This window comes from Rhizobium sp. WW_1, assembly GCF_003610155.1.
Lineage (GTDB): Bacteria > Pseudomonadota > Alphaproteobacteria > Rhizobiales > Rhizobiaceae > Rhizobium > Rhizobium tropici_A.
In genome coordinates, this window is sequence record NZ_RAIN01000003.1 from 337,259 (window position 1) to 392,765 (window position 55,507).

Annotated in this window: 56 protein-coding genes and 1 tRNA gene (2 of these 57 cut by a window edge); 28 read left to right on the plus strand and 29 right to left on the minus strand. The window is 60.9% G+C overall.

The window, feature by feature from the left end:
* The 8 genes from BJ928_RS11840 to BJ928_RS11875 form a co-directional block, all read left to right on the plus strand.
* Positions 1–588, plus strand: partial view of a phosphoserine transaminase gene (locus tag BJ928_RS11840; protein ID WP_047629133.1) — the 3' portion only. 591 nt of this gene lie to the left of the window's left edge; only the last 588 of its 1,179 coding nucleotides appear in the window; its start codon lies off the left edge, out of view; the stop codon is at positions 586–588.
* Between the two features lie 146 nt (positions 589–734).
* The gene (serA, locus tag BJ928_RS11845; RefSeq protein ID WP_047629134.1) at positions 735–2,330 is read left to right on the plus strand and encodes a phosphoglycerate dehydrogenase; all 1,596 of its coding nucleotides are present in this window, start codon (positions 735–737) and stop codon (positions 2,328–2,330) included.
* A 208-nt stretch (positions 2,331–2,538) separates the two neighbouring features.
* Complete coding sequence (locus BJ928_RS11850; RefSeq protein WP_052227510.1) at positions 2,539–3,186, plus strand: lysophospholipid acyltransferase family protein; 648 nt, start codon at positions 2,539–2,541, stop codon at positions 3,184–3,186.
* 2 nt (positions 3,187–3,188) lie between these two features.
* Positions 3,189–4,139 carry a phosphatidate cytidylyltransferase gene (locus tag BJ928_RS11855; RefSeq protein WP_047629136.1) on the plus strand — a complete coding sequence of 317 codons (951 nt, stop codon included), beginning with the start codon at positions 3,189–3,191 and terminating at the stop codon, positions 4,137–4,139.
* On the plus strand, positions 4,136–4,537 hold the full coding sequence (locus BJ928_RS11860) for a hypothetical protein (RefSeq protein ID WP_047629137.1): 402 nt from the start codon (positions 4,136–4,138) through the stop codon (positions 4,535–4,537). Before BJ928_RS11855 ends, BJ928_RS11860 begins: the two co-directional genes overlap by 4 nt.
* Positions 4,527–5,180: a CDP-alcohol phosphatidyltransferase family protein gene (locus tag BJ928_RS11865; protein ID WP_047629138.1), complete on the plus strand. Its 654-nt coding sequence runs from the start codon at positions 4,527–4,529 to the stop codon at positions 5,178–5,180. Before BJ928_RS11860 ends, BJ928_RS11865 begins: the two co-directional genes overlap by 11 nt.
* Positions 5,181–5,453: 273 nt before the next feature.
* Positions 5,454–6,653, plus strand: coding sequence for a tRNA 2-thiouridine(34) synthase MnmA (mnmA, locus tag BJ928_RS11870; protein WP_047629139.1), 1,200 nt, complete (start codon positions 5,454–5,456; stop codon positions 6,651–6,653).
* A 162-nt stretch (positions 6,654–6,815) separates the two neighbouring features.
* A tRNA-Met gene (locus BJ928_RS11875) sits at positions 6,816–6,892 on the plus strand.
* A 7-nt stretch (positions 6,893–6,899) separates the two neighbouring features.
* Here BJ928_RS11875 and BJ928_RS11880 read toward each other — a convergent pair.
* The 4 genes from BJ928_RS11880 to BJ928_RS11895 form a co-directional block, all read right to left on the minus strand.
* Positions 6,900–7,661 carry a hypothetical protein gene (locus BJ928_RS11880; RefSeq protein ID WP_047629140.1) on the minus strand — a complete coding sequence of 254 codons (762 nt, stop codon included), beginning with the start codon at positions 7,659–7,661 and terminating at the stop codon, positions 6,900–6,902.
* A gap of 22 nt (positions 7,662–7,683) precedes the next feature.
* Complete coding sequence (locus BJ928_RS11885; RefSeq protein WP_052227511.1) at positions 7,684–8,373, minus strand: hypothetical protein; 690 nt, start codon at positions 8,371–8,373, stop codon at positions 7,684–7,686.
* Positions 8,374–8,399: 26 nt separating this feature from the next.
* Positions 8,400–9,953 (minus strand): hypothetical protein, encoded by a 1,554-nt coding sequence (locus BJ928_RS11890; RefSeq protein WP_047629141.1) that lies wholly within the window; start codon positions 9,951–9,953, stop codon positions 8,400–8,402.
* A 245-nt stretch (positions 9,954–10,198) separates the two neighbouring features.
* Positions 10,199–10,453 (minus strand): PilZ domain-containing protein, encoded by a 255-nt coding sequence (locus BJ928_RS11895; protein ID WP_047629142.1) that lies wholly within the window; start codon positions 10,451–10,453, stop codon positions 10,199–10,201.
* 300 nt (positions 10,454–10,753) lie between these two features.
* Between BJ928_RS11895 and BJ928_RS11900 the strand changes: the two genes are divergently transcribed.
* A complete protein-coding gene (locus tag BJ928_RS11900; RefSeq protein WP_245432286.1) occupies positions 10,754–11,053 on the plus strand; it encodes a hypothetical protein in 300 nt (99 codons plus the stop codon).
* Between the two features lie 107 nt (positions 11,054–11,160).
* Here BJ928_RS11900 and BJ928_RS11905 read toward each other — a convergent pair whose 3' ends face one another.
* The 4 genes from BJ928_RS11905 to BJ928_RS11920 all read right to left on the minus strand — a co-directional run bounded on the left by BJ928_RS11905 (position 11,161) and on the right by BJ928_RS11920 (position 13,018).
* Positions 11,161–11,412, minus strand: coding sequence for a DUF6074 family protein (locus BJ928_RS11905; RefSeq protein WP_047629145.1), 252 nt, complete (start codon positions 11,410–11,412; stop codon positions 11,161–11,163).
* 121 nt (positions 11,413–11,533) lie between these two features.
* Complete coding sequence (locus BJ928_RS11910) at positions 11,534–11,788, minus strand: DUF982 domain-containing protein (protein WP_047629147.1); 255 nt, start codon at positions 11,786–11,788, stop codon at positions 11,534–11,536.
* Positions 11,789–12,159: 371 nt separating this feature from the next.
* Positions 12,160–12,411 carry a DUF982 domain-containing protein gene (locus BJ928_RS11915; RefSeq protein WP_183079397.1) on the minus strand — a complete coding sequence of 84 codons (252 nt, stop codon included), beginning with the start codon at positions 12,409–12,411 and terminating at the stop codon, positions 12,160–12,162.
* Positions 12,412–12,757: 346 nt separating this feature from the next.
* Positions 12,758–13,018 (minus strand): DUF982 domain-containing protein, encoded by a 261-nt coding sequence (locus BJ928_RS11920; protein WP_047629149.1) that lies wholly within the window; start codon positions 13,016–13,018, stop codon positions 12,758–12,760.
* 260 nt (positions 13,019–13,278) lie between these two features.
* Here BJ928_RS11920 and BJ928_RS11925 point away from each other — a divergent pair, with 260 nt between their 5' ends.
* From BJ928_RS11925 to BJ928_RS11935, 3 genes are all read left to right on the plus strand, one after another.
* On the plus strand, positions 13,279–13,974 hold the full coding sequence (locus BJ928_RS11925) for a DNA-3-methyladenine glycosylase I (protein WP_047629150.1): 696 nt from the start codon (positions 13,279–13,281) through the stop codon (positions 13,972–13,974).
* Between the two features lie 55 nt (positions 13,975–14,029).
* Complete coding sequence (locus BJ928_RS11930) at positions 14,030–15,061, plus strand: hydroxyacid dehydrogenase (RefSeq protein ID WP_047629152.1); 1,032 nt, start codon at positions 14,030–14,032, stop codon at positions 15,059–15,061.
* 88 nt (positions 15,062–15,149) lie between these two features.
* Positions 15,150–16,148 (plus strand): prohibitin family protein, encoded by a 999-nt coding sequence (locus BJ928_RS11935; protein ID WP_047629153.1) that lies wholly within the window; start codon positions 15,150–15,152, stop codon positions 16,146–16,148.
* A 29-nt stretch (positions 16,149–16,177) separates the two neighbouring features.
* Here the strand turns inward: BJ928_RS11935 and BJ928_RS11940 are convergent, their stop codons facing one another.
* The 4 genes from BJ928_RS11940 to BJ928_RS11955 all read right to left on the minus strand — a co-directional run bounded on the left by BJ928_RS11940 (position 16,178) and on the right by BJ928_RS11955 (position 19,836).
* Positions 16,178–16,834, minus strand: coding sequence for a methionine ABC transporter permease (locus tag BJ928_RS11940; RefSeq protein ID WP_047629154.1), 657 nt, complete (start codon positions 16,832–16,834; stop codon positions 16,178–16,180).
* Positions 16,824–17,909, minus strand: a complete 1,086-nt coding sequence (locus BJ928_RS11945; protein WP_047629155.1) for a methionine ABC transporter ATP-binding protein — start codon at positions 17,907–17,909, stop codon at positions 16,824–16,826. The genes BJ928_RS11940 and BJ928_RS11945 overlap by 11 nt, the downstream gene beginning before the upstream one ends.
* 362 nt (positions 17,910–18,271) lie before the next feature.
* Positions 18,272–19,120, minus strand: coding sequence for a MetQ/NlpA family lipoprotein (locus BJ928_RS11950; RefSeq protein ID WP_047629156.1), 849 nt, complete (start codon positions 19,118–19,120; stop codon positions 18,272–18,274).
* A gap of 212 nt (positions 19,121–19,332) precedes the next feature.
* Positions 19,333–19,836, minus strand: a complete 504-nt coding sequence (locus BJ928_RS11955) for a cupin domain-containing protein (RefSeq protein ID WP_047629158.1) — start codon at positions 19,834–19,836, stop codon at positions 19,333–19,335.
* A 329-nt stretch (positions 19,837–20,165) separates the two neighbouring features.
* On the opposite strand from BJ928_RS11955, the gene BJ928_RS11960 reads away from it, so the two are divergent.
* Complete coding sequence (locus tag BJ928_RS11960) at positions 20,166–20,555, plus strand: hypothetical protein (protein WP_047629159.1); 390 nt, start codon at positions 20,166–20,168, stop codon at positions 20,553–20,555.
* A 57-nt stretch (positions 20,556–20,612) separates the two neighbouring features.
* Here BJ928_RS11960 and BJ928_RS11965 read toward each other — a convergent pair whose 3' ends face one another.
* Complete coding sequence (locus BJ928_RS11965) at positions 20,613–21,026, minus strand: carboxymuconolactone decarboxylase family protein (RefSeq protein ID WP_047629160.1); 414 nt, start codon at positions 21,024–21,026, stop codon at positions 20,613–20,615.
* Positions 21,027–21,259: 233 nt separating this feature from the next.
* Here BJ928_RS11965 and BJ928_RS11970 point away from each other — a divergent pair, with 233 nt between their 5' ends.
* The 3 genes from BJ928_RS11970 (at position 21,260) to BJ928_RS11980 (ending at position 24,565) form a co-directional block, all read left to right on the plus strand.
* Positions 21,260–22,420 (plus strand): CaiB/BaiF CoA-transferase family protein, encoded by a 1,161-nt coding sequence (locus tag BJ928_RS11970; RefSeq protein ID WP_047629162.1) that lies wholly within the window; start codon positions 21,260–21,262, stop codon positions 22,418–22,420.
* Positions 22,421–22,460: 40 nt separating this feature from the next.
* The gene (locus tag BJ928_RS11975) at positions 22,461–23,738 is read left to right on the plus strand and encodes an L-fuconate dehydratase (RefSeq protein ID WP_047629163.1); all 1,278 of its coding nucleotides are present in this window, start codon (positions 22,461–22,463) and stop codon (positions 23,736–23,738) included.
* A 77-nt stretch (positions 23,739–23,815) separates the two neighbouring features.
* Positions 23,816–24,565 carry a dienelactone hydrolase family protein gene (locus BJ928_RS11980; RefSeq protein ID WP_047629165.1) on the plus strand — a complete coding sequence of 250 codons (750 nt, stop codon included), beginning with the start codon at positions 23,816–23,818 and terminating at the stop codon, positions 24,563–24,565.
* 102 nt (positions 24,566–24,667) lie between these two features.
* Here BJ928_RS11980 and BJ928_RS11985 read toward each other — a convergent pair whose 3' ends face one another.
* Together BJ928_RS11985 and BJ928_RS11990 are read right to left on the minus strand one after the other, a co-directional pair.
* A complete protein-coding gene (locus BJ928_RS11985; protein ID WP_047629167.1) occupies positions 24,668–26,221 on the minus strand; it encodes a VOC family protein in 1,554 nt (517 codons plus the stop codon).
* 120 nt (positions 26,222–26,341) lie between these two features.
* A complete protein-coding gene (locus BJ928_RS11990) occupies positions 26,342–26,593 on the minus strand; it encodes a hypothetical protein (RefSeq protein WP_047629168.1) in 252 nt (83 codons plus the stop codon).
* 429 nt (positions 26,594–27,022) lie between these two features.
* On the opposite strand from BJ928_RS11990, the gene BJ928_RS11995 reads away from it, so the two are divergent.
* The gene (locus BJ928_RS11995) at positions 27,023–27,232 is read left to right on the plus strand and encodes a cold-shock protein (protein ID WP_034503699.1); all 210 of its coding nucleotides are present in this window, start codon (positions 27,023–27,025) and stop codon (positions 27,230–27,232) included.
* Between the two features lie 178 nt (positions 27,233–27,410).
* On the opposite strand, the gene BJ928_RS12000 is transcribed toward BJ928_RS11995, so the two are convergent.
* Complete coding sequence (locus BJ928_RS12000; RefSeq protein WP_047629169.1) at positions 27,411–28,865, minus strand: MFS transporter; 1,455 nt, start codon at positions 28,863–28,865, stop codon at positions 27,411–27,413.
* On the opposite strand from BJ928_RS12000, the gene BJ928_RS38790 reads away from it, so the two are divergent.
* Positions 28,774–29,076 carry a hypothetical protein gene (locus BJ928_RS38790; protein WP_183079404.1) on the plus strand — a complete coding sequence of 101 codons (303 nt, stop codon included), beginning with the start codon at positions 28,774–28,776 and terminating at the stop codon, positions 29,074–29,076. The genes BJ928_RS12000 and BJ928_RS38790 overlap by 92 nt on opposite strands.
* A gap of 147 nt (positions 29,077–29,223) precedes the next feature.
* Here BJ928_RS38790 and ggt read toward each other — a convergent pair whose 3' ends face one another.
* Positions 29,224–30,966, minus strand: coding sequence for a gamma-glutamyltransferase (gene ggt / locus BJ928_RS12005; RefSeq protein WP_047629170.1), 1,743 nt, complete (start codon positions 30,964–30,966; stop codon positions 29,224–29,226).
* Positions 30,967–31,241: 275 nt separating this feature from the next.
* Between ggt and BJ928_RS12010 the strand changes: the two genes are divergently transcribed.
* Positions 31,242–31,424: a hypothetical protein gene (locus BJ928_RS12010; RefSeq protein ID WP_047629171.1), complete on the plus strand. Its 183-nt coding sequence runs from the start codon at positions 31,242–31,244 to the stop codon at positions 31,422–31,424.
* Between the two features lie 20 nt (positions 31,425–31,444).
* Here BJ928_RS12010 and BJ928_RS12015 read toward each other — a convergent pair whose 3' ends face one another.
* Entirely contained in the window at positions 31,445–32,710 is a 1,266-nt protein-coding gene (locus tag BJ928_RS12015) for a glycerate kinase (protein WP_047629536.1), read from the minus strand.
* Positions 32,711–32,920: 210 nt separating this feature from the next.
* On the opposite strand from BJ928_RS12015, the gene BJ928_RS12020 reads away from it, so the two are divergent.
* The gene (locus tag BJ928_RS12020) at positions 32,921–33,349 is read left to right on the plus strand and encodes an OsmC family protein (protein ID WP_047629172.1); all 429 of its coding nucleotides are present in this window, start codon (positions 32,921–32,923) and stop codon (positions 33,347–33,349) included.
* Between the two features lie 156 nt (positions 33,350–33,505).
* On the opposite strand, the gene BJ928_RS12025 is transcribed toward BJ928_RS12020, so the two are convergent.
* From BJ928_RS12025 to BJ928_RS12035, 3 genes are all read right to left on the minus strand, one after another.
* Entirely contained in the window at positions 33,506–34,048 is a 543-nt protein-coding gene (locus BJ928_RS12025) for a hypothetical protein (RefSeq protein ID WP_047629174.1), read from the minus strand.
* 25 nt (positions 34,049–34,073) lie between these two features.
* Positions 34,074–35,420 (minus strand): LLM class flavin-dependent oxidoreductase, encoded by a 1,347-nt coding sequence (locus tag BJ928_RS12030; protein WP_047629175.1) that lies wholly within the window; start codon positions 35,418–35,420, stop codon positions 34,074–34,076.
* 134 nt (positions 35,421–35,554) lie between these two features.
* Complete coding sequence (locus BJ928_RS12035) at positions 35,555–36,466, minus strand: LysR family transcriptional regulator (protein WP_047629176.1); 912 nt, start codon at positions 36,464–36,466, stop codon at positions 35,555–35,557.
* 122 nt (positions 36,467–36,588) lie between these two features.
* Here BJ928_RS12035 and BJ928_RS12040 point away from each other — a divergent pair, with 122 nt between their 5' ends.
* The 3 genes from BJ928_RS12040 to BJ928_RS12050 all read left to right on the plus strand — a co-directional run bounded on the left by BJ928_RS12040 (position 36,589) and on the right by BJ928_RS12050 (position 39,689).
* Entirely contained in the window at positions 36,589–37,329 is a 741-nt protein-coding gene (locus BJ928_RS12040) for an SDR family oxidoreductase (RefSeq protein ID WP_047629539.1), read from the plus strand.
* 89 nt (positions 37,330–37,418) lie between these two features.
* Positions 37,419–38,321 (plus strand): SDR family oxidoreductase, encoded by a 903-nt coding sequence (locus tag BJ928_RS12045; RefSeq protein WP_047629177.1) that lies wholly within the window; start codon positions 37,419–37,421, stop codon positions 38,319–38,321.
* A 156-nt stretch (positions 38,322–38,477) separates the two neighbouring features.
* Positions 38,478–39,689 (plus strand): adenylate/guanylate cyclase domain-containing protein, encoded by a 1,212-nt coding sequence (locus BJ928_RS12050; RefSeq protein ID WP_047629179.1) that lies wholly within the window; start codon positions 38,478–38,480, stop codon positions 39,687–39,689.
* An 18-nt stretch (positions 39,690–39,707) separates the two neighbouring features.
* Here BJ928_RS12050 and BJ928_RS12055 read toward each other — a convergent pair whose 3' ends face one another.
* Genes BJ928_RS12055 through BJ928_RS12090 form a run of 8 tightly spaced genes read right to left on the minus strand, consistent with a single transcriptional unit; the run spans position 39,708 to position 48,855 of the window.
* Positions 39,708–41,675 (minus strand): 3-hydroxyacyl-CoA dehydrogenase NAD-binding domain-containing protein, encoded by a 1,968-nt coding sequence (locus tag BJ928_RS12055; RefSeq protein WP_047629180.1) that lies wholly within the window; start codon positions 41,673–41,675, stop codon positions 39,708–39,710.
* Positions 41,676–41,697: 22 nt separating this feature from the next.
* Entirely contained in the window at positions 41,698–42,093 is a 396-nt protein-coding gene (locus BJ928_RS12060) for a RidA family protein (RefSeq protein ID WP_047629181.1), read from the minus strand.
* Complete coding sequence (locus tag BJ928_RS12065) at positions 42,071–42,502, minus strand: thioesterase family protein (RefSeq protein ID WP_047629182.1); 432 nt, start codon at positions 42,500–42,502, stop codon at positions 42,071–42,073. The genes BJ928_RS12060 and BJ928_RS12065 overlap by 23 nt, the downstream gene beginning before the upstream one ends.
* A gap of 8 nt (positions 42,503–42,510) precedes the next feature.
* Positions 42,511–43,698, minus strand: coding sequence for an acyl-CoA dehydrogenase (locus BJ928_RS12070; RefSeq protein WP_047629184.1), 1,188 nt, complete (start codon positions 43,696–43,698; stop codon positions 42,511–42,513).
* Between the two features lie 8 nt (positions 43,699–43,706).
* Positions 43,707–44,888, minus strand: a complete 1,182-nt coding sequence (locus BJ928_RS12075; protein ID WP_047629186.1) for an acyl-CoA dehydrogenase family protein — start codon at positions 44,886–44,888, stop codon at positions 43,707–43,709.
* Positions 44,889–44,892: 4 nt separating this feature from the next.
* Positions 44,893–45,744, minus strand: coding sequence for an enoyl-CoA hydratase family protein (locus tag BJ928_RS12080; RefSeq protein WP_047629187.1), 852 nt, complete (start codon positions 45,742–45,744; stop codon positions 44,893–44,895).
* 5 nt (positions 45,745–45,749) lie between these two features.
* Positions 45,750–46,529 (minus strand): SDR family NAD(P)-dependent oxidoreductase, encoded by a 780-nt coding sequence (locus BJ928_RS12085; protein WP_047629188.1) that lies wholly within the window; start codon positions 46,527–46,529, stop codon positions 45,750–45,752.
* A gap of 7 nt (positions 46,530–46,536) precedes the next feature.
* Positions 46,537–48,855 carry a bifunctional salicylyl-CoA 5-hydroxylase/oxidoreductase gene (locus tag BJ928_RS12090; protein WP_047629190.1) on the minus strand — a complete coding sequence of 773 codons (2,319 nt, stop codon included), beginning with the start codon at positions 48,853–48,855 and terminating at the stop codon, positions 46,537–46,539.
* Between BJ928_RS12090 and BJ928_RS38525 the strand changes: the two genes are divergently transcribed.
* The 5 genes from BJ928_RS38525 to BJ928_RS12115 all read left to right on the plus strand — a co-directional run.
* Positions 48,848–49,129: a hypothetical protein gene (locus tag BJ928_RS38525; RefSeq protein ID WP_147413900.1), complete on the plus strand. Its 282-nt coding sequence runs from the start codon at positions 48,848–48,850 to the stop codon at positions 49,127–49,129. The two genes, BJ928_RS12090 and BJ928_RS38525, sit on opposite strands and share 8 nt — an antisense overlap.
* A 25-nt stretch (positions 49,130–49,154) precedes the next feature.
* On the plus strand, positions 49,155–50,765 hold the full coding sequence (locus BJ928_RS12095; protein ID WP_047629192.1) for an AMP-binding protein: 1,611 nt from the start codon (positions 49,155–49,157) through the stop codon (positions 50,763–50,765).
* A 350-nt stretch (positions 50,766–51,115) separates the two neighbouring features.
* Positions 51,116–53,269 carry an indolepyruvate ferredoxin oxidoreductase subunit alpha gene (locus BJ928_RS12105; protein ID WP_047629195.1) on the plus strand — a complete coding sequence of 718 codons (2,154 nt, stop codon included), beginning with the start codon at positions 51,116–51,118 and terminating at the stop codon, positions 53,267–53,269.
* A 9-nt stretch (positions 53,270–53,278) separates the two neighbouring features.
* Positions 53,279–54,838, plus strand: a complete 1,560-nt coding sequence (locus BJ928_RS12110; RefSeq protein WP_120296524.1) for an indolepyruvate oxidoreductase subunit beta family protein — start codon at positions 53,279–53,281, stop codon at positions 54,836–54,838.
* 101 nt (positions 54,839–54,939) lie between these two features.
* Positions 54,940–55,507, plus strand: partial view of an MFS transporter gene (locus tag BJ928_RS12115; protein ID WP_082011780.1) — the beginning only. It continues 743 nt past the right edge of the window; the window shows 568 of its 1,311 coding nt (coding positions 1–568); it begins with the start codon at positions 54,940–54,942; the stop codon falls past the right edge of the window.

Sequence of the window (55,507 nt, forward strand, 5' to 3'; positions counted from 1 at the left end):
GGCGAGGGCGCCCATGGCGTCATCATCCTGTCGCCGCGCGCCGTCGAGCGCCTGACGACCTATGTGCCGGCCTGGCCGCTGCCAAAGATCTTCCGCATGACCAGCGGCGGCAAGCTGACCGAAGGCATCTTCTCCGGCGAGACGATCAACACGCCTTCAATGCTCTGCGTTGAAGACTATATCGACGCTCTCCTCTGGGCAAAGAACCTCGGCGGCCTGAAGGCGCTGATCGGCCGCGCCGATGCCAACGCCAAGGTCATCCATGACTTCGTGGCCGCCAACGACTGGATCGCCAATCTCGCCGTCAAGGCCGAGACGGAGTCCAATACGTCAGTCTGCCTGAAGATCGTCGACAAGGATGTCGTCGCTCTCGATGCCGATGGCCAGGCGAATTTCGCCAAGGGTCTCGTCGCTCTCCTCGAAAAGGAAGCGGTTGCCTATGACGTTGGCCACTATCGCGACGCACCGTCCGGCCTGCGCATCTGGGCAGGTGCGACGATCGAAGCTTCCGACATGCAGAAGCTGATGCCCTGGCTCGCCTGGGCTTTCGAAACGCAGAAGGCGACGCTCTCTCAGGCTGCTGCCTGAGGTTTGAAGCGTTTATGGCTCCGCCAGGATAGGCGGAGCCCAGCATCCGGAAATTCTCGTTGTTTTCACGCAATTCCGACCGGAAGACCGTTTCGCATTTTTCGTGGAATTGCTCGTCTTAGCTGACCATTTTCAGGAGGCCCATCATGGCACCTCGCGTTCTCGTATCCGACGAACTGTCGGAAACCGCCGTCCAGATCTTCCGCGATCGCGGCGTCGAAGTCGATTTTCAGCCGCAGCTTGGCAAGGACAAGGACAAGCTGTTCGAAATCATCGGCAGGTATGATGGTCTTGCCATCCGTTCCGCTACTAAGGTGACGGAGAAGATCATCGAGGCGGCCAAGAACCTCAAGGTCGTCGGCCGCGCCGGTATCGGCGTGGACAATGTCGATATTCCGGCCGCCTCGCGCCGCGGTATCATCGTCATGAACACGCCGTTCGGCAACTCGATCACGACGGCCGAGCACGCCATCGCGCTGATGTTCGCCGTTGCCCGCCAGCTTCCCGCCGCCGACGCCTCGACCCAGGCCGGCAAGTGGGAAAAGTCGAAGTTCATGGGTGTCGAAATTACCGGCAAGACGCTCGGCATCATCGGCGCCGGCAATATCGGCTCCATCGTGATCGCCCGCGCCCTCGGCCTCAAGATGCATGTCCTTGCCTATGACCCCTTCCTGTCGAAGGAGCGCGCCGAGGAAATGGGCGTCACCAAGGTCGAGCTCGACGAACTCTTCGCCCGCGCAGACTTCATCACGCTGCACGTGCCGCTGACCGACAAGACCCGCAACGTCATCGATGCCAGCGCCATCGCTAAGATGAAGCAGGGCGTGCGCATCATCAACTGCGCCCGCGGTGGTCTCGTCGACGAGGCGGCTCTTGCCGCTGCCATCAAGTCCGGTCACGTTGCCGGTGCCGCCTTCGACGTTTTCGAAGTCGAGCCGGCCAAGGAAAGCCCGCTTTTCGGGCTGCCGAATGTCGTCTGCACGCCGCATCTCGGCGCCTCCACGACGGAAGCACAGGAAAACGTCGCTCTCCAGGTCGCCGAGCAGATGGCCGACTACCTCGTCAAGGGCGCGGTCTCCAACGCCATCAACATGCCCTCGATCACTGCTGAAGAAGCGCCGATCCTGAAGCCCTTCATCAAGCTTGCCGATGTTCTCGGCGCCTTTGTCGGCCAGGTCACGGAAGAGCCGATCAAGGAAATCGAGATCCTTTATGATGGCGTCACCGCCAACATGAACACCAAGGCCCTGACGAGCGCATTGCTCGCCGGCCTGATCCGCAATCAGGTTGCCGACGTCAACATGGTTTCGGCGCCGATCATGATCAAGGAAAAGGGCATCGTGCTCGCCGAAGTCAAGCGCGACAAGACCGGCGTCTATGACGGCTACATCAAGCTGACTGTTACCACCGACAGCATGACGCGCTCGGTTGCCGGTACTGTCTTCTCGGATGGCAAGCCGCGCTTCATACAGATCAAGGGCATCAACCTCGATGCGGATGTCGGCAACCACATGGTCTACATCGCCAACACCGACGTTCCCGGCATGATCGGCTTCATCGGCACGGCACTCGGCTCCGCCGGCGTCAACATCGCCAACTTTCAGCTCGGCCGCGACAAGCAGGGTGGCGATGCCATCGCGCTTCTCTATGTCGACGGCCCGATCAGCGATGACGTGCTGGCCAAGCTGACGGCGCATCAGGCAATCCGCCAGGCAAAGCCGCTGGTGTTCAACGTCGACTGAGGCTGCTCGCTTTCCGAAGGGCGGCGCCAAAAGAGTTCGCTCCTCCCAAGAGCCAATCCGGAAGCCCGGCGTGACGTAAGTTGCGCCGGGCTTTCTTCGTTGCTGCCATGGTTGTGGATAAGGTGGGGTCATAGGCTATCGGGGCCGATCGAACGCGCCTATCTCTTGTCTCATGGAGGCTTTGCGGAAGAACATTCTCGGGGAAGGAATGGGTACGCCGATCGAATGGCTGGCCAAGCCTGTTTCCGTGGCGATCGTGCTCTTTGCCCGCGCCATTACCGCCGTCAGGGCCATCTGGCCGGAGAGCGGCATGCGCACCCACCGCTGCGTCTATTTCGCCAACCATTCCAGCCATGGCGACTTCATCCTGATCTGGACTGTGCTGCCGCCGCGTCTGCGCCGGCGGGTGCGCCCGGTGGCAGGTGCCGATTATTGGCTGAAGTCATCGCTGAACAGTTTTATAGGCCGGGATGTCTTCAATGCCGTGCTGATCGAGCGGGATCGCGAGGCGCGCAAGGAGGACCCGGTCACACAGATGACGCAGGCGCTCGACGCCGGCTCGTCGCTGATCCTGTTTCCGGAGGGCACGCGCAATCTCACGGAACAGCCGCTGCAGCCGTTCAAGAGCGGGCTCTTCCATCTTGCCAAGGCACGCCCGGATATCGACCTCGTTCCCGTCTGGATCGACAACCTCAATCGCGTCATGCCCAAGGGCGAGTTCGTGCCCATCCCGCTGATCTGCACCGTCACCTTCGGTGAGGCTTTGCATATCGGCGAGACCGAGGAGAAGACGGAATTCCTGGCGCGAGCCGAAGCGGCGCTGCTGGCGCTTGCGCCGAAGCGGGCAGGAGATTGAGCATGGAAGCAGCCAGCGCCGATCTCATTCATCTTGTTCTTGGCATTTTCGGCGTGCTGATCGTCGCCTCCATCATCGGCTATGTGCTGGAACAGCGCCTGTCGCCTGATGGATCGAACGCCGCGATCGAAAACCTGAATGCGCGCATCAAGGCCTGGTGGGTGATGGTGGTGCTGATCGGCATCGCCTTCATCGCGGGGCGGGCCGGCGTCATCCTGCTCTTTGCCTTCTGCTCCTTTGCGGCACTGCGCGAGTTCGTGACGCTGATCAACACGAAACGGGCGGATCATTGGGCGCTCGCGGCCGCCTTCTTCGTGGCGCTGCCGGTGCAATATTACCTGCTCTGGGCTGAGCAATACGGCATCTATTCGATCTTCATTCCGGTCTACGCCTTCCTTTTCATGCCGATCATCGCGGTGCTGCGCGGCGATACCGAGCGGTTTCTGGTGCGGATCGCCGAGGTGCAATGGGCGCTGATGATCTGCGTCTTCTGCGCCTCGCATGTGCCGGCGTTGCTGACGCTGCACATCCCCGGCTATGAAGGCCGCAACGTGCTGCTGATCGCCTTCCTGGTGATCGTCGTGCAGCTCAGCGACGTCCTGCAATATGTCTGGGGCAAGCTGTTCGGAAAGACGAAGATCGCGCCACGGCTGTCGCCATCGAAGACGGTGGAAGGCTTTGTCGGCGGCGTGGTCAGTGCCTCGCTGATCGGCGCGGCGCTCTGGTGGGTAACGCCGTTCACGCCGCTGGAGGCCGGGCTTCTCGCCTTTGTCATCACGATCATGGGCTTCTTTGGCGGGCTCGTGATGTCGGCGATCAAACGGGATCGCGGCGTCAAGGATTGGGGCCACCTGATCGAGGGGCATGGCGGGCTGATCGACCGGCTGGACTCGGTCGTCTTCTCCGCGCCGATCTTCTTCCATCTCGTACGCTTCTGGTGGTCCGTGTCATGAGCGGAAAGCTGAAAGCGCTTGCCGGCCGCAGCATCGTGCATGTGCTTTTCGCCTTCCTCGCCATGGGCGGCTGGGCCGTTTTCGCCAATCGCCTGCATCCCATGCCACGGCCTCTGATTGCCGGCTTGGTGCAGGGCCTCCTTTCGGGCTGTCTGACGTTATTCCTGAAATCGGTGGTCGAGGCCTTATCGCGACAGTTCGGTGGCGTTACACGCCTTTGGGCGCCGCCACTGATCGCCTGCCTGGGCTCCGCGACCATCCTGATCGTCATCCATGCGCTCAGCGGTACGCCGGAAATACTGAAGACGATTGCCGTGCCGCTGCTGGTCTCTTCCAGTTATGCGGCCATCTACAACTATTCGATATCGGGCGGGAGGCAGCGAAGCCATGACGGGTGAGGGAACTGGCGACAGGCGGCCGCTGGCGAGCCGCAACACGCGATGGGCTCAGGCGCTGGCGCGGCGTATGACCGCGCTTTCGGCAACGCCGAACCAGATATCGCAGGCGAGCATGGCCATGGCGGCGCTGGCCGCGGCCTCGTTCTGGCTCTCCGGCGCGGCTGGCAGCGCGGGGACACGGGTGGTCTTGCTGATCCTTGCCGCCTTGTTCTGCCAGTTGCGGCTCCTCTGCAATCTGCTTGACGGCATGGTGGCGGTCGAAGGCGGAAAGGGCGAGGCCGACGGGCCTTTCTGGAACGAGTTTCCCGATCGCATCGCCGATATCCTGATCTTTGCCGGCATCGGCTATGGCATCGCAATGCCGGGGCTGGGATGGGCGGCCGCAGCCCTTGCCGTGCTGACCGCCTATGTTCGCGAGCTTGGACGCGCCACCGGCAATCCCAGCGATTTCGGCGGCCCGATGGCCAAGCAGCATCGGATGGCCGTGGCCACGGGTGCGGCCCTTCTCTCCATCATCGAGGCCCTCTGGAGCGGTGGTAGCTGGGTTTTGACGATCGCGCTCTGGATCGTCGCCATCGGATCGGCAGCGACAGTCCTGCGGCGCGCGGGCAATCTGATCCGGCATTTGAAGGCCAGAGGGTGATTCGCGATTTCGCCCACCCCTTGCACCGGGTGGCAATCCTTTCTATATCCGTCCACAATTGAGGCTGGCTGCAAATAGCAGCCGAAGGCCCCGCATGATGAAAATTCGCCGCTTTTGCATGGCATCCGGCGGCAAAAACATGATCCCGAAAAGTGCGTAGCGGTTTTTGGACAAGGTCATGCAGTATCAGACAGTGAAGGCGTGGCGGCTTTTCGAAAAAGTCATCCCGCTCAGGACAGCATCGAAGATCGTGGAAGACTGGCGGCAACGACCGTGAATACACTGGATTTTGACAAGAGGCCGGAAGATACCCGCGTCGTCGTCGCCATGTCGGGCGGTGTCGACAGCTCCGTTGTCGCCGGCATTTTGAAGCGACAGGGCTATGACGTGCTCGGCATCACGCTGCAGCTCTATGACCATGGCGCGGCCGTCCATCGCGCCGGCTCCTGTTGCGCCGGTCAGGATATCGACGATGCACGCCGCGTCTGCGAGACGCTCGGTATCCCGCATTATGTGCTCGACTATGAAAAGCGCTTCCGCGAAACGGTGATCAATCCCTTCGCTGAGAGCTATGTCGCCGGCGAGACGCCGATCCCCTGCGTTGCCTGCAACCAGACCGTCAAGTTTGCCGACCTTCTGTTGACCGCGAAGGAACTCGGCGCCGATGCGCTGGCGACAGGCCACTATATCCGCTCGCGCCCGAACCCGACGGCCGAAAATCCCGGTCGCCGTGCGCTCTATCGCCCGGCCGATGCCGATCGCGACCAGAGCTATTTCCTCTTTGCCACGACGCAGGAGCAGATCGACTATCTGCGCTTTCCGCTGGGTGGCATGCCGAAGGCCGAGACACGCGCGCTCGCAGAGGAAATGGGCCTTGTCGTTGCCAAGAAGGCCGACAGCCAGGACATCTGTTTCGTGCCGCAGGGCAAGTATTCCGACGTGATCGCCAAGCTAAAGCCGAATGCGGCGCTTGCCGGCGAGATTGTCCATCTCGACGGCCGCGTGCTCGGCCAGCACGAGGGCATCCTGCATTATACGATCGGCCAGCGCCGCGGCATCGGTGTCGCCACAGGCGAGCCGCTCTATGTCGTCTATCTCGACGCTCGCTCGCGCCGCGTCATCGTCGGCCCGAAGGAAGCGCTGGAAACGCACCGCGTCTATCTGCGCGACGTGAACTGGCTGGGCGACGAGCCGTTGTTGCAGGCCGCCTCCGGTGAAGGCTTTGCCTGTTTCGCCAAGGTCCGCTCCACCCGCGCGCCATCCCCGGCTGTGCTGCACGCCGACGCCAGCGGCATCTATGTCGACCTTACGGTCGGCGAGGCCGGTGTCGCGCCTGGGCAAGCCTGCGCCCTCTATTCGGCACCAGGCGACGACGCCCGCGTCTACGGCGGCGGCTTCATCGAACGCTCGGAACGCGAGCCGATGGCGGAGGCTTCCCTGAAGGCACTTTTGGCAAGCCCGGTCGCAGCTTGAAGGGCGGATTGAATTGGTTTGGAGAAACCACTGATTTTTCCAAATCATCTGCTTGACACCAAGCCGAACCGCACCTTATAAGCCGCTCAACCGACGAGCTAGCGCTTTCGAGCGGCGGTTCGTTTGACCTTTGTGTTTGATATTCGATATCAAGCATAGCGTGGCGGAGTAGCTCAGTAGGTCAGAGCAGAGGAATCATAATCCTTGTGTCGGGGGTTCAAATCCCTCCTCCGCTACCATCTTTCGCTAAAGAAACAGATCGATATTTTCCACCAGGCGAACCAACTGATGTGTGAGCGCCGGCAGGAGGTCGGCTCCGAAGCCGAGGCGTGCCGTGAAGGCGTGTAGTTCGGCAAGCGTGCCGTGGCGCAGAAAGAAGTGATCCGCTGAGAGGTCGAGCGGCCGGCGGCGGCCGAAGAGCAGGTTGGAAAAGGCGATCTTCATGCCATTTCCCGCTAGCGCCACCTTCTTTTCCGGGCTCAAGGCGTCATCCGCGGATGCAACACGCGTGTAGTTCTCGACGAATTTCGGAATGATGGCGCTGCGAAAGATCAGGATGCCCGTCTGCAGGGGCTGCGGAGTTCCCGAGCCGCTGGGCGCGATGATATCGGCTTCCGGGTGATCGGCGATCTGGCGCTCGATGATATCCTTGCCGTGGAAGAGCGTTCCCTGTTCGACAAGCACCGTGTAGTGATCGCCATTGGCGTAGCCGTAACTCAGGCCGAGCAGCAGCGCTCGCGACCAGCCGCTAAGGGCGCTATGGCCCTGAACCGCATGTCCGTAGTTTCGTTTGAGACTGACCCAGCTGATGCGGGGATCATCGGGAAGGCGCGGCCGCGCCGGGGAGGCCGAATCGACGATCAGAATGTTGCTCGGAGAGGTGAAGGAGCGAATGCAATGATACCAGATATCGAAGCATTCGACCGAGCGAACGAAATCGTCGCCGAGAACCCTGTAATCGCGGGCCTTGTTGTCTGCGTACCAGCCGGTCACGATGCTGTAGGACATGTCGTCGCCTTTCGCGCAGCGCTCAAAGCCGCTTCTGCAGTGCAACCATCTTGAAGTGCCAGTCGTTGATGCCGCCGCGATTGTTGCGGTGGACATAGACGTTCTGGATCTGCGAGGCGATCATGCTGAGATAATCCGGATGGGCAAAGGGAATGTCGAGTTTGCCGGTCTGCAGGAAGATCTCGAAGACTTCCGCACTCTTTTTGCAGGGCGGCAAGGAATTCTCGAAAGGTGGCTGCCAATGAAAATCTTCGATGACGTAGAAGCCGCCGGGCTCGACCTTGTCGAATAGCTTCAGAAAGGCGAGCTGCTGATGAAACGACGCATGTGAGCCGTCATCGATAAGCAGCTTCAGCCTGGGCAGGGCTGCACCGAGGCGGTCGAGATCGTCTATGCTGCCGAGATCGCCCCGATGGAATTCGAAGCGCTCCAGCCGAATATGCGAGAAGTCGGAAAGATCGAAGCCATAAAGCTTGGCGCGCGGAAAATAGTCGAGCCACATGCGAATCGACGGGACGTCGCTGCCGACGCGGTCGACCGAGGCTCCCGCTTCTACGCCACCCCGCTCCAGGCCGATTTCCAGCATCGAAAAGGCCTGGTTGCGGAACTGCTCGAAGAGGAACGAGTACAGAGTCGCATAGTTATGAGCGTGACCGATCTGCGTTCCTTTGTCGGTCCGGTAGTGATCGGCGAGTTCTACGAGTTCAGACATGACGTCCTTCCGGGGAAACGCTGATGTTAGGCGCAGCCGAGCGCCCGGCGGACGCTGCTCTCTTCCGCGGTGTGGCTGCTGCCGTAGATGGAGCGCAATTCCATCTGCTGCGACAGCATTTGATAGAGCGCCGTCGTCACGGCGACGAGCGATGCGTCGTCCAGCGCGAAGACCTCATGGAGATCGTATTTCTCCATGAGCTGCAGGCCGGTACGGAAGCAATCATGCTGCGCCTGTACTGTCGCGAGCGTCTCGGGCGAGCGGTTGTCGCTGGCAAAGACCGGAATGGCGAAATCCTGAATGAGGCGCACATCCTCGACCATGCCATGCATGGCGTAGTTGCACATTTCCAGCATGGTGTTCTGGACGACGGTCTCTTCGGCCGGAACGAGCGTGTGGAACCGGCAGGTCTGCGGCGTCGCGGCCATCGCCTCGTAGGCGGGTGCGGTCGGCAGCTTGTGAAGAAAGAACACCGGAACGTTGTCGAGGCCGAGGGAGGCCGCGAAATTGGCGAGCGACCAGCCTGTGCCACAGAGATCGACGATGAGCGCATGATCCGAGATCAGATGCCTCGCGTAGCTAGCGTAGCTGGGCGACGGCTGCATCTTCGCAAGGCGGCTGGTGTAGAAGTAGGTTGCCTGGCATTCAAATCCCAGTCGCTGGGCCACCTGCTCGAACAGCGGCATCCAGGCATCGCAGTCGCGGCTGGAAAAGAGGATCGAACGCTTGTCGAGCTGGACGGCAAGTCTCGTCAGAGCGACGCTTCCGAGCAGCATGATCGGAAAATTCAAGCTCGCCTGAACCACCTGCACGGTCCGGCTGTGGGCATTCGCAGACCAAGTCGAAAGCCGGATTTCGCGGCAAAGCTCCGCCAGCTGCCGCTGGCCGATCTGCATCAGGACATCCTCGACCGGATTGAGGCCGAAAATGCCCGTGTGCCGATTGGGAATATCGAAGCGGCCGGGCATTTCGACGTCGGAGTGTAGGTTGTCGCCGAGATGCTCCTCGATCGAGAGATTTGCCTGTGCCTGCGGCCAGATCGCGCCGGATCGCTTGCCGTCGGAGGTCACGATCAGGCTCACCTTCTTGTCGAGGCCGGCCTTGTCGAGCAGCTTCCGGATGATTGCCGCGCCGAGATACATATCGGAGATCAGGACATCGCCGTGGCGCACGAGGGCCATGTTTTCGGCGATCGGTATGACCTGCTCCAGCTCGATGTCGATCTCGAGCGCTTTCAGCGCGGCAGTCTCGATCGGGTCGAGCTGCAATGCCGCTTCCAGCTCGTCATATATCATGTCGAGATTGTAGGGATGCTTGGCGAGCTTCGCTTCGGCCTGTTTGCGGGCAGCAGTGAATGCCGGCAGGTCTGCGCGCTTGGCAATGATCTCGAAGACCTTTGATGGCTCGATGCAGCGCCGTGCGATCAGCGTGTCGAACACATCGAAGGTGCGGACGGACGGGAGTGAGCGCGCGTTCGTGGCCTCGGGCGATATCGGCAGAGCTGGGGCAGGTTTGGGCGCGCCCGTTGGCGCGCCAATCAGATACGAGGTGAACTGGTTGGAGTTCGGAGCTGTATTCACGTCGTGTTCTCCAGCGCCGTGGCGCTCGTGCCCGAGATCCAGAGGGATGGCTTCCGGTGGGGGTTCGGAAGATCCGTGCAGGCAGCAGACACAGTCCGATCTCGGATCGGATGCCGCTTCATCCAAGCGGATTTCCAATCCTTGTCCTGCAGCTGGAAGGCTAGGTTCGGCAGCTTGTGCCAGGCTTGAGCGGGTCAGGCCATCAGGGACATCGTGGCTCCATCTCTCAGGGGAGATGGATCATCTCACACAAACTGAACACCCATGCTGTTGATCTTGCGCCAGCGCACCGTGCAAGCCAACAGCCTGTCGTCCGAAAATTGAAGATTGAATGTGTTGGGGGCCGCGAGAGGGTTTTCGATCTGGATCATGGCGCCGGTGTCGGAGAGATTCCGCACGAGGCAATCGAAGACCGAATGGCCGTCGTTGAAGATGATTTTTGCGCCGAGAAGCGTTCGCTTTCGAAGGGCTGCTCGGCCTTCGGGTGAGAATGCCGTCATTGCGCTGGCTCCATGCTCTGCATTTTTTACTAATATGCCATGTTCTAATATCGAAGATGTTAATGGGATGCTGCGAATTGAGCGCATTTCGCTGATTGGTGGTCACGGAGAAGCTACGGACATCCAGATCAAGCCGGACGGTCGAGGCACCAGGCGAACAAGTTGACGTCATTTGCGTTGTATTTTCAAACAGCCGATGGAAATCCGTGCAACATGTCTTGCAACACGAAACACGCTCTGGCACCGTGCCGCGATAGGGGATCGGGGTTTTCAATGAGACTGTTTTTGGCGGCGGCCACCATGCTGGTGATTGCCAGTTCCGCAGTGGCTGCGGACGATGCGGCGAGCAATGCGTTTCGGGTCTGCAAAATGATCGACAATACCGGCTTGTTTACTGCGCCGTGTCAGGTTTCCAGTCGGAGATACGCGGTCATGGCAACGATCGATCTGCCGAGCGCCGATGCCAGAAAGGCCTGCGCACAGATCGTCGGCGTTGTTTCGTCAAAGGGCTTCCATTTCCCGGGCGGAGAATGGACGGTGCAGATCAAGTCGCCGACCAGCGGCGACAAATCTATCGCATTCTGCCGTTTGCCGAAATAGAGCAAATCCAGGAAAAGTGCGCAGCGGCTTTCCGTCCGGACTTGCGTAAAGCCAAACGGCTGGAGCGTTTTCGCGATTCGAGCAAAGGCGAAAATGCTTTGACGTCGTCAGGCCGAGGCGTTCAGTTCCTCGTCGGCATAGGCAAGCTGCAGTTCCATCTGCACTGCATGCATGAAGAGGCCGGCCTGCCGCGAGATTTCGCCATCTTCCATTCCCTGTTCGCGCAAGGCGGCGGCAAAGCTTGCCATCTGCGCGCGCCAGAAGCGGTTTGCCGCCTCGCCATGAAGCTGCTGCAGGGCCGTGGCACACCGCCGGACATCACTGGTACGCCTGTCGGCCGGGAATGGTAGAAGCGACATATTCTCTCCGTCATTGGCAGGGCGAATCGCCTGCCTCTGTTGGCAAGATCGCTGCCAGTCGTTCATAAAAAGTGAATAATGTCAGAGAGATCCCGCAGGCTGCGGGAGAGGTGGGAGGATTTCACTGCATGACGGATATGCCCGCTTCCCGCGCGGCCCTGATCAGGGCCTCTCTCACGGTTTCGGGCGGGACGGCGCCGAGCATCGCTTCCAGGCAGATCCGCACTGCCGCGACATAGTCTTCGCCATTTCCTACCGGCCAATGCTCCAGCAGCAGTTCTGCAGCCTGATGCACCGAATTGACGCGGCGCGTTCCACCACTCTCCCCCATGACGAGCGTGATGGCTGGAAATGGCCGTAATGTGTTTCGTTTCAAAACGTATTACCTCCGAAACATTCATGCTTCGGTAAACACAGCAAAAAGCGTTCCGGATCGAACGCTCTCCGACCGATGTCATCGAGGCTGGTTTCGCTCCTGCCGCCCGGCGAGCAAATGCAGGCGATCAATTCCCGCAACGGTTGCTCCCGGCCGGATTATTGCACACTTCTCGCAAAACGGGATGCGTCTTAAAGAGCCTTGCCGAGACGCAGTTGTGATGGCTTCGAAGCCCTATGTCGGTGGAGTTTTCGTCATAAGGACGGCGCTCCTGATCCCCCGGAGGGGTGCCCGCAATGAAGGGGCTCGGGGAATAAGAATGCTCTACATATCCTGAGGGTCGACAGCGGCTTCGACATCGCAGGAGCGATCTAGTCCAGTACGCTGGCTTCGATGCAGGCCTCGATGAACAACGCTCTGGCTTTCTCGTGGAGCAGGGGATCGGTGTCGGCTTCAAGGCAGAGACTTCGAGCCGAGTTATATTTTTCGCCTCTCACGGCCGGCCAGCGAAACAGTAGATGGTTATGGGCTTCCTTCGGACCTCGGATTGCTTCTGGCATGCCATAACCGATACGCAGATATACGGGCTCAAGCCAGCGGCCTTCGCCGGCATTAAAGATCATGTTCATTTCGATGATGCTCCGACATTGCGACTGAAACTCCTGTCGCGGGAAAAAGTTTCGCAATTTCCGGAAAATCGGCTGGTGCGATCCTTGTGGCGTGATGTCGCCTCAAGGAGGGCGCGTCGCGCGCCGGCCTATATGGAGAGCAGCAGGAGAAGCAGCATGAGGATCGTCAATCCGATAAAAACGGTGCGCAACACGCCGCGAAACAAGACCGCAAGGAGGATGACTGCCAATAGAGCGACGATCATGGAGTAGTACTGCCGCTGATCCGATGACCAGGCTATCCCGCAATGAGACAGGCGGATGTTTCAGTTGAGAAGAAAGCTGGAAGAAGGCCTATGGTCTACTGAACCACCGGCATCTCGAGAGGGACGCCAGCCTCGGACGCCGCGGCAACGAAGCTGTTGCGAGCTTCCAGCGGCTGCCCCTGTCCTCTTTCGACATCGGCACAGACCTGTAGGGCCATCATGAACGCCCTGCCTTCAGCCACGGGCCACGCGTTCAGCAGCATGTCCAGCGCTTCCTTGGTGTTAGCGACCGTATAGACTTTTCCGGTACGCTTGCAGATGACCATGATGGGATAATTCCAGTCTTTATTATTCATGGCAGAAGGCTCCGATCCGAGGACGCCGAAATTAACGCTACGGTGTGCGAAATCTCAAGTTAATTTCAAGACGATATCTGGAGCAGTCCGCAACTGTTTCAATCGTCTGGGAAATCAATTCGCGTGCCGGCGCGATCAACTTTCGAGTCATGACTTTCGATAGTGTGTTTTTCACGGAGAATCATTGCGCGAAGATTACTTGCGCGGGGTGATGAGATCATAAAAGACTTGTCGTGCCGCTTGGTTGACGGGAGAGGACGATGGGAAGCTTTGCTGAGATCAGAGAGCGCGCCGAAAAGCGCAAAGGCGGGGCCGACGGGCTGCGGGCACTCATGCCCAAGGTGCCGAACCATGATGCATTGCGCGCTCTGTCGGATGATCGGGTCTTGTCGGAGATGACGCGCTATATCTTCTATGCTGGTTTCGTGCGCAACGTCATCGATTCCAAATGGGCGGGCTTCGAGGCTGCCTTCTCTGGCTTCGATCCTGCCTTCCTCAATCTCGCGCCGGACGATTACTGGCATGATCTGACCTCCGACGCGCGCGTGATCCGCAATGGCGCCAAGATCATGTCGGTCAGGGCCAATGCGCAGTTCGTCCGCCGCCTTGCCGACGAGCATGGCAGTGCCGGCCGCTTCTTTGCCGATTGGCCGCTGGAGGACCAGATCGGCCTGCTCGCCGTCCTGGACAAGCAGGCCAACCGGCTCGGCGGCATGACGGGTCAGTATCTGCTGCGGGCGATCGGCCGCGACAGCTTCGTCATGAGCCATGACGTTCTCGTCTGCCTGAGGCTTTCCGGCGTGCCGATTTCGGAGAGCAAACCGACCAAGAAGGACTTGCGGCTTATTCAGGATCAGTTCAATGCCTGGCATGTCGAGACGGGTCTGCCGCTCACCCATCTCTCGCGCATCTGCGCCTTCTCCGTCGGAATGCCGGGAGAAGAAGAGGAGGCCTGATTGATCTGCTTGCTCGAATGATGTTGGATCGTGTCCCGACACAGGGAGAGACAGAATGACGACCGACAGCAGGCCCTTGGCGATCAGCGCGCCCGAGCCGCGCTCGCTCCATCTTATTTTTACTAAGGAGGCGCTGTCACTCCTGCACTCGAAATACCGTATCGTCGAGGCGGACCCGGAGAATATCGCCGGGCTGGGCGACGCGGTGCTTGGCGAGGCGCGCTACATCATCGGTCAGCCGCCGCTAACGAAGGAAACGCTCGACCGGATGCCGCAATTGCGCTGCATCCTGAATGTCGAGAGCAACCTCATCAACAATATGCCCTATGAGGTCCTTTTCGAGCGCGGCATCCATGTGGTGACGACCGGCCTCGTATTTGCCGAGCCGGTCGCCGAGATCGGCCTTGGATTTGCTCTCAGTCTGGCGCGCGGGATTGCCGATGCCGATCGGGATTTCCGCGAGGGCAGGGAGCTTTGGGGCGGCGACGGCAATGCGAGCGCCCGGCTGATTTCCGGCAGCGATATCGGCATCATAGGCTTCGGCGATCTCGGCAAGGCGCTGAATCGGGTGCTCTCCGGCTTCAGGGCCAATATCAAGGTATTCGATCCCTGGATGCCGCCGTCGATCCTCCGGGAACATGGCGTTCAACCCGCCGGATTGGACGAGGTGCTGTCGGGCAGTGATTTCATCTTCGTGGTTGCGTCCGTCACGAGCGAGAACAAGGGCTTTCTCGGCGCCGAGGCCTTTGCGAAAATGCGCAACGGGGCCGCCTTCATTCTGCTCAGCCGTGCCGATGTCGTCGATTTCGATGCGCTGATGGCCGCAGTCGCTTCCGGGCATATCGTGGCGGCAAGCGACGTCTATCCCGAGGAGCCGCTCGGCCTCGATCATCCCGTGCGCAAGCTGAAGGGCTTCCTGCGCTCGGCCCATCGTGCCGGCGCGCTCGACAGCGCCTTCAAGAAAATGGGCGAGATGGTGCTGGAGGACATGGATCTGATGGATCGCGGTCTGCCGCCGATGCGCAGCAAGCGCGCCGAGCGGGAAACGGTGTCGCGCATGCGCTCGAAGCCCGTGACGCGGAACTGACCGAGCTGTCGGCTCGTAGCCTGCCTGCGAGTGCATTTTCGGTTCGACTCATTTATGTCTCGGCCATGAGGAAATGGTGAGGACATCGATGGCAAACCGGGAAATCGACATAGCGTCCGTGGCAAGCAAGGGCCGCGTGACGGCACTGATCGGCATTATTGCTGTCATAGCCGTGCTGATGCTCGTCTTCAGCTCGTGGTACACGATCGATCAAGGCGAGCGCGGTGTCATCCTGCGCACTGGCGCGATGGTCGGAACCGCTGAACCGGGCCTGCATTTCAAGCTGCCTTGGGTCGAGACCGTCATCAAAATCCCCGTCACTCAGCAGGTTACCTATTGGACTTGCCAGAACGGCACGAGCTGCCAGGCCAACGAGCATCAGCAGATGGCGGCCTATTCGCAGGACCAGCAGCCCGCCGACATGCGTGTGACCATCTCCTGGCATGTGCCGGCGGATGCCGTCGAGCACGTCTATTCGGAGTTCGGTTCGCTCAGCAATCTGGAATCGCGGCTCATTGCGCGCCGGGCGCCGCAGGATGTGAAGACGGTGTTCGGCAAGTTCACCGCCGCATCCGTCATCCAGAACCGGGCGCAATTCAACACGGATGTCCAGGCGGCGATCGAGGCGGGCATTCAAGGTCCGGTGCAGATCGACAGCGTTCAGGTCGAAAACATCGACTTCTCCGACGCTTACGAGAACAGCATAGAGCAGCGCATGCTGGCCGAGGTCGAGGTGCAGAAACTGCGGCAGAATGCGGAGCGCGAGAAGGTGCAGGCGCAGATCACCGTGACGCAGGCCCAGGCCGCCGCCGATGCTCGCCGTGCCGATGCGCAGGCCCAGGCCGATGCCGTGAAGCTGCAGGCACAGGCGGATGCCGAAGCGATCCAGCTCCGTGGTGATGCAGAGGCAAAGGCCATCAAGGCCCGGGGCGATGCATTGCGCGACAATCCGAACCTGATCTTCCTGACACAGGCGGAAAAGTGGAACGGGCAATTGCCGACCACCATGCTGCCGAATGCTTCGGTGCCGATGCTCAATCTCGATCCGCGCCAGAGCCCCGCCGCGCCGGCGGCGGAGCATGAATAGCGGCGATCATGCGCAGGGCTTGAGGCGAACTAGCGGCGGTCCAGCCGGTTGGCGAGGCGATCGCCCAGCCATTGCATCCCCCAGACCAGAACGATCAGGATGATGACGACGGCAATCATCACATTCGTCTCGTAGCGCTGATAGCCATAGCGGATGGCGAGGTCGCCGAGACCGCCGCCGCCGATGGTGCCGGCCATGGCGGACGCGCCGATCAGCGTCACCATGGTCACGGTGAAGCCGGCGACGATGCCGGGCATGGCTTCCGGTATCAGCACTTCGCGGACGATGGTCCAGCGATTGCCGCCCATGGCGCGCACGGCGTCGATCAGGCCGCGATCGACATCGCGCAGCGACACTTCGGCGACGCGGGCATAGTAGGGAATGGCGGCGATGGTCAGCGGCACGATCGCGGCCGTCGTGCCGAGCGCCGTGCCGACGATCAGGCGCGTCACCGGAATGAGCGCAATGAGCAGGATGATGAAAGGCACGGCGCGGAAGCCGTCGACCAGGATGCCCAGAATGCGGTTGATCGCACCCTGCTCGGCAATGCCGCCGCGGCTGGTGACGACGAGGGCGAGGCCAAGCGGCAGGCCGATGATCAGCGAAAGAAAGCCCGATGCGCCCGTCATCCAGATGGTTTGCCAGAAGGAGCGCCAGAGCAGGCCGAGGATTACGTCAGTTGTCATAGCCTAGAACCTCCACCCGGGCGGAGCGGGCTTTCAAAAAATCGCTAACCTGGGTCGGCAAACTCGGATCACGCGTCGGCACAGCGACGAAGAAGCGGGCGACGGGCTGGTTCTGGATATGGTCGATGCCACCATGGACCAGCCGGAAGGAGCGGGGAAGAGCGGCCGAAAGCTCGGCAAAGAGCGCGCCTTGCGCGGCAGGGCCGGCGAGATCGACACTGAGAATGGCTTCAGCCCCGGATGTCGAGGAGAGGCGGGCGGCAATATGGTCGGGAAGCTGCGGGCGGGCGCCGCTGAGCAGGCTTGCGGCAATTTCCGTTTGCGGGTTGGCGAACACGGTCCATACCGAACCCTCTTCGACGATCCTGCCGGCATCGATGACCGCGACGCGATCGGCGATCGAGCGGATGACTTCCATCTCGTGGGTAATGAGGAGGATCGTCAGGCCGAGCTTTTGGTTGATGTCCTTCAACAGTGCCAGGATCGACCGGGTGGTTTCCGGGTCGAGCGCCGATGTCGCTTCGTCCGAGAGCAGAATGGCGGGCCGAGCGGCGAGGGCGCGGGCAATGCCGACGCGCTGCTTCTGGCCGCCTGAAAGCGCCGAGGGATAGGCCTTTGCCTTGTCGGCGAGGCCGACCAGATCAAGCAGCTCGCGGGCGCGCTGCAATCGTTCCGTCTTGGCGAGGCCCTCGATCTTCAGCGGCAGCGCGATGTTTTCCTCCACGGTCCTCGAGGACAGCAGATTGAAATGCTGGAAGACCATGCCGATGCGGCGGCGCAGTGGCTGCAATTCCTTCTCGGATAAACGCGCGATATCGCGGCCCTCTATGTGGATCTCGCCGCTGTCGGCACGTTCCAGCCCGTTCAGGCAACGGATCAGTGTCGATTTGCCCGCGCCGCTGCGGCCGATGATACCGACGATTTCGCCGCGGCGCGCGGTCAGCGATATGCCATCCAGCGCCGGCGTGGTGTCGAACCGGCGGCGAACATCGATCAGGCGGACGATCTCGTCGCCGGCCGAAGTATCGGGTGGCGCCTGTCCGTCGATTGATGTGGCTGGGGTGAAAGAATTCATTCTCTGTCTCTTTGTGTAAAAGCGGCCTTCAAGTTGATTGAGGCCATTATACCCCCCTCTGTCACTTTCGTGACATCTCTCCCACAAGGGGGGAGATTGGCAACGTTTGGCAAGCCATCAGCAGGAAGAACGGATTGCATATGCGGATGCTTCGCTGATCTGTTTTGCGGAGCGCGCGGCATACTCCCCACGATCTCTCCCCTTGTGGGAGAGATGTCCCGAAAGGAATAGAGGGGGTGCATGCTCTCCACGAACTTCTCAGCGAGCGTCATCGCATCCCGAGGGAAAAACGCCGAAGGCGGCCCGGGCAAGATGCCCCAGCCGCCTTGCCATTCAGCGCTGTCCCCCGCGCTGTTTGGTAATCAATAGGCGCTTTGGCCCGTGCCCTTGTAGACCTTGTCGAATTCGGCCTTTACAACGTCATTCTGATAGGCGGCAACCAGGGTCTTGACCCAGGGCGCGCTCTCGTCGCTTTGCCTAACAGCGATGAAGTTGCGGTAGGGGTTGCCTTCGGTCTGTTCCTGCGCGATGCGGTCTTGCGCCGAGAGGCCCGCCTTCAGCGCCCAGTCGGTGTTGACGACAGCTCCGTCAAGGTCGTCGATCGAGCGGCCGACGATGCCGGCATCCAGTTCCTTGATGTCGACGTTCTTCGGGTTTTCCGCGATGTCGGCGACCGTGGCGAGAATACCGGTGCCGTCTTTGAGCTTGATGATGCCTTCATGCTGCAGCACGAGAAGCGCGCGGCCCTCGTTGGACGGGTCGTTCGGCACGCCGATGGTGGCGCCCTTCGGCAGTTCGGCGACAGTCTTGTACTTCTTCGTGTAGAGACCGATCGGCCAGATGCCCGTATAGCCGGCAACGACGATGTGATAGCCGTGCTGCTTGATCTGGTTGTCGAGGTAAGGCTTGTGCTGGAAGGCGTTGGCGTCGACTTCGCCGCGCTCCAGTGCCTCGTTCGGCTGGGTGTAGTCGTTGAAGACGACCGGCTCGACCTTCAGGCCCTTCTTGGCGGCTTCGGCGACCACGACGCGCCAGACATCCTCGTCCTCACCGCTCATGATGCCGACCTTGATCGTCTTGTCTGCGGCGAAGGTCTGCGGAGCAGTTACCGTCAAGCCGAATACGGCGACAGCGGATGCAAAGATGGCAGCAAGGCCGGCGCGGCGGGAAAGGCGCAGCGCGTCGAAACCTTTGGAAAGCTTTTCAGTCATGGGAAATCCTGTTCCAGATGATCGAGATCGTTCTCTCGTTGACGCAGGGATAATCTCAGACGCGCGTTTGGTTCGCCAAGCAGGATCATGCGTTGTGCGCTGCGGTTCTGAAAAACTCTTTTCAGTGCAACGCAAAAGAGCAAACTAATTTTCTATAATTACTATAGATTACTTATGCGGCAAAACAGGCATTTGCTCAAAATTTAATCGTCTCAGCGATGAATGGGGTCTTTCCAGAGGACTTCCTCCGGCTTTTCGATCGGTTCGATATCGAGATTGACGACGACCGGCTCCTGGCCGGAGCGGACAAGCACGCATTCCAGTATCTCGTCGCGGCTGGCATTGATCTCCTGATGCGGCACATAGGGCGGCACGAAGATGAAGTCGCCGGGGCCTGCCTCGGCGACGAATTCCAGGTTGTCGCCCCAGCGCATCCGCGCCCGGCCCTTGACGACATAGATGATGCTTTCGAGATCGCCGTGATGGTGAGCGCCGGTCTTGGCATTGGCGTGGATCGTCACGGTTCCCGCCCAGATTTTTTCCGCGCCGGCGCGCGCATGGTTGATCGCGGTCGCGCGGTTCATGCCCGGCGTCTGCGCCGTGTTCGGGTCAAGCGCATTGCCGGGGATGATCTTGATGCCGTGCTCGCGCCAATCGACGTGTTGGTGGCCGTGATCGTGACCATCCGGATGCTCGTGTTCATGATCGCCGCACATGGTCGTCCTTTCGGCTATGGGGGGAGATTCGCATGCCTTCCACAGATGCGCTGTCATTTCACTCTACGCGAAGTCGTTCAAAAATAAAGAGAATTACAGAAAATTTGCAAAGAGGCTTTTCAAGTCGAGATTAATCTATAGACTTGATCAAGTTACATGACCGGTGGGAACATTTCGTGTGGTTCCCGCGTTGCGCCGGTCACAAGATGGTTTGCCGCGCTATACCCCCCGACTTAGGCGCGCCAAACTGAAGAAGCAGCGCTTGGGTCTCCGTAGGAGATCATTAACTTTCATATATGCGCCGGACTTCCAATTGAAAGGAGACAGACATGTCGAATGCCTTGCCGCCCCTTCATGAGGGTCATGCCCCCATCACCCTCCAGCAGCTCTTCCGCGAGGCGCTCTATGCCTTCGAGGAATGGGACAGCGAAGTAACCGAACCGATCGTGACGTTCGAAGGACGTATCCATCCCATCAGCGTCGTGTTCGAAGCCATGCGCGAATGCACTGACATCGTGCCCAACAATATCGTCTCGGCGGTGACCGAGCGACTGACCAAGCCCTGGGAGGGCGAAGGTCCGCTTGACACGATGACCTTTTCGACGGCCGCCCGCGTGATGGGCGTTCTGGTTCGTAAAAGGCTGCTGGCCGTCAACAATGGCCTCAACGTTGCCGCGCTTGCGGCGGACACTCAGGCGACGGAAAAGTCGGACCGCTGAAAGAGCGAAAACCGTTTATGAAAGGCCCGCTGGCACGCCCGCGGGCCTTTTGTGTTCTCAGCGGCTGCTAACGTCGAATTGCGGATCGACGGGGATCTGCATCGCGGTGACCAAATGGTTTGTCTGTCCGGCCAATCCGATGACCGCCAGCAGCTCAGCGTGCTGCGCATCCGTCATTCCCTTCGCCTTGGCCGCTGCCGTGTGCGAATGGACGCAATAGGTGCAGCCGTTTGCCGTGGAGACGGCGATGTAGATCATTTCCCGCACGAGCGGATCGAGCGTGCCTTCCGCCATCATCACGGCTTTCAACCCTTCCCAGGTGCGCTTCAGCAGCGCGGGATCATTGGCGAGGCCGCGCCAGAAATTATTGACGAAGTCGGATTTTCTCGTTGCGCGAATGTCGTCGAACACGGCTTTGACCGCCGGGATTGCCTCCGCTTCCGCATCATCAAGCAGTTTGACCGTCGCCATTCTCCGTCTCCTTTCAACAATCCTGAACGGATCGGACCATAGCGCATTTCCCTCCATTATCAGCGGAATAGGCGTGGAATTTCTCTCCTCTTTTCGTTTGCAAAATCCATCCATATGTGAAAATACTATTTACATAAGAAAATTGAGGCTGATGCGGAAGCCGGTCACGAGGATAATCCTCAAGGCGGAAAGATGCTTTTGGCCGGAGTGGAGCCAGGGGAGCTGGAGTATCGATGGCGTTGAAGAAGGACTTGCCGCTGGCCGGGCTTGTTGTCGTCGACATGAGCCAGTTCCTGTCCGGTCCTTATTGCACCCTCCGACTGATGGATCTGGGCGCCAGGGTCATCAAGATCGAGCGTCCCGCCGGCGGCGATCTCTCGCGCGGGCTCTATCTCAGCGATCACGAGAGCGGCGATTCCACGATCTTTCATGCAATCAACCGCTCCAAGGAAAGTCTGGCGATCGACCTGAAGAACGAGCGCGACATGGCCGCGCTGCGCAAGCTCATCTCCCGTGCCGATGTGCTCGTACAGAATTTCCGCCCCGGCGTGATCGAGCGGCTGGGTCTGGACCATGAAGCGGCACGCAAGCTCAATCCGCGCCTCGTCTATTGCTCGATCAGCGGCTATGGCGAAGAGGGGCCTTGGGTCTCGCGGCCGGGTCAGGATCTTCTGGCGCAGTCGCGCTCCGGCGTCATGTGGCTGAATGGCGATGAGGGACAGGGGCCGGTGCCCTTCGGCCTTGCGATCGGCGATATGCTGGCCGGCGCGGCGGCAGCCCAGGGCATTCTCGCAGCGCTGGTGCGTCGCGGCGTGACGGGTGAGGGCGGCTTGGTGGAAACCAGCCTGCTCGAGGCGCTCGTCGATCTGCAGGTCGAGGTGCTGAGCGTGCATATGAACAGCGGCAACAAGCTGCCGGAGCGCTCGCATGTCCGCAGCGCGCACGCCTATCTTTCCGCGCCCTATGGCGTCTATCCCGCCGCCGACGGCCATCTCGCCATCGCCATGACGCCGATTTCCAAGCTTGCCGACCTGCTCGGCATGGACGAGCTTGCGCCCTATCGCAATGACCCGAAGAGCTGGTTCACATCGCGCGACGAGATCAAGGCGCTGATCGCGGCGCGCATTGCGACCCGCAATGTCGATGACTGGCTGGCAATCCTCGAACCTGCCGATATCTGGTGCGCGCGGGTGCTGAACTGGCCGGAGCTTCTCGGCAGCGAAGGTTTTCGCGTGCTCGACATGCTACAGACGGTCGGGCGCGATGACGGCGTCAGCCTGCATACCACCCGCTCGCCCATCCGCATCGATGGGCAGCGGCCGAAATTCGAGCGTGCGGCCCCGCACGTTGGCGAGCATAATGCGGCGCTCTGGGAGGAGTTCGACCTCGGTTGAGGGGTCGAGAGGTCGCGATGGATTTAGAAGGAGTTTTCCAATGACGCGCATCACCAATCTTCGCGTTTTCGATTTGCGCTTCCCGACATCGCAGAGCCTCGACGGTTCGGATGCGATGAATCCGGACCCGGATTATTCGGCGGCCTATGTCATCCTTGAGACCGACAAGCCGGGTCTTGCCGGCCACGGCCTGACCTTCACCATCGGCCGGGGCAACGACATCTGCTGCATGGCGATCGAGGCGATGCGCCATCTGGTGGTCGGCACGGAGCTTGCGACGGTTCTGGAAAACCCCGGCAAATACTGGCGGCATCTGACCAGCGACAGCCAGCTGCGCTGGATCGGCCCGGAAAAGGGCGCGATGCATCTGGCGACGGGCGCAGTCGTCAATGCCGTCTGGGATCTGCTGGCCAAGGAAGCAGGCAAGCCGGTCTGGCGCCTTGTTTCGGAGATGGATGCAGAGCACATCGCCGATATCGTCGACTACCGCTACCTGACCGACGTTCTCACTCGCGATGAGGCCGTCGCCATCCTGAAGAAGGCGGAGGCCGGCAAAGCCGACCGTATCGCCACGCTCGAGCGCGAGGGCTATGCCTGCTACACGACGTCGGCCGGTTGGCTCGGCTATGACGACGCCAAGCTGCGCCGTCTGTGCCAGGAGGCAATCGACGCCGGCTTCAATCACGTGAAGATGAAGGTCGGCCGCGATCTCGAAGACGATATCCGTCGCCTGACAATTGCCCGCGAGGTAATTGGCCCCGACCGTTATCTGATGATCGACGCCAACCAGGTCTGGGAAGTCAACCAGGCGATCGACTGGGTGAAGAAGCTCGCCTTCGCCAAGCCCTTCTTCATCGAAGAGCCCACCAGCCCGGACGATGTCGCCGGACATCGCAAGATCCGCCAGGCCATCGGCCCGGTGAAGGTCGCGACCGGCGAGATGTGCCAGAACCGCATCATGTTCAAGCAGTTCATCGCCGAAGGCGCGATCGACATCGTGCAGATCGATTCCTGCCGCATGGGCGGCCTCAACGAAGTTCTCGCCGTGCTGCTGATCGCCGCCAAGTATGGGCTGCCGGTCTGGCCGCATGCCGGCGGCGTCGGCCTTTGCGAATATGTGCAGCACCTGTCGATGATCGACTATATCGCAGTCTCAGGCACCAAGGATGGCCGCGTCATCGAATATGTCGATCACCTGCACGAGCATTTCATCGACCCCTGCATCATCCGCGACGCAGCCTACATGCCGCCGAGCCTGCCGGGCTTCTCGATCGAGATGAAGCCGGAATCGATTAAGGAATACACGTTCAAGGGTTGATCCGAAGTCTACATCGACCGCTTTATTCCCTGGCAGAAGCTGTGCAATATTTGCGCGTTTTTGCCAGGGAGAAGTCCATGCAAGTCACCTTTGCTCTTGTCCTGACGGTTGTATCGCTCCTCGCATTTGGAAACGCCGAAGCCGGCGACCGAGAGCGGTTCACTGTTGCGACGGCTGGCGGCAATGTTCTGGTTGAGGGTTCTACGGATAGCGCAAGTCCTTCGCGTCCTGCCGTCATTATTCTGAGCGGCAGCAAGGGGTTTGCTTCGCCCGCATATGATGATTTTGGGCGCAGTCTCGATGCAGCCGGTCTTGACGCCTATTTCGTTCATCTGCTTTCACCCGTTGATGAGCAGGCTATCGCCCATGCGGGCAGCGCCCGCGCCCGTATCGCCTATTATGCGACGCGTCGGCCGGCCTGGATCGCGACGGTTCATAAGGTGATTTCTCATCTCAACAGCGAACCGGACCATATCCGGCGGATCGGCGTGCTCGGCATATCGCTTGGAGCGCAAACCGCCGCTGCCGCTTCAGCAGGCGCCACCGATATCGGCGCACTCGTCCTTGTCGACGGCGCCTTCCCCGAGGGCTACTCGAAGCCAGTGAGTTCCTTGCCGCCTCTGCTTATTGTCTGGGGCGGCGCTGACCGCACCTTTCCCATCTCGACGGCGCAAACGTTGCGCCAGATGGCCCAAGGCTTGGATGGATCTGTCAGCCTCGACGTTCACAAGGGCGGTGCGCACGACTTCTTTCTGAAGCCGGGTGCGCAAGCGACGGCGGCTCAGCGGGGTGTTATCGATTTCTTTGTATCGCAGCTGTCGAAATGATCTTAGCCCATGCTGCAAGGCGTCGGTCCGTGAAAGGACGCGACGTGCTGGTGCAAAGCGACGGATGCGCTTTGATTATGGAAGCTGCTACCGTTGAAGCGCTCAAGGCGAGCGCTTCAACCATGCCTGAATGACCGGCACGTCGGCATCGTCAAATTCGTGACCGCCGGGAATGGTTGCCAGATCGACTTTTGCGCCGCCATCCCGCAGCCGTTCGGCGAGAGGTTGAGCGTAGGGCCCGTACAAATCCTTTTCGCCCGCGACCACCAGCACATCGGCATCCGACATATCCGCTGCAGGCGGATTTTCGAGCACGGCCATGGAGCGCAACAACACTGCGCGGCGGATGAGATGCGGCTGCAACGACAGCATGGCGTTCAGAAGGTTGGCGCCGTTCGAATAGCCGATATAGACGATGCGGTCCGGATCGAGGCCATAGGCATGGACCGCGCCATCGATGAAGGCGGCGAAGGCTTCGGCTTCGCTGGCGATATCGGCCTGATCGAAGGTCATCGGTCCGTTGCGGCGGAACCAGCGCGGCGCACCTTCTTCGAGCGCGCGGCCTCGAACCGTCAGCAGTGTCGCGTCGGCATCGATCTTGTGGCCGAGCGGCAGCATCGTCGTTTCGTTGGCGCCGGAGCCATGCAGCAGAACGAAGACATTGCCGTTCGCTTGCTCCGGCGTGAAGAAGCGATGGATGAAGGGCAGGTCGCGATAGATGAAGCGTGGTTCGCCGGGCATGGAGAATTGCGGCAGGATCACGTTCAGTTCCGCCAAAAGCCTCGGACTGTCGCCGGGTGCAAAGAGGCGCGTGCCAAGCGTTGCCTCGTCCTCGTCGATCAACATGCCGGGTGCATCCGTCGCAAGTTCGAGCAGGATCTGGCCGGGTTCGCGGACGTAGAGCGAGCGGAAATATTTGCGGTCATGCATCGCCGTCGGCCCGGAATTGATTGCCTGTAGCGCGGTGCGGACCGACTGCAGTTCGGCATCGTCCTTGGCGCGGAAGGCGACATGATCGACCGTGCCTGTGCCCGGCGCGCTTGCCCAGAAGCCGCGCGCATCGCGGATGTCAAGGATATCGCCAGTCTCCGAGACGAGCCGATTGATCGCTCCGCTGGTGGCGAGCGGCCGGTAGCCGAAGTGATCGTTGAGGATCGCCTGCGTTTCCTCGGGCGTTTCGGTGAACAGCGTCGCGCCGCGGATGCGGGCAATGGCGTGCTCCTGTGGAATGGTATCGCTCGTCCACGGGGCCGTTGCGCGCAGAGTCGTGGTTCCCACGAGCTTGACGATGACGCCGTCCGGGTCCTTCAGCCGTAAAACCGGCTCACCGAACTCCTCGGACGGCCCTTCCGGCTTGAGGCCGGCGCTTAAGGCGCGCGTCAGCCAAAAGCCGATGCTTGCGGGATCGATGGCGAGCGAAATTTCTCCCACCTGGCCGACGCCGGCGCGGCCGGGCGAACCGTCCTCCCACACGAGAAACGTAACAAGCGAGCCGGGCGAGCCCGTGGCGTCGCCATAGATGAGATGAAGCTGCGTGGCGTCCTCGAACCCGCCCGTGCGCTTGACGAGACGTAGACCCAGGAAACCGACGTAGAAATCGACATTCGCCTGAACCTTGCGAGTGATCAGCGTGATGTGATGGATGCCGGCGACCATGGGATGCTCCAGACTGTTACTTCGTTCTGATCGCTATTTAGGTCATGGGCATTGTTCAACGCAATGCGCCGTCCGTGAAGGCAGTGTTCACCAAAAGCGTAACGTCATTTGTTGCATGCTCTATTCATCTGATCCGGTTTCACCCGTTCCGGATGTCTTGGGAGCTTTTCGCTTGGATTTTGTTTTTGGTTCCGGCTCTGGCTGCGACGCTTCTCTCTCGAGACGAAGCTCGCGCAGGCGGGTGGTTTTCCGCTCGCGGATGGCCTGCTCGCTGGCGAGAATTTCCTTGACCGTGGAATCGAATTGGCTGGCCTTGGCCGACGGCGCCTGCCTCTTGGAACCAAACAGGCTGTCTTTGTTCGCTGGCGTCATTTAGGCCTCCATGGGCTGACAACGGTGTCGGTTGTAACTAGCCTAAGCTGATCGACCGCCCTTGCAAGGCATTAATCACGGCCTGTCGTGGAAGAGCTCGGAAAATGCGATAGAATTCCGAGATTGCATGCAGAAGTAGCGGGGACAACGGCAAAAGGCTGCTGTTGAGATTCAGCCATAAACTGTGCCACAAACGATGCCACCCATGAGATTTTCCGGCGAACTACCGAACGTTTTTGATATTTTAGCTGCTTCTACTTGTGGATGATGCGCCTATCGGATAGAAATATCCTATCGATATTTGTGACTGAGCTTTGCCTCGACGCACTCTGCGCGACACCGACGAACTTCCCTCCCAAAATCGGTCTACTTCCGTCCAGGCGCAGTCTGGATCGGGATCTCTGTATGAGTGATTGAAAGGTCATCGTTATGAGCACAGGTACTGTAAAGTGGTTCAATGCAGCCAAGGGTTTTGGCTTTATTCAGCCCGACGACGGCGCGACGGATGTTTTCGTGCATATTTCGGCCGTTGAGCGCGCCGGCATGAGCACGCTGCGCGACGGTCAGAAGATTTCTTACGAGCTGGTCAAAGACAAGCGTTCGGGCAAGATGTCGGCTGATCAGCTGGAAGCCATGTAAGCCATTTGTTTCCGATCTTCGACCACGGGTGTACTGGCAAAGATCGTTGAGACAATAAGGAAGAGGTCGGGTTAGCCCGGCCTTTTTTGTTTGCGCCTATGCCTGCCGGGCCAGAGCTCTTCATAGCATCGGAGCGCGGGTGTCCGGCGCCACCCTTATCCAGGGCAGTCTAGCCCGGTCAATGTTCGCCCAGCCCATCCTTTGACGACTTGAGGCGATGGCCGCTGAGTTCCGAGCCAGCTGTGCGCGAGAATCGGGCGTTCCAGATCACCGCGAGAAGCGCAATCGCCGTCACGACGATGAAAGCGACGGAGAAATCGATCATCTGGGCTTTCGCAGCGCCGCGGAATTGCATCGAGCCGTGTAGAGCAAGGGCAGCGACGCAGATGCCGAGGGAAAGCATCAGCTGCTGGAAGGTCGAATAGAAGCTGGTCGCGGTACTCATCTGGTCGCGCTCGATCTCGTCATAGGCAATCGTGTTGTAGGCCGAGAACTGGAACGACATGAAGAAGCCGCAGAAGAACAGGATCACGAAGATGACGGGCAGCGGCCAGTCAGGCCTGAAGATGGCGCACATGCCATAGCCAAGCGTGCCGATCAGGCCGAAAATGATGAGCGCGGTGCGGAAGCCGAGCGTGCGCAGGATGCGCACCTGCAACGGCTTCATCGCCATCGAGCCGACCGCTGTCGCAATGGCGATTTGGCCGGCGGCGGCGGCCGAAAGGCCGAAGCCGAGCTGCAGCATCAGCGGAATTAGAAAGGGATGGGCGCCCTGGCTGATGCGCGTCAGCGAACCGGCGATAACAGAGGTGCGGAAGGTCGGCACCTTCATCAAAGAGAAATCCATGATCGGCGAGGGATGCTTGCGGGCATGGCGCAGATAGGCGATGCCGAAGAGCAGGCCGATGGAGATCAGGAAGATGGCGAGATAGCCTTCGCCCTCGCGGCTCGACATTTCGAAGCCGAAGAGCAGTGATCCCAGTGAAATGCCCGAGAGGATGAAGCCCGAGAGGTCGAAACGGCCGGTGCGCGGGCCTTTCACTTCCTCGATGAACATCGACACGAGGATGAAGCCGATGATGCCGATCGGCACGTTGATGTAGAAGATCCAGCGCCAGTCGAGGTAGGTGACGAACATGCCGCCGACCGGCGGGCCGAGGATCGGGCCGACGAGCGCCGGGATCAGCAGCCAGGACATGGCATTGACCATGTCCTTGCGGGCGACGCTGCGCATCAGCACCAGACGGCCCACAGGCAGCATCATGGCGCCGCCGAGGCCCTGCAGCAATCGCGCGATCACGAGGAAGAACAGGTTTGGCGCCTGCGCGCAGAGAAGCGAGCCGACGACGAAGACCGCGATGGCGGAGCGGAAGACGGTGCGCGACCCAAAGCGATCGGCAATGGCGCCGCTGGCGGGAATGAAGATAGCGAGGCTGAGGAGGTAGGATGTCAGCGAGATACTCATGGCCGGCGCGCTGACGCCGAAGTCTCTTGCCATGGTCGGAAGAGCTGTTGCGAGCACAGTCGCGTCGAGCTGTTCCATGAACATCGCGCTTGCCACAATAAGCGCTACTACACGAAAATTCGGTGCGGCCCGCCTGACGTGGGCGGCCTGGAATATCTGGTCCGACATTGTCGGGGATCGCTCTCGATGGTGCGGAGGGGTCCTAAGACAGAACCGCAAGTCTGGTCACGGCCGCGAAGGCCTGTTTGAACGGCGGTTTGTATACTCCCGCATCGCCGCAATTTCCATATCAGAAATCGCAAATTTGATTGATGGGATGAAAAAAATGACGCACATGCAGGGGCAAACGGCATCAAATGAACGTGAGGTGAATGAATAGGCGCGATATCGCGCTGAAATGCTCACGCTTGGTTTTTTCGCGTAAGATAATGTGCTCGTTTTTGGTAGGTGCCGCGGACGAAAAAGACCGGTGGCGATTGATGGTGGCACCGGTCCGAGTTGTCGTTTTCAGCAGGCTCCGAGGTGATCAGTAACCTTCGGCAAGTCCCGAGCCGGCGCGGCTGTCTATGGCGCCGTTGTAGCGGGCACCGCCGCCCTTGGCGATGTCGCTGAGGCTCTTGCCGCCAACGAGGATGCCGGCGGCCTGACCCCAGATCGGCCAGTCGTTGTCAACCTGAACCGTGTAGCCCATACCGGTCAAAAGCTTGATCGTATCGGGCGAGAGCGCACGCGGCTCCATGTAGACCTTATCCGGCAGCCATTGATGATGGATGCGCGGCGCGTCGATCGCTTCCTGGATGTTCATGCCGAAGTCGATGACGTTGATGATCGCTTCAAGCGTGATGGTGATGATGCGCGAACCGCCGGGGCTACCGATCACCATGAAGGGCTTGCCGTCCTTGGCGATGATCGTCGGGCTCATGGATGAGAGCGGCGTCTTCTTCGGCTGGATGGCATTGGCTTCGCCCTGCACCAGGCCGTAGAGGTTGGGCACGCCCGGCTTGGAGGTGAAGTCGTCCATCTCGTTGTTCAGGAGGATGCCGGTGCCCGGCGCGACGACGCCGGCGCCGAAACCACCGTTCAGCGTGTAGGTGACGGCAACGGCATTGCCGTCATTGTCGATGATCGAATAATGCGTGGTCTCGTGGCTTTCACCGAGGCCCTTCGGCATCAGATCCTTTGAAACGCCGGCCTTGTAGGGCGAAATGCTGTCGCGAATCTTCTGGGCATAGGCCTTGTCCAGCAGCTTGCTGATGGGATTGTTGACGAAATCCGGATCGCCAAGCGCCGAGTTGCGGTCGACATAGGCGTAGCGCATGGCTTCAACCATGTAATGCACCGTGTCGGCGGAGGCGTAGCCGGTATAGGAGAGCGGATAGCCCTCCAGCACGTTGAGGATTTCGCAGATGATGACGCCGCCGGAGGAGGGAGGCGGCGAGGAAATGATCTCGTAGCCGCGATAATTGCATTTCACGGGATCGAGTTCGCGAACCTTGTACTGTTCGAAATCCTGGTTGGCGAGAATGCCGCCCTTGTCCTGACTTGCCTTGACGATGGCATTGGCGACCGGTCCCTTGTAGAAACCGTCAGGCCCTTGATCCGAGATGCCGGAGAGAGCGTTGGCGAGGTCCGGCTGGGTCAGCTTGTCACCCGTCGCGAAGGGCTTGCCGTCCGCCTTGGTGAAGATCGCGGCGGTAGCCGGATCACGCGAAAGCCATGCCTTGTTCTCGTTCAGCTCGGCGGCATCGGCCTGGTTCAGCGTGAATCCTTCCTTGGCATAGCGAATGGCCGGCGCCATCAGATCCTGACGGGATTTCGTGCCATATTTCTCGCGGGCCGTCTCGAAGCCCATGACCGAGCCGGGAACACCGACCGCGAGATAGCCATCGGTGCTCGCGCCTTTGACGATATTGCCCTTGTCGTCGAGGTACATGTCCTTTTTGGCGGCCAGCGGTGCGCGCTCACGAAAATCGAGGAAATCCGTCTTGCCGTCACGCATGCGGATGGTCATGAAGCCGCCGCCGCCGATATTGCCGGCCGTGGGATAAACGACGGCAAGCGCATAGCCGACCGCAACGGCGGCATCGACGGCATTGCCGCCATTCTTCAGCACGTCGACGCCGACATCGGTGGCGAGATGCTGTGCCGTTACCACCATGCCATGTTCAGCCTCGACGGGTGGCGGTGCGGCGGCGCGGGCGGTGACGGAAAAGAGAGCAAATGTGACAAGGGTTACCGACGAAATCGCCCGCTGGCGGAATTGGCGCATGATGCGTATGCCTCCCGTTATTGTCTGATGGAAAGTCGCCCATAAATGACATGGTGTCACGCGCGAAAATGGCGATATCCGCCGTCACAAATTTTTAATGGTGCGGCCGAGCCGTAGGCCTGTGCCTTCCGCACTATGTCTTCCGTGCACTACTGCGGATAATTTCGATTTCCCCGCTGCGAAGACGCGGGCTTCGCACTTGCAATATTTATTTTATTAGGCAAGTCTATTTTAGGGTGTTGCTTGTCGAGGCGAGTATTGCGTGGAGGGTAATCATGGCCGTGACGAAGCTCGAACAATGGAAGAGCGAGCGCAGGATCAAGACTGGGCCATCCATCGTTCGCGAGAAGACACATGTCGTCGAGATCGAGTGCGATCATTGCGCTCGACACTTCTTCCGATGGACATCAACCGCAGCCGCCTATTGGCGTTGTGACGATTGCACCGCCATCGTCTAAGCCACGGCCGCTTCCAGTGATTACGCGATCAGGATGGCGCGGAAGTCGTTGACGTTCGTTCCCGTCGGGCCGGGCACGAATAGATCGCCGATCGCGTCGAATGCTGTCCACGCATCATTGTTTGCCAGCATCTCGGCCGGCACCAATCCGGCCTCACGCAGCCGCGTCACCGTGCCCGCATCGGCAAAGGCACCGGCATTGTCCTCGCTGCCGTCTATACCGTCCGTGTCGGCGGCCATGGCATAAATCCCCGTGTTGCCATCGATGTCGATCGCCAGCGACAGCAGGAATTCCGAGTTTCGTCCGCCCTTGCCCTTGCCTTTCAACGTCACCGTCGTTTCTCCGCCTGACAGTAGCACAATAGGCTTGGCGAAGGGGCGGCTGCGATGCAGCACCTCGCGGGCGATGGCGGCATGGACATGCGCGGCCTCGCGGGCTTCGCCTTCGATGGCATCGGAGAGGATGGCTGCTTCGATGCCGGCGGCGCGGACCACCTCGGCGGCGGCCTCCAGAGAGACGCCGGCCGATGCGATGAGATGGACCTCATTGCCGGCAAAGCGCGGATCATCCGGACGCGGCGCATCCGCTTCGGCCGTCTCGATATGGGCGAGAACGGCTGTCGGCAACTCGATGCGATAGAGGCGGATAAGATCGAGCGCCTCGGTGCGGGTGCCGGCACCGGGCACGGTCGGGCCGGATGCGACCAGAGCCGGATCGTCGCCGGGGATATCCGAAACGACGAGAGAGACGACCTTGGCGGGATGGGCCGCGGCGGCCAACCGGCCTCCCTTGATGGTCGACAGATGTTTGCGAATGACATTCATCGCGGAGATTGGCGCGCCGGAGGCGAGCAGCGCCTTGTTGACCGCGATCTCGTCCGCGAGGCTCAACGTACCGGCTGGCGAGGGCAGCAGCGCCGAGCCACCGCCTGATATCAGGGCGATCACCAGATCGTCCTCAGTGAGACCTTCCACAAGCTTCAGCAGGCGCTTCGAGGCGGCGAGTCCGGCTTCGTCCGGCACAGGATGGGCTGCTTCGATGATCTCGATCTTATGGCAAGGGGCGGAGAAGCCGTATCGCGTCACCACCAATCCTTCCAGCTGGCCATCCCAGCATTGTTCCAACGCCGCAGCCATCTGGGCCGACCCCTTGCCGGCGCCGATGACAATCGTCCGGCCCTTCGGCTTTGCAGGCAGATGCGCGCGGATGCCGATCAAAGGATCGGCGGCGCGAACGGCGGCATCGAATAAGGAAGTGAGAAAGGCGCGGGGATCGGAAACGGTCATGTCGAACTGCCTGTCTGCTAGAGCGTTTGTACGCAATTCCGGACGGAAAACCGCCACGCACTTTTCCTGGAATTGCTCTAAGAGCCTGTAACCATTTGGTGGCTTAACTGGCTCGAGGACGCAAGGGGCGGGAACTGCAATTGTGTCCTGTGCCAGGAATCCCTATGTAGAAGGAAAAGGTTTCACGCTTTTATTTCAAGGATTTTCGACATGGCCGAACTGAAAGTGAAGACGAGGCAGACGGGCGCCACCGCTACGGTTGGCCGCACGGGATTTCCGCACGTAACCTCGGTGACGGGCGGCGAGATCGATATCGTCACCTCGCCGTCGCAGCCCGGTTTCAACCCGCTCGACCTGCTCTATTCGTCGCTGTCCGCCTGCCTGGTCCTAAGCGCCCGCATGGCGGCAAGCAGCCTCGGCGTGCTCGACAAGCTCACCGAAGTGACCGCCGTCGTGACGGGCGAAAAGGCCACCGAAGGCCTTTCCCGCGTCGAGAAATTCAACATCGCCTTCACCATCAAGGGCGATTTCAGCGATGAAATCCGCAATGCTATCGCGCATGCCGCCGAGGATGAGATCTGCACTGTCAGCAACACGATCCGCGGCAATCCGCAGTTTTCGACGGTGATTTCGGGGTGAGTTTGGGTTCGGAATAGCCCCTCATCCGTCCTTTCGCAGTTGCGCTTCGCTTAACAGCTCAAGTCCACCTTCTCCCCGCACGCGGGGCGAAGGGACTTGGTGTTATCGCTCCCTCTCCCCGTCAAAACGGGGAGAGGGCTGGGGTGAGGGGCCATTCTACTTCGAGGGAAACTCGAACCCTTGGAGATAAGGCCCCAGCTCCGGATCGATATCCACCTTCACGGCATTGTTGTAGATCGCAGTCGCGATCATGATGCCGGCGAAAGCCACGAGATTGGCAAGCGCCGGCTCGTCGTAGCGCGCCTTCAGCCGCGTCCAGACTTCCTCGGGAATGGCGTTGGAATCCCTGACGATCGCCTTGCCGAATTCGACTAGCAGAGCTTCGTCCTCAGTCGGTACGATCGTTTCCGGCGTCAGCCCCGCATTGATCAGTGCCCGCCGGAAGAAGCCGACCGGGATGATCGAGCGGCATTCGATTGCAATCGCTTGGCACAGTAGCCAGACGGCGCGATCGTCGAGCGCCGGGCGCAGCTCTTCGCGCAAGGGAAACCACTCCGCATAGATACGATGCGCCACCGGCGAATGCAGCAATGTCCGCTTCATGTTGGTCATGCGGCCGCGCAGCTGTACTTCACGGTCATGTTCGGCGCGCACGGCTTCGGAAGCGGTTTCATAGTCGATTGGTGTGATATGGCTCATGTCAGTCTCTTAATGCTGGGCTCTTTCACTGCGCTGCGGCAGCCGTTTTCTTGAAGAAGCGGTTTTCCGGACGCGGCAGGCCGAGATTTTCGCGCAATGTCGTGCCTTCGTATTCACGGCGGAAGATGCCGCGGCGCTGGAGCTCTGGAACGACACGGGTGGTCACGTCAAGCAGACCCTGCGGCAGGAAGGGGAAGACGACGTTGAACCCGTCGGAGCCTTCCTCGCGCAGCCACTGCTCCATCTCGTCGGCGATGCTTTCAGGCGTGCCGACGAAGGCGAGGCCGGCATAGCCGCCGAGGCGCTGGGCAAGCTGGCGCACGGTGAGCTTTTCGGCTTCGGCAAGGGCGATGACGCGTTCGCGACCGCTCTTGCTGGCATTGGTTTCCGGGATTTCCGGTAGCGGGCCATCCGGATCAAACTTGGAGGCATTATGACCAAGCGCGATCGACAGGGACGCGATGGCGCTGTCGTAATGGACGAGGCTGTCGAGCTTTGCTCGTTTCGCCTTCGCCTCCTCGGTGGTGTCGCCAACGACGATGAAGGCGGCGGGCAAGATCTTCAGATGATCCGGGTTGCGACCGATCGCCTTCATCCGCCCCTTGATATCGGCGAAGATCGACTTGCCGTCGGCGAGATTGCGGGGGGCGGCAAAGACCGCCTCCGCCGTTTCAGCGGCGAGCTGGCGACCGGCGTCGGATTGTCCGGCCTGAACGATGACGGGCCAGCCCTGCGGCGGGCGAGCAATGTTGAGGGGGCCGCGAACGCTCAGTTCCTCGCCCTTGTGCCCGAGCACATGCATGCGGTCCGGATCGAAGAAGATGCCGCTTTCTGCGTCGTGGAGGAACGCATCATCGGCAAAACTGTCCCAAAGGCCGGTGACGACATCGTAAAATTCGCGGGCGCGGTGGTAGCGCTCGCCATGTTCCATATGCTCTTCGAGACCGAAATTGAGGGCGGCATCCGGATTGGATGTCGTGACGATGTTCCAGCCGGCGCGACCGCCGCTGATATGGTCGAGAGAGGCGAAACGGCGGGCGATGTGATAGGGCAGGTCGAAGGTCGTGGAGGCGGTGGCGACGAGGCCGATCCTGTCGGTGACGGCGGCGAGCGCCGAAAGCAGGGTGAAGGGCTCGAAGGAGGTCACGGTGTGGCTGCGCTTCAAGGCTTCGATCGGCATGTTGAGAACGGCGAGGTGATCGGCCATGAAGAAGGCGTCGAATTTCGCCTTTTCCAGCTCCTGCGCGAAGCTCTTGATGTGCTGGAAATTGAAGTTGGCGTCCGGGTAGGCGCCGGGATAACGCCAGGCACCGGTATGCAGGCTGACGGGGCGCATGAAGGCGCCAAGCTTCAATTGCTTCTGTTCAGTCATCGGCTCTCTCTCGAAAATCGTCAGGCCGTCCTGTCGTGACGGCGCCGCCAGCGGAATGATGCATTACGACGTAGGCGCACACCCGATGCATTCAAAGAGCCGATTTCATTTATTTGATCACTTTCGCGGAATATTCATCCGGGCTCTGTTTCGGCGCTGTTCTGTCCGGCAAAAACCTTGACCAGCCAGTCTATGAAAACGCGAACCCTTGGCGAAAGCTGGCGGCTGCGCGGGTAGAGCATGGAAACAGGCGTTCTTGTTGGCGGATATTTCTGCAGGATGTGCAGCAGATCGCCCGAGCGTAACGCGTCTTCGGCGTGATAGCGCGGAACCTGGATCAGTCCGAGGCCGAGCTTGGCGGCGGCGAAATAGCTTTCGGCCGCATTGACCGAGATGGTGGCCGGCAGTGTGATTTCGCGGATCGCGCCATCGATCTGGAATTCCAGCGGTAGCAGCCCGCCCGTTGCGGAAGAGCGGAAGCCGACCATGCGATGGCCGTCGAGTCTGTCCGGATGGGCCGGCATGCCGAAACGCTCGACATAGGCGGGCGCTGCGAGCGTTACCTCCTCCAGCATGGCAACGCGGCGGCCAATCATGTCGCTATCCTGCAGCGTGCCGACGCGCAGCACGCAGTCGATCCCCTCGCGGATGAGATCGACGAACCGATCGCCCTCGGTGATCTGCAATTCGATATCGGGGTAGGTTTCTAGGAAGGACGGCAGATTCGGCAGGACGAAATGCCGGGCGAGCGTTCCGTGCACGTCGACGCGCAGCACACCTTTCGGCTTCGCACCGGCAAAGGCGCCTTCGGCATCCTCGATATCCGAAAGGATGCGCAGGCAGCGCTGGTAATAGGCCTCACCGTCGAGCGTCGGACTGACATGCCGCGTCGTTCGCTGCAGCAGGCGTATACCGAGCCGAGACTCGAGCTGCTTGATGGCATCCGTTACCGTCGAGCGGGGCAGGCCGGTGTCTTCGGCCGCCAAGGTGAAGCTGCGCCGCTCCACGACCCGACAGAACACGCGCATGGCATCGAACCGGTCCATATTATTTGTTCGCCAATCTCGGATAGTGATGCCGATTTATGGCTGATTATCCGCTTCGTGAAAAGGGGCATCTTCTCCTCATCGAAACGCGCTGCGGCGCAACCCAACGAAGGATGAGGAAAATGAGCAGCAATTCCAATAAGGTAGCGATTGTTACCGGTGCATCCCGCGGCATTGGCGCCGCGATCGCCGAGCGCCTGGCCGAGGATGGCTTCACCGTCGTCATCAACTATTCCGGCAGCGAGGCCGCCGCCGAGGAACTGGCCCGCAAGATCGAGGAAAAGGGCGGCAAGGCGCTGACCACGAAGGCCGATGTTTCCGATGTCGAGGCCGTGCGTCGCATGTTCGATGCGGCGGAGGCAGCCTTCGGCGGCGTCGACGTCCTCGTCAACAATGCCGGCATCATGCAGCTTGCCAGGATCGCCGATGCCGATGACGCGCACTTCGATCGCCACATCGCCATCAACCTCAAGGGTACGTTCAACACCCTGCGCGAAGCCGGCAAGCGCCTGCGCGACGGCGGCCGCATCGTCAACTTCTCGACGAGCATCGTCGGCCTCAAGCTCGAAACCTATGGCGTCTATGCCGCGACGAAGGCCGGTGTCGAGGCGTTGACTGGCATCATGGCAAAGGAACTGCGTGGCCGTTCGATCACGGTCAATGCGGTCGCTCCCGGCCCGACGGCCACGGATCTGTTCCTGAACGGAAAGAGCGATGAGCTCATCGACCGCATGGCCAAGATGAACCCGCTGGAGCGTCTGGGCACGCCGCAGGATATCGCCGCTGCCGTCTCCTTCCTCGTCGGCCCGGACGGCGGCTGGATCAACGGTCAGACACTGCGCGCCAATGGCGGCATGATCTGAGCCAACAAGGCGGCAGGAGAGTGCCTGTCGCCGACCTCTCGCTCCCTAGCAATCGTCAACAACAGCCAACCCAGCAAAGAAACACGACCATGAGCAAGCAAGTCATCGTTATCACTGGCGCATCGAGCGGCTTCGGCGCTCTGACGGCACGCGCTCTCGCCAAGGCAGGCCATACGGTCTATTCCGGCATCCGCGAAACCAAGGGGCGCAACGCCGCGCAGGTCGAGGCAGCGGCGGCATTTGCCAAGGAGAACGGCGTCGATCTCAGGACCGTCGAGCTCGACGTCGCATCCGATGTTTCGGTGGAAGCCGGCATTGCCGCTGTCATCGCCGAGCAGGGCCGCATCGACACCATCATCCACAATGCCGGCCACATGTCCTTCGGCCCGGCCGAGGCTTTCACGCCGGAGCAGTTCGCCGAGCTCTATGACATCAACGTGCTCAGCACCCAGCGCGTCAATCGCGCCGTGCTGCCTCATCTTCGCAAGCAGGGCAGTGGCCTTGTCGTCTGGGTCTCCTCGTCCAGTACGCGCGGCGGCACGCCTCCCTACCTCTCGCCTTACTTTGCAGCCAAGGCGGCTATGGACTCGCTTGCCGTTTCCTATGCGTCCGAGCTGACCCGCTGGGGCATCGAGACCGCGATCATCGTGCCCGGTGCCTTCACGAAGGGCACGAACCACTTTGCCCATTCCGGTTCGCCAGCGGACAAGGCTCGGGCCGCCGAATATGACAACGGCCCCTATGCCGGCGTTCCCGATCAGGCTTTGAAGGGGCTCGCTTCACTGGAGCCGGCCGACGCCGATGCGGCCTCGGTCGCGACCGCGATCGTCGACGTCGTCGGCATGCCGTTTGGGACGCGGCCCTTCCGTACCCATATCGATCCTTCCGAGGATGGTGCGGAAATCGTCAATGGCGTTGCCGACCGGGTTCGCGCCGAGCTCTTCCGGCGCATCGGTCTGGAGGATCTGCTGAAGCCCCATATCCAGGGTTGAAGCTTCCCCATCACCCTTCCTGCGTGTCAAATCGCCGCTTCTATGCCACAGGAGCGGCGATGACTTACGTTCGTCGAGACTATTTTGTGCGGTACGGCATTCCAAGCCTTAGAGTTTCGTACTAAAGCGAATCCTTCAGAGGGTCGGGAGATATCCATGGACGCGAAGGACATTGGCGAAATTGCCAGCTGGCTCATGCAGGCCGGCCTCAAGGGTATGACTGAGGTCGATATCCTCTCGGGCTTCTGCGAGCAGTGCCGTCTGCATGGCCTCAAGCTCGATCGGGCGATGGCGCTGATGGATACGCTGCATCCGGTCTATGAGGGCCGCGCCTTCCGCTGGGATGGCAATCAGGTGATCGAACGCGAGTTCGAATATGGCCCGTCGCATCAGGGGATCGCCTCCGAAAACTGGCAGCGTTCCGCCTTCTATCGCATGCTGACGACCGGCGACGACGAAGTGCGCCGGCGCATCGGCTTTGGCGAGCCGACGGATTTCTACGGGCTCGACACGCTGCTGGCCGACGGCCACACCGACTACATCGCCATGATCCACCGGTTCGAAGAGGGCGGCACGATCGGCGAGATGGATTGCTTCTACTCCAATTTCGCCACGGCCGCCGACGTGGGCTTTCCGGAGGAAGATCTGCGCGTGCTGCGCAAGCTCACGCCGGCGCTGGCGCTGGCGATCAAATGCACCGGCATGAGCCGCATCGCCCGCACCATTGCCGAGGTCTATCTCGGCGAGGATGCCGCCCGGCACGTGCTTGAAGGCAAGATCACGCGCGGCAAGACGGAGCGGATTTCGGCGGCTCTCTGGTTTTCCGATCTCGCCAACTACACCCGCATCTCGGATACGGCCGAGCCGGATGAAATCATCCCGATGCTGAATGCTTATGCCGATGCCGTCATCTCCTCGATCCACGAGGCGGGCGGCAACGTGCTGAAGCTCATCGGCGACGGTACGCTGGCGATCTTCAAGGCGAGAAACTCCGCCGATGCCTGTGCCGCCGCATTGATGGCGGAATCGCTGCTGCGGCAGCGGCTGCGCGATCTCAATTCGCAGCGGCAGATCGAAGGCAGGCCCGTGACGGATGTCTATCTCGGCCTGCATATCGGCGATGTCTTCTACGGCAATATCGGCAGCATGGACCGGCTTGATTTCACGGTCATCGGTCCGGCGGTCAACGAGGTCAGCCGCATCGCCTCGATGTGCCGGTCGGCCGACCGCAATATCCTGATGTCGTCGAATTTCGTTGACGCGCTGTCGGGCCAGCAGAGCAACGATCTTGTTTCCGTTGGCCGTTACGCATTGCGTGGCGTCAAGCGGCCGCAGGAACTGTTTACGCTGCTCTCTTCGGCCGCCTGATAGTCCGAGCAGCCGCTTTCAGCGGCGACCGGCGGCAAACATCGGTCCGCCCTTGCTTGCGGGGAAGCCGTAGCCGTTGATCATGACAAGGTCGATATCACTGGCGCGTGCGGCGATTCCTCGCGAAAGCAGGGCATCGCCTTCAACGACCATGGCCTTCAGCAGGCGGCTGACGATTTCGTCTGCGGTGAAGGGCTTCGGCACAATGCCTTTCTCGGCGCGAGCGACGTCGATCATCTCGGTAACCGTTGGATCGACGGTCCGCTTGCCTTCGGGGTAGGCGTACCAGCCGAGGCCGGTCTTCTGGCCGAAGCGGCCGGCTTCGCAGAGCCGGTCGGCGATGACGACGTAGCGTGCGGACGGATCACGCGTTGCGGCCTGCCGCTTGCGACGGGCCCAGGCGATTTCCAGACCGGCCATGTCGAAGACGGCGAACGGTCCCATCGGGAAACCGTAGGCTTCCAGCGCGGCATCGATCTCCTGTGGCGCGGCGCCATCCTCGACCATGTATTCCGCCTCGCGGCGATAGGCGGAAAAGATAGTGTTGCCGATGAAGCCTTCGGTGACACCCGATACGATCGGCAGCTTGCCCAGCCGCTTTGCGAGACCGAGGGCCGTCGCCAGCACGTCAGGCGCCGTCTTCTTGCAGTTCACCACTTCCAGCAACCGCATGATGTGCGCCGGCGAGAAGAAGTGCAGCCCGACGACCCGCTCTGGCCGTGCCGTTGCTGCGGCGATCAGGTCAGGGTCGAGATAGCTGGTGTTGGTCGCAAGGATCGCATCGGCGTGAACGATCGTATCGAGGCGCTGGAAGAGTTCGGTCTTGACGGCGAGATCGTCGAAGACAGCTTCGATGACGATGTCGGCCTGCGCCAGTTGCCGCATGTCTGCCGTGACGGTCAACCGGCTCACGCGGTCCTCACGGCCGCAGGCGTCGAGGCGGCCGGATTGCACGGCCTTGTCGAGCAAAGCTACGATCCGGTCGCGGCCCTTCGCTGCTGCTTCGACATTCTGTTCGACGCCGATGACACGATAGCCACCGTTGAGTGCCGAGACGGCGATGCCCGAGCCCATCAGGCCCGTGCCGACGATGCCGATGGTTTCGATCTTGCGCGGGGCAACTGCCTCCAGTCCCTCAACCTTGCCGGTGGCGCGCTCCGCGAAGAAGACGTGGCGCAAGGAGGCAGCCTCTTCGCTGTCGCGAAGCGCGATGAAGGTACGGCGCTCTTCCGTCAGCCCCTCCGATAAGGACACGGTCGCGGCGAGGCGCACGAGACGGACGGCTTCGGCGGGCGCACGCTGGCCGCGCGCCTTGCGCAAGATGTCCGCTGCGGCCTTGTCGATGACTTCGAGCGTTTCCGAAGGGACGGACAAAAGGCCGGTACGGCGCAAGCTGGAGGCGTTTGTTGCCTTGATATCCGCAAGGGCATCAGGGAGCAAAGTATCGCCCGATACGCCATCAATGATGCCGAGCTTCAGCGCCTCGACGGCGGATATGATCCGACCGTTGGCGATCATGTCGATCGCCGCCGCCACCCCCGTCAGGCGCGTCAGGCGCTGCGTGCCGCCGGCGCCGGGCACGATGCCGAGTTTGACTTCGGGAAGGCCGAGCTTCGTAGTTGGCGCTGCAACGCGGCGATGGCAGGCAAGCGCTACTTCCAGGCCACCGCCGAGCGCGACACCATTGATCGCGGCGGCGACGGGTTTGGCAAAGGCTTCGATGCGGGAGACAACGTCAGGCAGATGCGGCTCTACCGGCGGCTTGCCGAATTCCTTGATGTCGGCGCCGCCGATGAAGCTGTTGCCCGCTCCGGTCAGGACGACGCCGGCGACGTTTCCATCCTTCTCCGCATGATCGAGCGCAGCCATCAGGCCCGCCCTCACATCGGCGGAGAGCGCGTTGACGGGTGCGTTGTCTATGGTGACGACAAGAATCCCTTCGGCCAGCGCCGCCGAGATGGTGTCCGAAAAGCGCAATGCCGACATGATATTCCCTGCCTGTCCGATGTTATTCCGGGATGACGGCGGTCGCCTGGATCTCGATCTTGGCGCGGTCCTCGACGAGGGCGACGACCTGCACGGCGGCCATGGCTGGAAAGTGACGGCCGATGATCTCGCGATAGGCCTGGCCGAGCCCCTTCAGGTTGCCGAGATATTCCTGCTTGTCGGTGAAATACCAGGTCATCGAGGTGATGTGCTTCGGTTCGGCGCCACCTTCGGCCAGGATGGCGACGACATTCTTCAACGTCTGGCGCACCTGGTCGACGAAATCGTCGCTTTCGAATTCGCAGGCGGCGTTCCAGCCGATCTGACCGCCGACGAACACCGTGCGGCCTGTCGCCGCTACGCCATTGGCATAGCCGATCGGCTTGGCCCAGCCTTCAGGTTGCAGGATGGTGTGCATCGGTTGTCTCCAGATGAGAGGTCAGCGCGGCGCGGATGTCATCCGGCCATTCAATGGATTTATGCGTATCGAGCGAGGTGGCGACGACACGGTGTTTGGCCGTCCAGAGCACATGGCCGTTTGCCGAGACCTGATGCTGCAGGTCGAGTGAGGACCGGCCGACGCCATGAACTGAAAGCACGAATTCGAGGTCGTCGCCCTGCAGGCCCGGCTTTACGAAGGTCAGATCCAGCCGCACGGTGGGGACACCGATGCGGCTGTTATCGATGAGCTTTCGCCAGGGAAAGCCGATCGAGGCGAAATAGTCTTCTAGCACCCCGACGAGGATGTTCAGATAGGAAGGGAAATAGGCGATCCCGGAGGGATCGCAATCTCCAAAGCGCAGGGGTCTGGTGGTCTTGAACGCCAAGGCGGGCCTCAGTTCGAAAAAGCGGCGATGCCGGTTATGGCGCGGCCGAGGATGAGGGCATGGATATCGTGCGTGCCCTCATAGGTGTTGACCACTTCGAGGTTGACGAGATGACGCGCGATGCCGAATTCGTCGGAAATGCCGTTACCGCCCAGCATGTCGCGGGCGGCGCGGGCGATATCCAGCGCCTTGCCGCAGCTGTTGCGCTTGAGGATGGAGGTGAGTTCGACAGGCGGATGGCCTTCTTCCTTCATACGGCCGAGACGCAGGCAGCCCTGCAGCCCGAGCGTGATCTCGGTCACCATGTCGGCAAGCTTCTTCTGGATCAGCTGGTTGGCGGCAAGGGGACGGCCGAACTGCTTGCGGTCGAGCACATATTGGCGTGCCTTGGCATAGCAATCCTCTGCAGCGCCGAGCGCGCCCCAGGCAATGCCGAAACGTGCTGAGTTGAGGCAGGTGAAGGGACCCTTGAGGCCGGATACGTTCGGCATCAGGTTTTCTTCCGGCACGAAGACATTCTCCATCACGACTTCGCCTGTAATGGAGGCGCGCAGGCCGACCTTGCCGTGGATGGCGGGCGCGGACAGGCCCTTCCAGCCCTTCTCGAGGATGAAGCCGCGGATGAGTCCGTCCTCGGTCTTCGCCCAGACGACGAAAACATCGGCAATCGGCGCATTCGAGATCCAGGTCTTGGCGCCGGTCAAACTATAACCGCCGTCGACCTTCTTTGCGCGCGTGACCATCGAGCCGGGATCGGAGCCGTGGTTCGGCTCGGTGAGGCCGAAGCAGCCGATCCATTCGCCGGTTGCGAGTTTCGGCAGGTACTTCTGCTTTTGTGCTTCAGAGCCAAAGGTTTCGATCGGCACCATGACCAGGGAGGACTGAACGCTCATCATCGAGCGGTAGCCACTGTCGACGCGTTCGACTTCGCGCGCAATCAGACCGTAGGCGACATAGCTGAGGCCGGCGCCGCCATATTCGGGAGAAATCGTCGGGCCGAGCAGGCCGAGTTCACCCATTTCGCGGAAGATGGCCGGATCGGTCTTTTCGTTTCGGAAAGCTTCGAGGACGCGGGGCGCGAGCTTCTCCTGCGCGTAAGAATGCGCGGTATCCAGCACCATGCGTTCATCGTCGCTCAGCTGCTCCGTCAGCCGGAATGGGTCTGCCCAGTCAAAAATCTCGCGGCTCATGTGCATATCTCCCATCAATTTGTTTTAAGAAGTTCGCGCGCGACGATGAGTTTCTGAACTTCAGTCGCACCTTCATAGATGCGAAGCGCGCGGATCTCCCGATAGAGTTTTTCCGTTATCTCGCCCGATTTCACGCCGCGCCCGCCAAAGAGCTGGACGGCGTGGTCGATGACGCTTTGCGCGGTTTCCGTCGCCGTCATCTTGGCCATGGCCGCCTCGCGCGTCGTCGGCAAGCGCTGCACGTCGCGACGCCAAGCCGCCCGATAGGTGAGCAAAGCCGCCGCGTCGATGCCGGTCGCCATATCGCCGAGGGCGGCCTGCGTCAACTGAAGGTCGGCAAGGGCGGCTCCGAACATCGGGCGGGAGCGCGCGTGGGCAACCGATTCATCCAGCGCGCGGCGGGCGAAGCCGAGGCCAGCGGCGGCGACGGAAGCGCGGAAGATATCGAGCGTGCGCATGGCGATCTTGAAGCCTTCGCCCGGCGCGCTGAGACGGCGCGACGCAGGAATTCGGCAGTTCTCAAAACGGATCGTCGCTAGCGGGTGCGGCGCGATCACCTCGATACGTTCGGCAATCGAGAAGCCGGGATCGTCGGCGAAGACGACGAAGGCCGAAATGCCGCGGGTGCCCGGCGCTTCGCCGGTGCGGGCGAAGACGGTGTAGACGTCGGCAATGCCGCCATTGGAAATCCATGTCTTCTCGCCGTCGAGAACATAGTGATCGCCATCGGGACGGGCGGCGCAGCTCATCGCGGCCACATCGGAGCCCGCATCCTTTTCCGAGAGCGCGAAGGCGGCAAGCCAATCGCCGGAGCGCACCTTGGGCAGAACGGCCGAACGCAACTCGGGCGAGCCGGAAAGGCCGATGGCGCCGGTGCCGAGGCCTTGCATTGCAAAGGCGAAATCGGCAAGGCCGTCATGCCAGGCGAGCGTTTCGCGGGCGAGGCAGACCATGCGGGAATCGATCAGCGGTTCATTATCGGAGGAACCGGTTGCAGCGGTCAGAAGCCCGGCTTCGCCCAGTGCCTTGACCAGCTTGCGGCACGCGCCATCGACATCGGCGTGATCGATCGAAGCCATGACGCCGGACTTTGCGAAGGCATCGACCTCGGCGGCGAAATGGTGATGGCGTTCCCCGAAGAAGGGCCAATCCAGATGATCGCGGGTTGGGCCGGGGAGGCTGTTTGCGGTCGACATCGCCTCAGTCCCCCTGGAATTCCGGTCGGCGCTTGGCGGCGAAGGCTTCGAAGGCGCGACGGAAATCCTGCGTCGCCATGCAGATCGCCTGCGCCTGCGCCTCGGATTCGATCATCTCCTCGATGCCCATCGCCCATTCCTGGTTCAGCATGGTCTTGGTCATGCCATGGGCGAACCAGGGACCATCGGCCAGCGAGCGGGCGAGCTTGACCGCTTCGTCCTCGAGATCGGTGCTGGCGTGCAGGCCGTTATAGAAGCCCCAGGCCTGTCCTTCCGTTGCCGTCATCGAACGGCCGGTAAAGAGAAGCTCGGCGGCGCGACCCTGGCCGATGATGCGAGGCAGGATGCCGCAAGCGCCCATATCGGCACCGGCGAGACCGACGCGCGTGAACAGGAAGGCGGTCTTCGCTTCGGGCGTCGCGAGCCTCAGATCCGAGGCCATGGCGAGGATGGCGCCAGCGCCGGCGCAGATGCCGTCTACTGCCGTGATGATGGGCTGCGGGCATTTGCGCATCGCCTTGACGAGATCGCCGGTCATGCGCGTGAAGGCCAGAAGCTCGGGCATTGCCATGCGGGTCAACGGCTCGATGATCTCGAAGACGTCGCCGCCGGAGGAGAAATTGCCGCCTGCGCCGGTCAGCACGATGGCGCGGATATCGGATGCATAGGCGAGGTCGCGGAAGAGATCGCGCAGCTCGGCATAGCTGTCGAAGGTCAGCGGGTTCTTACGCTCGGGTCGGTTCAGGCGGATGGTGGCGACACGGCCGTCTTCGCTGACATCCCAGAGGAAGTGCTCGGGCTTGTAATCCCTATAGGGCTTCAGATGCCCCTTCATCGTCATGTCCCGATCGCTCATGGCGTTCAAATCTCCCCACCGGCAACCGCAATTGCCTGTCCATTGATCGATGCTGCGGCTGGCGATGCCAGCCAGAGCACAGTGTCGGCAACTTCTTCCGGCTTGATCAGCCGCCCTTGCGGATTCGACTTCGTGAACTCGGCAAGCGCCTGCGCGGCCGTGCGCCCGGTCTTGGCGACGATCGTTTCGATCGAGCGCTGGATGATCGGCGTATCGGTGAAGCCGGGGCAGACGGCATTGACTGTCATGCCGGTCTTGGCAAGCTCAAGCGCCAGCGAGCGCGTGAGGCCGACGACGCCATGCTTGGCAGCGACGTAAGCCGAGACGTAGCCATAGCCCTTCAAGCCCGCCGTCGACGCGATGTTGATGATGCGCGCGCCGACACCTCGGGCTTTGAGATCGGGAAGAACTGCCTGCGTCACCAGAAAGACGCCGGTCAGGTCGACCGTCAGGACATGGTTCCAGGCTTCCAGGCTCGTCTTCTCGAAAGGCGCGCTCGGCGCTTCGCCGGCATTGTTGACGAGAATATCGACCGGGCCGAATTTCTCGCGCGCCTTGGCAAGGCCTTGGGCGACGGCCTCGGGGCTTGTGACATCGAAGCCGTCGACTACGAAAGCAGTCGCGCCGATCTCGGCGGCAACCGCGTCCAGCGGCTCCCTGCGGCGGCCGGCCAGGCTGACATGCGCGCCTTCGGCGGCAAGCGCCTTGGCGATCGTGGTGCCAATACCGCTGCCGGCCCCGGTGACGAGGGCGTGACGGCCGGCGAGTTTGCCCGAAGTCGTCATCTCATCCTCATTTCGCCGGCGCGGTCGTGGCCGCGCGGGCGAGGTTGGTTTCATACTGAGTCTTGCCGGAAACATATTGCTTCGGCCAGGGAATGGAAGTCAGTCCGATCTTGGCGGCTTCATGCAGCGACCAGGCCGGGTCCGCCAGATGCGGGCGGGCGACGGCGCAGAGATCGGCACGGCCGGCGGCGATGATCGAATTGGCGTGATCGGCCTCCGAGATCGCACCGACGGCAATCGTCGGAATGCCGATCTCGTTGCGGATCTTGTCGGAGAACGGGGTCTGGAACAGGCGGCCGTAAACCGGCTGCTCCTGTTTCGAAACCTGACCTGAAGAGCAATCAATGAGGTCGGCGCCGGCATCCTTGAACATGCGGGCGAAAATCGCTGCATCTTCCGGCGTGTTGCCGCCATCGGTCCAGTCATGGCAGGAGAGGCGGATCGAGATCGGCTTGTCCGCCGGCCAGATGGTGCGGATCGCATGGAAGATTTCAAGCGGGTAGCGCGCGCGATTTTCGTGGCTCCCGCCATATTCGTCGTCGCGCAGATTGGTGAGCGGCGAGAGGAAGCTCGACAGCAGATAGCCGTGGGCGCAGTGCAGCTCCAGCCAGTCTGCTCCGGTTTCGACCGCCAGCTTGGTCGAGTGGATGAAGTCAGCCTTGACGCGGTCCATATCGGCGCGATCCATGGCCTTCGGCACCTGGCTGTTCTTGAGGTAAGGAATAGCCGACGCGGAGATCAGCGGCCACTCGCCTTCGGGGAGCGGCTGGTCGATGCCTTCCCAGGCGAGTTTCGTCGCGCCCTTGCGACCGGCATGGCCGATCTGGATGCCGACCTTGGCGGCGCTGTTCATGTGAACGAAATCGACCAGACGCTTCCATTGCGCCACCTGCTCCTCGTTCCAGAGGCCGAGGCAGCCGGGGGTGATGCGGGCGTCCGGCGTCACGCAGGTCATTTCCGCGAAGATCAAGCCGGCGCCGCCAAGCGCACGCGAGCCGAGGTGGACGATGTGGAAGTCGTTCATCACGCCATTTTCAGCCGAATACATCGCCATCGGCGACATGACGATGCGGTTGACGAGATGGACGTCGCGCAACTTGTAAGGCGTGAACATCGGCGGCAGGCAGCGATCATTGCCGACGGCGAGACCGGATTTCTCGGCGAACCAGCGCTCATAGCCTTCGAGCCAGGTCTTGTCGCGCAGTCGCAGATTTTCGTGGCTGATGCGCTGCGAGCGGGTCAACATCGAATACATGAATTGCGGCGGCTCGAGCGTGTCGGCGTAGCGGCGACCGACGACTTCGAACCATTCCATCGCGTTGCGGGCGGCGTTCTGGATGCGGGCTACGTCGACGCGGCGGATTTCCTCGTAGGTCTCCAGAACGGCCGGAATTTTTTCCTTCTCGTGCCCGTGGATCTGGAACTGGCGGGTCAGTTCGATGGCGTCGTCGATGGCAAGCTTGGTGCCGGAACCGATGGCGAAATGGGCGGTGTGGGCGGCGTCGCCCATCAACACGACATGCGAGTTGCCGTTGAAATGGCTCCACTTGCCGCAGATCAGACGGTTGAAGTTCAGCCAGGCCGAGCCACGGATATGGCGGGCATTGGTCATCAGCGAAGCGCCTTCCAGCACTTCGGAGAACAGGTCTTCGCAAAAGGCGATGGAGCCGTCCTGATCCATCTTGTCGAGGCCGTGGGCGAGATAGGCCTCTTCTGTCGTCTCGACGATGAAGGTCGAAGTCTTGTCGTCGAACTTGTAGATATGCGACTGGAACCAGCCGTGATCGGTGCGGCGGAAATCGAAGGTGAAGGCGTCGAAAAGCTTGTTGGTGCCGAGCCAGATGTAGCGGTTCGGCCGGGTGATCATGTCCGGCTGGAAGACTTCCGGATAATGATTGCGGATGCGGGAATTGAGACCGTCCGAACCGATGACCAGATCGGCATCGGGATAATCGAGATCGGAATTGACGTCGGTTTCGAAGATCAATTCGACATCCAGCGCCTCGCAGCGCTTCTGCAGGATGTTCAGGAGCTTCTTGCGGCCGATGCCGACGAAGCCGTGGCCCGAGGTGCGCTGGCGGGTGCCCTTGAACAGGACTTCGATATCGTCCCAGTGGTTGAAGGCATCCTCGATTTCGGCAGCGCTTTCGGGGTCCCATTCGCGCATCGAAACCATGGTCGCATCGGAGAAGACCACGCCCCAGCCGAAGGTGTCATAGGGCCGATTGCGCTCGACGACGCGGATCGAATGTTCGGGATGGAGTTTCTTCATCAGAAGCGCAAAGTAGAGCCCTGCGGGGCCGCCGCCGATACAGACGATGCGCATCGCTTTTCCCTCCTCTTCAGGCCGGAGCCGATCTCAAAATCATTTAAACTTAAAATATCTTGTCGCTGCCATTCGTCAAGGGTTTTCCCGCCGAAATCTGCGGCCGGATGATGGCTATGATAACACGAAAACTGGAAATTCTGCTTTTGAATCAATGGAAAGTCAGAAATATTTTAGGCTTAAAATTTCTTGCTTGAACATTGCGGGCTTCAGTGCGATCTTTTTCGCAACGCTACACGCGCTGCGGGGGAAACCGGCGATGATGGCGATTTGATCGATAAGAATGTGGGAGCAAGGCAATGCTTGGACCGACCGGTCATACCGATACATTCACGCGAGACAATCTGCCGCCATTCGATGAGTGGCCCGAACTGCTGATGGATGGTTTCGACTATCCGGAATGGCTGAATGCCGGTTTCGAACTCAGCGACCGGATGGTCGAGAAGGGTTTCGGCGACAATGTCGCCCTGATCGGCAACGGTCGTCGCCGTACCTACAAGGAGTTGGCGGACTGGACCAATCGCATCGCCCATGCGCTCATCGAGAATTTCGGGGTGAAGCCGGGCAATCGCGTTCTCATCCGCTCCGGCAACAACCCTGCGATGATTGCCTGCTGGCTGGCGGTGACGAAGGTGGGCGCCGTTGCCGTGAACACCATGCCGATGCTCAGGGCAGGCGAGCTTTCGAAGGTTATCGACAAGGCGGAGATCTCGTTTGCGCTCTGCGATACCAGGCTGCTGGAAGAGCTCGTGGCGGCCGCCAAGGATAGCCAATTCCTGAAGCAGGTCGTCGGCTTCGACGGCACCGCCAATCACGATGCCGAGCTTGACCGTATCGCGCTCAATAAGCCCGTTCGCTTCGAACCGGTTAAAACCGGGCGGGACGATGTGGCGCTGCTCGGCTTCACATCAGGCTCGACCGGCGTGCCGAAGGCGACGATGCACTTCCATCGCGATATCCTGATCATCGCCGATGCCTATGCAAAGGAAGTGCTGCAGGTGACGCCCGACGACGTCTTCATCGGTTCGCCGCCGATCGCCTTCACCTTTGGTCTCGGCGGTCTGGTCGTCTTTCCCTTGCGCTTCGGCGCTTCGACGGCGCTGCTCGAAAACGCCTCGCCGAAGAACATGGTCGAGATCATCCAGGAGTATGGCGCGACCATCAGCTTCACCGCGCCGACGGCCTATCGCGCCATGCTGGCGGCGATGGAGGAGGGAGCGGATCTTTCCTCGCTTCGCATCGCGGTTTCCGCCGGCGAGACGCTGCCGGGGCCGATCTTCGAGGAGTGGACGCGCAAGACCGGCAAGCCGATCCTCGACGGCATCGGTTCGACCGAGATGCTGCATATCTTCATCTCCAACCGGCTTGATGATGCCAAGCCGAAGAGCACGGGCAAACCGCTGACTGGCTATGAGGCCCGTATCGTCGATGATGAGATGAACGAGGTGCCGCGCGGCACGATCGGCAAGCTCGTCGTTCGCGGTCCGATCGGCTGCCGATATCTCGCCGACCATAGGCAGGCCGACTACGTGCGCGCCGGCTGGAATCTGACAGGCGACAGCTTCATTCAGGACGAGGATGGTTATTTCCACTTCGCCGCCCGCTCCGACGACATTATTCTTTCGGCCGGCTACAATATCGCCGGGCCGGAAGTCGAAGCCGCCCTTCTTTCGCATGCCGACGTGCTCGAATGCGCCGTCATCGGCAAGCCGGATGAGGAGCGGGGCCATATCGTGCAGGCGCATGTGGTGCTGATGGCTGGCGTCACCGGATCGGATCTGCTGGGCAAGGCGCTGCAGGATCACGTCAAAGCGTTGATCGCACCGTATAAATATCCGCGCTCCATCGTCTTCGTCGAGGCTCTGCCGAAGACCGAATCCGGCAAGATACAGCGCTTCCGCCTGAAATAGCCGGCGCGGCGGAACGCGCCGCCCGCGATTCATCGCCGGAATAGTTCAACTTATGAATATGCGGTCTGAGGCGGCAGGTGTTTATCCTGCCGTCCGAGAGCATTTCGCCGCTTGCTTCCTCTCTGACAGGTTTCGATTTCTCGCATATATTGCATGCATATGCATATATTTGATGAACATGCCTCCATTCTGCTCGACGATTTCGGGTGCGCGCTCGATATGGTTGTGCAGGCGATATCGCAAATCAGGGCGGCGAAAACCGACAATTGTTCGTTGACAGTTCAAGGAAGTTCAAAATATGATTTTGCAAATGATTTAAAGAAGCCCATAGGGGCAAAGGGGTAACGACGATGGCCGAGCGATCATTTGCGCGCGAGGTCGAGGATCTGAAGCTCGGGGAAGGCGATGTCTTCCGCGGCGAGGGGATTCTCGCGATCACCAAGGCACTTCTGCAATCCGGCGTATCCTATGTCGGCGGCTATCAGGGGTCGCCGATTTCCCATCTCATGGACGTGCTGGCCGATGCCAAGGACGTGATGGAGGATCTCGGCGTCCACTTCGAGACATCGGCTTCGGAAGCGGCCGCTGCCGCCATGCTGTCCGCCTCCGTCATGTATCCGGTGCGCGGCGCCGTTACCTGGAAATCGACCGCGGGCACCAACGTTGCCTCCGACGCCCTTTCCAATCTCTCCTCGGGTGGGGTTACGGGCGGCGCGCTGATCATTATCGGCGAGGATTACGGCGAAGGCTCCTCGATCATGCAGGAGCGCAGCCATGCCTATGCGATGAAATCGCAGATGTGGCTGCTCAACCCGCGCCCGAACCTGCCGTCGATCGTGCAGGCGGTCGAGGAGGGGTTCGAGCTTTCGGAGGCTTCCAACACGCCTGTCATGCTGCAGGTCGGCATCCGCAGCTGCCATGTGCATGGCCAGTTTGTCGCCAAGGATAACAAGCGCCCGGCCTATACGCTGAAGCAGGCGCTGGAAAAGCCCGTTCGTGACGTCAATCGCATCGTGCTGCCGCCGGCATCCTTCCTGCACGAGAAGGAAAAGCTGGAGAAGCGCTGGCCCGCTGCCGTCGACTTCATCAAGAGGCGTCAGCTCAACGAGTATTTCGGTCCTTCGGAAGGCGAAGTCGGGATCATCCTGCTCGGAGGTGCCTATAATGGCGTGATGCGCGCCTTGCAGCAGCTTGGCCTTGCTGACGTCTACGGCAATTCCGCAGTACCGCTCCATGTCCTCAACGTTGCCTATCCGCTGGTCGACGATCAACTCGCGGAGTTCTGTGCGAACAAGAAAGCGGTATTGATGGTCGAGGAGGGGGCGCCAGAATATATCGAGCAATCCCTCAATACCATCCTGCGACGACGCGATATTCAGACCAAGGTTGCCGGCAAGGATGTCCTTCCCATGGGCGGCGAATATACCGCGCCTGTTCTGATGAAGGGCATCAAGAATTTTCTGGAAATCCACCAGCGCGTATTGCTCGGCAACCAGCCGCCGCTGCCCGATCCGACGCCGATCCTCAACGATCCGAAGATCAGGGCGCTGGCCGAGGTCGTGCCGCCGCGTCCGCCGGGCTTCTGCATCGGCTGTCCCGAGCGGCCTATCTTTGCGGCGATGAAGCTGGTCGAAGGCGAACTTGGGCAGCACCACATATCAGGAGATATCGGCTGTCACCTGTTCTCGATCCTGCCGCCCTTCAATCTGGGCAGCACGACCATGGGCTACGGGCTCGGGCCGGCCGCGGCCTCGGCTTTCAATGTGGCGGCAGACAAGCGCGCCATCTCGGTCATGGGCGATGGCGGCTTCTGGCACAATGGTTTGGCGACCTCGGTCGGCAATGCCGTCTTCAACAAGCAGGATGGCGTCATCCTCGTCGTCGACAACTATTATTCGGCGGCGACCGGCGGACAGGACATACCGTCTTCGCGGGCGCTCAATCCACGCCGCAAGACCAACAATTCCATCGTCAATGCCGTCAAGGGCATCGGCGCAACCTGGGTGCGCCAGATCGACCGCACCTATGATGTCGGCAAGATGCGCGACACGCTGCGCGAAGCGCTGACATCGAAGGAGCCGGGACCGAAGATCATCGTCGCTTCCTCGGAATGCATGCTCAACAAGCAGCGCCGCGTGAAGCCCCAATTCGCCAAGGCTGTCAAGGACGGCAAGCGCATGGTCAAGGAGCGCTTCGGCGTGGACGAGGACGTCTGCACCGGCGATCACGCCTGTATCCGCCTTTCCGGCTGTCCCTCGCTCTCCGTCAAGCACACCGACGATCCGCTGAAGGACGATCCGGTGGCGGCGATCGACAATAACTGCGTCGGCTGCGGCAATTGCGGTGAGGTTTCGGAGGCCGCGGTGCTCTGTCCCTCCTTCTACCGTGCCGATATCATTCACAATCCGACGGGTTGGGATCGTTTCGTCGCCCGCCTGCGTTCCCGCGTCATCGGTTGGCTGCAGGCGCGTCGCCGCGCCGGCCGCATCGTCTTCGCAGATTGAGAGGGCGATATGAACGAACATGTGAGCATGAGTGATCTCGGCGCCAGCAGACTTTCCACGGACAAGCCGCTGTCGCTTGCCGTTCTTGCCATGGGCGGGCAGGGCGGCGGCGTGCTGGCCGACTGGATCGTCGGGCTTGCGGAAGCCGAAGGATGGATGGCGCAGACGACGTCGGTGCCCGGCGTGGCACAGCGTACCGGCGCGACGATCTATTATATCGAGATGCTGCCGGCTCGCGACGGTCATGCGCCGATCTTCTCGCTGATGCCGACCCCCGGCGATGTCGATGTCGTCATGGCGGCCGAACTGATGGAGGCCGGCCGTTCCGTGCTGCGCGGCCTCGTCACGCCTGATAAGACCGTGCTGATCGCCTCGACGCACCGCTCCTTTGCTGTCGGCGAGAAGGAGAAGCCGGGCGATGGTATCGGCAACCCGGAGGTCGTGGTCGAGGCTACGGATTTCGCCGCCAAGCGCACCATCGCTTTCGATATGGAGACGCTGGCCGTCAGGAACGGCAGCGTCATTTCCGCCTCCATGTTCGGAGCCTTGGCAGGTTCCGGCGCGCTTCCTTTCGCAAAGCAGGCCTTCGAGGCGATGATCCGTGCCGGCGGCAAGGGTATCGAGCCCAGCCTGAAGGCGTTCAATGCCGCCTTCGAAAGAGTCAAGGAAAAGCCCCGCGATGCGGTTTCCGCAACGCCGCTGAAGCATTTCGACACCCTACCGGAGACGGCTGGTCATCCGGCGCTGGACACGCTGGTCAATCGGATCCGCGCGGAGTTTCCTGAAGCCGCTCATCCATTGCTGTTTGCCGGCGCCAAGCGGCTGACCGACTATCAGGACCCAGCCTATGCCGACGAATATCTGACCCGTGTCGCCGCGCTTCACGCGCTGGATCGCAAAGCGGGCGGTGCAAACAAGGACTTTGCCTTCACCGTGCAGGCGGCGAAATACGTGGCTGTGGCCATGGCCTATGACGACGTCATTCGCGTCGCCGATCTGAAGGTGCGTGGGTCTCGCTTCGACCGGGTGCGCAAGGAGGTTGGCGCCAAGGACGACCAGATCGTCTACATGACCGAATACATGCATCCGCGCATGGACGAAGTCTGCGGCACGATGCCGAAAGGCATGGGCCTCTGGATCGAGAACCGTCCGCGCCTGTTTGCCCGGCTTGACCGCTTCGTCAACAAGGGCCGGCGCGTTCAGACCGGTACGCTGTTCTGGTTCCTCGGCCTCTACATGGTCTCGGGGCTAAGGCGCATCCGCCGGGGTACGCTGCGTCATTCACGAGAGGTCGATCATCGCGAGGCGTGGCTGACGGCGGCATGCAATCTGCTGGCAGCGAATTACGATCTTGCCGTCGAGGTGCTTGGCAATCGCCGCCTCGTAAAGGGCTACTCGGATACGCATGTCCGCGGCCTCTCCAAGTTCGATCGCGTCATGTCGGCCCTGCCGCTTTTACGCGATCGCGAGGATGGAGCGGCCTGGATGAAGCGGTTGCGGCAGGCGGCGCTGCTGGACGAGAAGGGCACGGCGCTCGATGGCGCATTGAAGACCGTAGAGACGCTTTGACCCGGCAGGCTAATGAAAAGGGGCGGATATTCCGCCTCGCGCGTCCTTAAGGCGCGGACAATATCGGCCAAGACCGATAATCTCCAAAAGGGAACAATTGCATGGACAGTCTTCGAAATGGCGTTGCGGAGGATCTTTCAAGTCCTCGCAGCGGTGAAATCTCGCATGCCAAAAGCCTCGTCGTCGTCCTGATATGCTGGCTGGCGATCTTCGCGGAAGGATATGACGTCGGCGTCCTCGGTGCCATCTTGCCCGCGCTTTCGACGGATAATGTCTGGCATCTCTCGCCGCTGCAACTCGGCGCGATGGGCAGCTACACCGTCTTCGGCATGCTTATCGGCGGGGTTGTCGTCGGCACGCTCAGCGAGCTCTACGGACGCAAGCCGATGTTTCTCGCCTGCCTTTCGCTGTTCGCCGTCTGCACGGCGGTCACTGCGTGGTCTCCGACGCCGACATGGTTCGGCATCAGCCGCTTTTGCGCCGGCCTCGGCCTCGGCGGCATCATTCCTCTGGCGGCGGCGTTGACCATCGAATATTCGCCGACCGCGAAGAAGAACCTCAACTACGGCATCATGTACTCAGGCTATTCCCTTGGTCTCTTTGCCGCCGCACTCGTCGGCAGGTGGCTATTGCCGGAATATGGCTGGCGGCCGGTCGTTCTGGTTGGCG

Bases quoted from the DNA above. Each gene is read 5' to 3' on its own strand.
- BJ928_RS11885 (WP_052227511.1), bottom strand. From the start codon at position 8,373: ATGTCTGAACTCGTAGAACTCGCCGATCACTACCGGACCGACAAAGGA.
- BJ928_RS11945 (WP_047629155.1), bottom strand. From the start codon at position 17,909: ATGAATTCTTTCACCCCAGCCACATCAATCGACGGACAGGCGCCACCC.
- BJ928_RS12000 (WP_047629169.1), bottom strand. From the start codon at position 28,865: ATGTCGGACCAGATATTCCAGGCCGCCCACGTCAGGCGGGCCGCACCG.
- BJ928_RS12055 (WP_047629180.1), bottom strand. From the start codon at position 41,675: ATGTCGGCATTGCGCTTTTCGGACACCATCTCGGCGGCGCTGGCCGAA.
- BJ928_RS12060 (WP_047629181.1), bottom strand. From the start codon at position 42,093: ATGCACACCATCCTGCAACCTGAAGGCTGGGCCAAGCCGATCGGCTAT.
- BJ928_RS12110 (WP_120296524.1), top strand. From the start codon at position 53,279: ATGAACGAACATGTGAGCATGAGTGATCTCGGCGCCAGCAGACTTTCC.
- BJ928_RS11990 (WP_047629168.1), bottom strand. From the start codon at position 26,593: ATGACGCCAGCGAACAAAGACAGCCTGTTTGGTTCCAAGAGGCAGGCG.
- BJ928_RS11995 (WP_034503699.1), top strand. From the start codon at position 27,023: ATGAGCACAGGTACTGTAAAGTGGTTCAATGCAGCCAAGGGTTTTGGC.
- BJ928_RS11915 (WP_183079397.1), bottom strand. From the start codon at position 12,411: ATGATCTTTAATGCCGGCGAAGGCCGCTGGCTTGAGCCCGTATATCTG.
- BJ928_RS12080 (WP_047629187.1), bottom strand. From the start codon at position 45,744: ATGAGCGATCGGGACATGACGATGAAGGGGCATCTGAAGCCCTATAGG.
- BJ928_RS11950 (WP_047629156.1), bottom strand. From the start codon at position 19,120: ATGACTGAAAAGCTTTCCAAAGGTTTCGACGCGCTGCGCCTTTCCCGC.
- BJ928_RS12095 (WP_047629192.1), top strand. From the start codon at position 49,155: ATGCTTGGACCGACCGGTCATACCGATACATTCACGCGAGACAATCTG.
- BJ928_RS11985 (WP_047629167.1), bottom strand. From the start codon at position 26,221: ATGGTCGCCGGCATCCATCACATCACGCTGATCACTCGCAAGGTTCAG.
- BJ928_RS12090 (WP_047629190.1), bottom strand. From the start codon at position 48,855: ATGCGCATCGTCTGTATCGGCGGCGGCCCCGCAGGGCTCTACTTTGCG.
- BJ928_RS12045 (WP_047629177.1), top strand. From the start codon at position 37,419: ATGAGCAAGCAAGTCATCGTTATCACTGGCGCATCGAGCGGCTTCGGC.
- BJ928_RS11960 (WP_047629159.1), top strand. From the start codon at position 20,166: ATGTCGAATGCCTTGCCGCCCCTTCATGAGGGTCATGCCCCCATCACC.
- BJ928_RS12025 (WP_047629174.1), bottom strand. From the start codon at position 34,048: ATGAGCCATATCACACCAATCGACTATGAAACCGCTTCCGAAGCCGTG.
- BJ928_RS11900 (WP_245432286.1), top strand. From the start codon at position 10,754: ATGCTGGTGATTGCCAGTTCCGCAGTGGCTGCGGACGATGCGGCGAGC.
- BJ928_RS11880 (WP_047629140.1), bottom strand. From the start codon at position 7,661: ATGTCCTACAGCATCGTGACCGGCTGGTACGCAGACAACAAGGCCCGC.
- BJ928_RS12020 (WP_047629172.1), top strand. From the start codon at position 32,921: ATGGCCGAACTGAAAGTGAAGACGAGGCAGACGGGCGCCACCGCTACG.
- serA (WP_047629134.1), top strand. From the start codon at position 735: ATGGCACCTCGCGTTCTCGTATCCGACGAACTGTCGGAAACCGCCGTC.
- BJ928_RS12010 (WP_047629171.1), top strand. From the start codon at position 31,242: ATGGCCGTGACGAAGCTCGAACAATGGAAGAGCGAGCGCAGGATCAAG.
- BJ928_RS11925 (WP_047629150.1), top strand. From the start codon at position 13,279: ATGGGAAGCTTTGCTGAGATCAGAGAGCGCGCCGAAAAGCGCAAAGGC.
- BJ928_RS11905 (WP_047629145.1), bottom strand. From the start codon at position 11,412: ATGTCGCTTCTACCATTCCCGGCCGACAGGCGTACCAGTGATGTCCGG.
- BJ928_RS12015 (WP_047629536.1), bottom strand. From the start codon at position 32,710: ATGACCGTTTCCGATCCCCGCGCCTTTCTCACTTCCTTATTCGATGCC.
- ggt (WP_047629170.1), bottom strand. From the start codon at position 30,966: ATGCGCCAATTCCGCCAGCGGGCGATTTCGTCGGTAACCCTTGTCACA.
- BJ928_RS11975 (WP_047629163.1), top strand. From the start codon at position 22,461: ATGACGCGCATCACCAATCTTCGCGTTTTCGATTTGCGCTTCCCGACA.
- BJ928_RS12030 (WP_047629175.1), bottom strand. From the start codon at position 35,420: ATGACTGAACAGAAGCAATTGAAGCTTGGCGCCTTCATGCGCCCCGTC.
- BJ928_RS11965 (WP_047629160.1), bottom strand. From the start codon at position 21,026: ATGGCGACGGTCAAACTGCTTGATGATGCGGAAGCGGAGGCAATCCCG.
- BJ928_RS12035 (WP_047629176.1), bottom strand. From the start codon at position 36,466: ATGGACCGGTTCGATGCCATGCGCGTGTTCTGTCGGGTCGTGGAGCGG.
- BJ928_RS11930 (WP_047629152.1), top strand. From the start codon at position 14,030: ATGACGACCGACAGCAGGCCCTTGGCGATCAGCGCGCCCGAGCCGCGC.
- BJ928_RS12085 (WP_047629188.1), bottom strand. From the start codon at position 46,529: ATGACGACTTCGGGCAAACTCGCCGGCCGTCACGCCCTCGTCACCGGG.
- BJ928_RS11895 (WP_047629142.1), bottom strand. From the start codon at position 10,453: ATGACGGCATTCTCACCCGAAGGCCGAGCAGCCCTTCGAAAGCGAACG.
- BJ928_RS11855 (WP_047629136.1), top strand. From the start codon at position 3,189: ATGGAAGCAGCCAGCGCCGATCTCATTCATCTTGTTCTTGGCATTTTC.
- BJ928_RS11980 (WP_047629165.1), top strand. From the start codon at position 23,816: ATGCAAGTCACCTTTGCTCTTGTCCTGACGGTTGTATCGCTCCTCGCA.
- BJ928_RS11970 (WP_047629162.1), top strand. From the start codon at position 21,260: ATGGCGTTGAAGAAGGACTTGCCGCTGGCCGGGCTTGTTGTCGTCGAC.
- BJ928_RS11920 (WP_047629149.1), bottom strand. From the start codon at position 13,018: ATGAATAATAAAGACTGGAATTATCCCATCATGGTCATCTGCAAGCGT.
- BJ928_RS11940 (WP_047629154.1), bottom strand. From the start codon at position 16,834: ATGACAACTGACGTAATCCTCGGCCTGCTCTGGCGCTCCTTCTGGCAA.
- BJ928_RS11935 (WP_047629153.1), top strand. From the start codon at position 15,150: ATGGCAAACCGGGAAATCGACATAGCGTCCGTGGCAAGCAAGGGCCGC.
- BJ928_RS12070 (WP_047629184.1), bottom strand. From the start codon at position 43,698: ATGCACATGAGCCGCGAGATTTTTGACTGGGCAGACCCATTCCGGCTG.
- BJ928_RS38525 (WP_147413900.1), top strand. From the start codon at position 48,848: ATGCGCATCGCTTTTCCCTCCTCTTCAGGCCGGAGCCGATCTCAAAAT.
- BJ928_RS11860 (WP_047629137.1), top strand. From the start codon at position 4,136: ATGAGCGGAAAGCTGAAAGCGCTTGCCGGCCGCAGCATCGTGCATGTG.
- BJ928_RS11865 (WP_047629138.1), top strand. From the start codon at position 4,527: ATGACGGGTGAGGGAACTGGCGACAGGCGGCCGCTGGCGAGCCGCAAC.
- BJ928_RS12050 (WP_047629179.1), top strand. From the start codon at position 38,478: ATGGACGCGAAGGACATTGGCGAAATTGCCAGCTGGCTCATGCAGGCC.
- BJ928_RS12105 (WP_047629195.1), top strand. From the start codon at position 51,116: ATGGCCGAGCGATCATTTGCGCGCGAGGTCGAGGATCTGAAGCTCGGG.
- BJ928_RS12040 (WP_047629539.1), top strand. From the start codon at position 36,589: ATGAGCAGCAATTCCAATAAGGTAGCGATTGTTACCGGTGCATCCCGC.
- BJ928_RS11955 (WP_047629158.1), bottom strand. From the start codon at position 19,836: ATGTGCGGCGATCATGAACACGAGCATCCGGATGGTCACGATCACGGC.
- BJ928_RS38790 (WP_183079404.1), top strand. From the start codon at position 28,774: ATGAACATCGCGCTTGCCACAATAAGCGCTACTACACGAAAATTCGGT.
- BJ928_RS12075 (WP_047629186.1), bottom strand. From the start codon at position 44,888: ATGTCGACCGCAAACAGCCTCCCCGGCCCAACCCGCGATCATCTGGAT.
- BJ928_RS11850 (WP_052227510.1), top strand. From the start codon at position 2,539: ATGGGTACGCCGATCGAATGGCTGGCCAAGCCTGTTTCCGTGGCGATC.